This window comes from Ramlibacter sp. (genome assembly GCF_036676645.1).
In the GTDB taxonomy this organism is placed as follows: domain Bacteria; phylum Pseudomonadota; class Gammaproteobacteria; order Burkholderiales; family Burkholderiaceae_C; genus Ramlibacter.
In genome coordinates this window covers 1-44,476 of record NZ_JAKFCM010000011.1, presented here as the reverse complement: position 1 = coordinate 44,476, position 44,476 = coordinate 1, and the positions used below count along the sequence as shown (strand labels likewise).

At 72.5% G+C, this 44,476-nt stretch carries 34 protein-coding genes and 1 pseudogene; 24 read left to right on the top strand and 11 right to left on the bottom strand.

Annotation, left to right across the window (positions count from 1 at the left end):
• From V6M57_RS01430 to glnE, 4 genes are all read right to left on the bottom strand, one after another.
• The coding region (locus V6M57_RS01430; protein WP_332813195.1) for an efflux RND transporter permease subunit at positions 1–2,981 on the bottom strand (2,981 nt) is incomplete at its 3' end.
• A 12-nt stretch (positions 2,982–2,993) separates the two neighbouring features.
• Positions 2,994–4,163 carry an efflux RND transporter periplasmic adaptor subunit gene (locus tag V6M57_RS01425; protein ID WP_332813194.1) on the bottom strand — a complete coding sequence of 390 codons (1,170 nt, stop codon included), beginning with the start codon at positions 4,161–4,163 and terminating at the stop codon, positions 2,994–2,996.
• Positions 4,160–5,608 (bottom strand): efflux transporter outer membrane subunit, encoded by a 1,449-nt coding sequence (locus V6M57_RS01420; RefSeq protein WP_332813193.1) that lies wholly within the window; start codon positions 5,606–5,608, stop codon positions 4,160–4,162. Before V6M57_RS01420 ends, V6M57_RS01425 begins: the two co-directional genes overlap by 4 nt.
• A 119-nt stretch (positions 5,609–5,727) precedes the next feature.
• On the bottom strand, positions 5,728–8,514 hold the full coding sequence (gene glnE, locus V6M57_RS01415) for a bifunctional [glutamate--ammonia ligase]-adenylyl-L-tyrosine phosphorylase/[glutamate--ammonia-ligase] adenylyltransferase (RefSeq protein WP_332813192.1): 2,787 nt from the start codon (positions 8,512–8,514) through the stop codon (positions 5,728–5,730).
• A 24-nt stretch (positions 8,515–8,538) separates the two neighbouring features.
• Here glnE and V6M57_RS01410 point away from each other — a divergent pair, with 24 nt between their 5' ends.
• From V6M57_RS01410 to V6M57_RS01395, 4 genes are read left to right on the top strand one after another with little or no spacing between them, the layout of a single operon-like run.
• On the top strand, positions 8,539–12,657 hold the full coding sequence (locus tag V6M57_RS01410; protein WP_332813191.1) for a YhdP family protein: 4,119 nt from the start codon (positions 8,539–8,541) through the stop codon (positions 12,655–12,657).
• Positions 12,654–13,463, top strand: a complete 810-nt coding sequence (locus V6M57_RS01405; protein ID WP_332813190.1) for a carbon-nitrogen hydrolase family protein — start codon at positions 12,654–12,656, stop codon at positions 13,461–13,463. Before V6M57_RS01410 ends, V6M57_RS01405 begins: the two co-directional genes overlap by 4 nt.
• Positions 13,464–13,521: 58 nt before the next feature.
• Positions 13,522–15,609, top strand: coding sequence for a two-component system sensor histidine kinase NtrB (locus V6M57_RS01400; protein WP_332813189.1), 2,088 nt, complete (start codon positions 13,522–13,524; stop codon positions 15,607–15,609).
• Entirely contained in the window at positions 15,610–16,245 is a 636-nt protein-coding gene (locus V6M57_RS01395; RefSeq protein WP_332813188.1) for a response regulator transcription factor, read from the top strand.
• A gap of 9 nt (positions 16,246–16,254) precedes the next feature.
• On the opposite strand, the gene V6M57_RS01390 is transcribed toward V6M57_RS01395, so the two are convergent.
• Positions 16,255–16,401 carry a hypothetical protein gene (locus tag V6M57_RS01390; RefSeq protein WP_332813187.1) on the bottom strand — a complete coding sequence of 49 codons (147 nt, stop codon included), beginning with the start codon at positions 16,399–16,401 and terminating at the stop codon, positions 16,255–16,257.
• Between V6M57_RS01390 and mltA the strand changes: the two genes are divergently transcribed.
• Both mltA and V6M57_RS01380 read left to right on the top strand, forming a co-directional pair.
• Entirely contained in the window at positions 16,334–17,536 is a 1,203-nt protein-coding gene (gene mltA / locus V6M57_RS01385; RefSeq protein ID WP_332813186.1) for a murein transglycosylase A, read from the top strand. The two genes, V6M57_RS01390 and mltA, sit on opposite strands and share 68 nt — an antisense overlap.
• 71 nt (positions 17,537–17,607) lie before the next feature.
• Entirely contained in the window at positions 17,608–17,910 is a 303-nt protein-coding gene (locus V6M57_RS01380) for a hypothetical protein (protein WP_332813185.1), read from the top strand.
• Between the two features lie 16 nt (positions 17,911–17,926).
• On the opposite strand, the gene V6M57_RS01375 is transcribed toward V6M57_RS01380, so the two are convergent.
• Positions 17,927–18,406, bottom strand: coding sequence for an Lrp/AsnC family transcriptional regulator (locus V6M57_RS01375; RefSeq protein WP_332813184.1), 480 nt, complete (start codon positions 18,404–18,406; stop codon positions 17,927–17,929).
• Between the two features lie 126 nt (positions 18,407–18,532).
• Here V6M57_RS01375 and V6M57_RS01370 point away from each other — a divergent pair, with 126 nt between their 5' ends.
• The 5 genes from V6M57_RS01370 (at position 18,533) to V6M57_RS01350 (ending at position 28,215) form a co-directional block, all read left to right on the top strand.
• Positions 18,533–22,093: an indolepyruvate ferredoxin oxidoreductase family protein gene (locus V6M57_RS01370; RefSeq protein WP_332813183.1), complete on the top strand. Its 3,561-nt coding sequence runs from the start codon at positions 18,533–18,535 to the stop codon at positions 22,091–22,093.
• A 198-nt stretch (positions 22,094–22,291) separates the two neighbouring features.
• Positions 22,292–22,618, top strand: a complete 327-nt coding sequence (gene yajC / locus V6M57_RS01365; protein WP_332813182.1) for a preprotein translocase subunit YajC — start codon at positions 22,292–22,294, stop codon at positions 22,616–22,618.
• A 70-nt stretch (positions 22,619–22,688) separates the two neighbouring features.
• Complete coding sequence (gene secD / locus V6M57_RS01360; RefSeq protein WP_332813181.1) at positions 22,689–24,569, top strand: protein translocase subunit SecD; 1,881 nt, start codon at positions 22,689–22,691, stop codon at positions 24,567–24,569.
• Between the two features lie 9 nt (positions 24,570–24,578).
• Positions 24,579–25,529: a protein translocase subunit SecF gene (gene secF, locus V6M57_RS01355; RefSeq protein ID WP_332813180.1), complete on the top strand. Its 951-nt coding sequence runs from the start codon at positions 24,579–24,581 to the stop codon at positions 25,527–25,529.
• 7 nt (positions 25,530–25,536) lie between these two features.
• Positions 25,537–28,215, top strand: coding sequence for a DUF1631 family protein (locus V6M57_RS01350; RefSeq protein WP_332813179.1), 2,679 nt, complete (start codon positions 25,537–25,539; stop codon positions 28,213–28,215).
• Positions 28,216–28,316: 101 nt separating this feature from the next.
• Here V6M57_RS01350 and V6M57_RS01345 read toward each other — a convergent pair whose 3' ends face one another.
• From V6M57_RS01345 to V6M57_RS01335, 3 genes are all read right to left on the bottom strand, one after another.
• Positions 28,317–28,793 (bottom strand): DUF494 family protein, encoded by a 477-nt coding sequence (locus V6M57_RS01345; protein WP_332813178.1) that lies wholly within the window; start codon positions 28,791–28,793, stop codon positions 28,317–28,319.
• Positions 28,794–28,875: 82 nt separating this feature from the next.
• Complete coding sequence (gene dprA, locus V6M57_RS01340; protein ID WP_332813177.1) at positions 28,876–29,997, bottom strand: DNA-processing protein DprA; 1,122 nt, start codon at positions 29,995–29,997, stop codon at positions 28,876–28,878.
• A gap of 10 nt (positions 29,998–30,007) precedes the next feature.
• Complete coding sequence (locus V6M57_RS01335) at positions 30,008–31,234, bottom strand: LysM peptidoglycan-binding domain-containing protein (protein ID WP_332813176.1); 1,227 nt, start codon at positions 31,232–31,234, stop codon at positions 30,008–30,010.
• Between the two features lie 138 nt (positions 31,235–31,372).
• On the opposite strand from V6M57_RS01335, the gene def reads away from it, so the two are divergent.
• The 9 genes from def (at position 31,373) to V6M57_RS01290 (ending at position 39,474) form a co-directional block, all read left to right on the top strand.
• Positions 31,373–31,888: a peptide deformylase gene (gene def / locus V6M57_RS01330; RefSeq protein WP_332813175.1), complete on the top strand. Its 516-nt coding sequence runs from the start codon at positions 31,373–31,375 to the stop codon at positions 31,886–31,888.
• 5 nt (positions 31,889–31,893) lie between these two features.
• Entirely contained in the window at positions 31,894–32,394 is a 501-nt protein-coding gene (locus V6M57_RS01325) for a hypothetical protein (protein WP_332813174.1), read from the top strand.
• Positions 32,395–32,413: 19 nt separating this feature from the next.
• Positions 32,414–33,379, top strand: a complete 966-nt coding sequence (gene fmt / locus V6M57_RS01320) for a methionyl-tRNA formyltransferase (RefSeq protein WP_332813173.1) — start codon at positions 32,414–32,416, stop codon at positions 33,377–33,379.
• Entirely contained in the window at positions 33,379–34,116 is a 738-nt protein-coding gene (locus V6M57_RS01315; protein WP_332813172.1) for an AzlC family ABC transporter permease, read from the top strand. Before fmt ends, V6M57_RS01315 begins: the two co-directional genes overlap by 1 nt.
• Positions 34,113–34,454, top strand: a complete 342-nt coding sequence (locus V6M57_RS01310; protein ID WP_332813171.1) for an AzlD domain-containing protein — start codon at positions 34,113–34,115, stop codon at positions 34,452–34,454. The genes V6M57_RS01315 and V6M57_RS01310 overlap by 4 nt, the downstream gene beginning before the upstream one ends.
• An 86-nt stretch (positions 34,455–34,540) precedes the next feature.
• The gene (locus V6M57_RS01305; RefSeq protein WP_332813196.1) at positions 34,541–35,734 is read left to right on the top strand and encodes a phosphoglycerate kinase; all 1,194 of its coding nucleotides are present in this window, start codon (positions 34,541–34,543) and stop codon (positions 35,732–35,734) included.
• 117 nt (positions 35,735–35,851) lie between these two features.
• On the top strand, positions 35,852–37,285 hold the full coding sequence (gene pyk, locus V6M57_RS01300; protein WP_332813170.1) for a pyruvate kinase: 1,434 nt from the start codon (positions 35,852–35,854) through the stop codon (positions 37,283–37,285).
• Between the two features lie 148 nt (positions 37,286–37,433).
• The gene (gene fba, locus V6M57_RS01295) at positions 37,434–38,498 is read left to right on the top strand and encodes a class II fructose-bisphosphate aldolase (protein WP_332813169.1); all 1,065 of its coding nucleotides are present in this window, start codon (positions 37,434–37,436) and stop codon (positions 38,496–38,498) included.
• A 67-nt stretch (positions 38,499–38,565) separates the two neighbouring features.
• Positions 38,566–39,474: a phosphoribosylaminoimidazolesuccinocarboxamide synthase gene (locus V6M57_RS01290; protein ID WP_332813168.1), complete on the top strand. Its 909-nt coding sequence runs from the start codon at positions 38,566–38,568 to the stop codon at positions 39,472–39,474.
• Positions 39,475–39,614: 140 nt separating this feature from the next.
• On the opposite strand, the gene trxA is transcribed toward V6M57_RS01290, so the two are convergent.
• Positions 39,615–40,508: a thioredoxin gene (gene trxA, locus V6M57_RS01285; protein ID WP_332813167.1), complete on the bottom strand. Its 894-nt coding sequence runs from the start codon at positions 40,506–40,508 to the stop codon at positions 39,615–39,617.
• A 46-nt stretch (positions 40,509–40,554) separates the two neighbouring features.
• Between trxA and purE the strand changes: the two genes are divergently transcribed.
• The 4 genes from purE to V6M57_RS01265 are packed head-to-tail and all read left to right on the top strand — an operon-like array spanning position 40,555 to position 44,203.
• On the top strand, positions 40,555–41,046 hold the full coding sequence (gene purE, locus V6M57_RS01280; RefSeq protein ID WP_332813166.1) for a 5-(carboxyamino)imidazole ribonucleotide mutase: 492 nt from the start codon (positions 40,555–40,557) through the stop codon (positions 41,044–41,046).
• Entirely contained in the window at positions 41,043–42,218 is a 1,176-nt protein-coding gene (locus V6M57_RS01275) for a 5-(carboxyamino)imidazole ribonucleotide synthase (RefSeq protein WP_332813165.1), read from the top strand. The genes purE and V6M57_RS01275 overlap by 4 nt, the downstream gene beginning before the upstream one ends.
• Positions 42,219–42,222: 4 nt before the next feature.
• Positions 42,223–43,215 carry an L-threonylcarbamoyladenylate synthase gene (locus tag V6M57_RS01270; protein WP_332813164.1) on the top strand — a complete coding sequence of 331 codons (993 nt, stop codon included), beginning with the start codon at positions 42,223–42,225 and terminating at the stop codon, positions 43,213–43,215.
• Positions 43,216–43,255: 40 nt separating this feature from the next.
• The gene (locus tag V6M57_RS01265) at positions 43,256–44,203 is read left to right on the top strand and encodes an SGNH/GDSL hydrolase family protein (protein WP_332813163.1); all 948 of its coding nucleotides are present in this window, start codon (positions 43,256–43,258) and stop codon (positions 44,201–44,203) included.
• An 83-nt stretch (positions 44,204–44,286) separates the two neighbouring features.
• Here V6M57_RS01265 and V6M57_RS01260 read toward each other — a convergent pair.
• Positions 44,287–44,476 (bottom strand): annotated as a pseudogene (locus tag V6M57_RS01260) (peptidase M15); the annotation flags it as partial.

The following is a 44,476-nucleotide window of genomic DNA, read 5'->3' as shown; positions in this document are numbered from 1 at the left end:
GTGGAGGTGATCAGCCCGCCGATCACCGCGATCGCCATCGGCGAGCGGAAGCTCTGGTCGGCGCTGCCCATGCCCAGCGCGATCGGCAGCATGCCGGCGCCCATCGCCAGCGTGGTCATGACGATCGGCCGGGCGCGCTTGTGGCAGGCGTCCAGCAGCGCGTCCCGGCGGCTCATGCCGCGCTCGGTGCGGGCCATGATCGCGTACTCCACCAGCAGGATCGAGTTCTTGGTGGCGATCCCCATCAGCATGATCAGCCCGATCAGCGAGGGCATCGACAGGGTGGCGTTGGCCGCCAGCAGGCCGACGAAGGCGCCGCCGATCGACAGCGGCAGCGCCGCCAGGATGGTGAAGGGGTGCAGGAAGTCCTTGAACAGCAGCACCAGCACCACGTAGATGCACAGCACGCCGGTCAGCATCGCCAGCCCGAAGCTGGCGAACAGTTCGCCCATCACCTCGGCGTCGCCGACCTCGCGCACGAACACGCCGGGGGGCAGGTTCTTCACCGCCGGCAACTCCTGCACGGCCGCCGCCACCTCGCCCAGCGGCTGGCCGGACAGCTCGATCTCGAAGTTGATGTTGCGCGAGCGGTCGTAGCGGTCGATCACCGCCGGCCCGCCGGTCAGCTCCAGCGTCGCCACCTGCCCCAGCATCACCGGCCCCCGGCTGCCCGGCACCGCCAGCCGCTCCAGCAGCGGCAGGTCGCGCCGCGCGTCCTCCTGCAGCTTCACCACGATCGGCACTTGCCGTTGCGACAGGTTCAGCTTGGGCAGGGCGACGTCGTAGTCGCCGGTGGTGGCGATGCGCAGGGTCTCGGCGATCGCGCTGCTGGTCACGCCCAGGTCGGCGGCGCGCGCGAAGTCGGGGCGCACGGCGATCTCGGGCCGGATCAGGCTGGCGGTGGAGGCGATCTGGCCCAGGCCGGGGATGGTGCGCAGGTCCTTTTCCACCGCCGTCGCGGCGGCGGCCAGCGCCTGCGGGTCCTCGCCGCTGAGCACCAGGATGTACTTCTCGCCCGAGCCGCCCAGGCCGACCTTGCTGCGCACGCCGGGCAGCGGCTCCAACGCCTGCCGGATCCGGTTTTCGATCGGTTGCTTGCGCGGGCGTTCGCCGCGCGCATCGAGCAGGATGGTCAGTGTCGCCTTGCGCGGCTCGGCCGCACCGGCCGACGCGAACGGATCGGTGCCGGCGCTGCCGCCGCCGATCGTGGTGTACACGCTGCGCACGTGCGGGACCCGGGTGATCGCCTGGCGCGCCTGCTCGGCGACCTGCACGGTCTGCTCCAGCGTGGAGCCGGGCGGCAGCTCCAGGTAGACCTGGGTCTGCGAGTTGTCGTCCGGCGGGATGAAGGCGGCCGGCAGCAGCAGCGTCAGCGCCAGCGAGCCGAAGAAGAACAGGCCGGCGGCGATCGAGGTCGCCAGCCGGTGCCGCAGCGCCCAGCGCACGGTGCGGATGTACGGGGCCATCCAGCCCGGCTCGCGAGGGCCGCCCGCCACCGGCCTGAGCAGGTAGGCCGCCATCATCGGCGTGAGCACGCGCGCCACCACCAGCGAGGCGAACACCGCCAGCGCCGCGGTCCAGCCGAACTGCTTGAAGAACTTGCCGGCGATGCCGCTCATGAAGGCCGTCGGCAGGAACACCGCGATCAGGGTGAAGGTGGTGGCGATCACCGCCAGCCCGATCTCGTCGGCCGCCTCCATCGCCGCCTGGAACGGGGTCTTGCCCATGCGCAGGTGGCGCACGATGTTCTCCACCTCCACGATGGCGTCGTCGACCAGGATGCCGACCACCAGCGACAGGGCCAGCAGGGTCACGATGTTGATCGAGAAGCCCAGCAGGTACATGCCCAGGAAGGCCGGGATCGCCGACATCGGCAGCGCCACCGCGGAGACGAAGGTGGCGCGGAAGTCGCGCAGGAACAGCCACACCACCAGCACCGCCAGCAGCGCGCCTTCGTACAGCAGGTGCAGCGAGCCCTCGTACTCCTCCTGCACCGGCGTGACGAAGTCGAACGCCTGGGTCAGCCGGATGTGGGGGTGGCGGGCCTCGAGTTCGCCCAGCGCCGCGTGGACCGCCGCGCCGACCGCGATCTCGCTCTCGCCGCGGCTGCGCGACACCTCGAAGCCGACCACCGGCCGCCCGTCGAGCAGCGCCGCTGCACGCGGCTCGGCGACGGTGTCGCTGACCGTGGCCACGTCGGACAGCCGGATGCTGCGGCCCGGCCCGCCCGCCGCCGCGGGCAGCGCGATCTCGATGCCGCCGATTTCGGCGGCGGTGCGCACCGTGGCGAGCGTGCGCACCGGCTGCTCGCCGCCGCCCAGGTCGGTGCGCCCGCCGGCGCTTTCGGTCTGCACCCGGCGCAACTGGCGCGACACCTCGGCGGCAGTGATGCCCAGCGCCTGCATGCGCATCGGGTCCAGCGCCACCCGGATCTCGCGGGTGACCCCGCCCACGCGCGTGACCGCTCCCACGCCGGGCACGGCCAGCAGCTTGCGGGTCACCTCGTTGTCGACGAACCAGGACAGCGCTTCCGCGTCCAGCTGCGACGAGGCGATCGTGAACGCCAGCATCGGCTGCGCCGCCAGGTCCAGCTTGTTGACGACCGGGTCGCGCAGGTCGGCCGGCAGGTCGCTGCGCACGCGCGATACCGCCGAGCGCACGTCGTCGACCGCCTCCTGCACCGGTTTTTCCAGCCGGAACTCGGCGGTGATGGTGACCACGCCGTCCTGCACCTTGGTGTACAGGTGCTTCAGGCCCTGGAGCGTCGCCATCGCGTTCTCCAGCTTGCGGGCGACCTCGGTTTCCAGCTGCCCCGGTGCGGCGCCCGGCAGCGAGGCCGTGAGCACCACGGTCGGCAGGTCGATGTCGGGGAAGTTCTGCACCTTCATCGCCTGGAAGCCGAGCAGGCCGCCGAAGGTCAGCAGCACGAACAGCAGCAGGGCCGGAATCGGGTTGCGGATCGACCAGGAGGAGACGTTCAGCACGCGCGGCTCCTAGCGGGCGCTGCCGTTCGCGGCCGGGGCGGCGGCTTGCGGCTCGGGCGCGCCCTCGACAATGCGCACCAGGTCGCCGTCGTTCAGGAAGCCGGCGCCCTTGGCGACGATGCGCGCATCGGGCGGCAGCCCGCCGACGATCTCGATCCGGTCGCCGGCCAGCCGGCCGGTCTGCACCTTCAGTTGCGCCACCCGGTGGTCGGGGCCGACCCGCAGCACGTAGCTGAAGCCCTCGCGCAGCACCAGCGCCGACTGCGGCACGGTGAGCGCCGGCGTGCGGCCGAGGTCGAACTCGCCGCGCGCGAACATGCCGGCGCGCGCACTGCCGTTGCCCGGGCCGGGCAGCGGTGCGAGGTCCACATAGACGAGGGCGATCCGGCTCTGCGGGTCGACGGTGGCGCCGAGCATGCGCACCTTGCCGGCCAGCCGCGCACCGCTGGCGGCGGTGACCGTGGCCGGCGTGCCGGCGGACAGCCGCCCCAGTTCGTCGCCGGTGACTTCGGCCCGCCATTCCAGCCGGCCCTGGCGGATCAGGCGGAACAGCTCGGCGCCCGGCGCGACCACCTGCCCGACCGTCGCGGTGCGGGCCGAGATGATGCCGCTGTCGGGCGCTTGCAGCGTCGACTGCGCGAGGCGCACCTGCTGCGCCTCGAACACGGCGCGGGCGGCCTGCACCCGCGCCCTGGCGGTCTGCTCCGCGGTCAGGTACTGGTTGATCTGCGAGGCACTGAGGGCACCGGTGGCCTGCAGGCTGCGGGCCCGATCGGCGTTGGCGGCGGCCTCGGCGGCCGCTGCTTGCGCCTCGGCCACGCTGGCCCGGGCCTGCGCCAGCTCGGCGCGCAGGGTGTCGGAGGCAAAGGTGGCCAGCACCTGGCCCTTGCCGACCCGGTCGCCGACGTTGACGCGCACCTCGGTGATGCGCAGCCCGCCGGCCTCGGCGCCGACGCTGGCTTCCTGCCAGGCGGCGATGTTGCCGTTGGCGGCCAGCCGCACCGGCAAGGTGGCCGCCTGCGGCGTGGTGGTGGTCACCGTCAGCGCCGGTTTCGGCGCGGCGGCGCCCTTGTCCGCCGTGGCCTCGCCGTTGCGCCGCGCCAGCAGCACGGCGACGGCGGCGACCAGCAGCAGGACCACGGCTGCGGTCACGGCCCATGCGCGCCTGGACATCCTCATGGCTCGTGCCCCTCCCCTTCTCTTTCTTCCGGCCTGTCCGGGACCGGCGCCGCCTCGCCGGCGGTCCAGCCGCCGCCGGCGGCGCGGTACAGGTCGATCCAGGCCGCGAGCCCTTCCCGCTGCAGGCTGACCAGCGCCGTTTCGGCCGCCAGCATGGTGCGGCGCGCGTCCTCCAGTTCCAGCAGGCTGGCCAGCCCGGCCCGGTAGCGCGCCTCGATGGCGGCGAACGACGCGCGGTAGCCTTCGGCCGCGATGTGCGCGTCCTGGTTGCGCGAGCGGGCGCTGTCCAGCGCGACCAGGGCCTGCTCCACCTCGCGCACCGCCCGTCGCACGCGGGCGCGGTACTGGACGGCGGCATCGGCATGGCGCGCCTGCGCGGCGTCGACTCTGGCGGCGCGGCGGCCGCCATCGAACACCGGCAGCGCCAGGGCCAGCGGACCGATGGACCAGCTCTGGGCATCCGTGCCGGAGCCACCCACCCGCACGCTGCCGGCTGCGATCGATCCCGACAGCGACAGCCGCGGGTAGCGCCCGGCCTCGGCCGCACCGACCTCGGCGCTGGCGGCCGCCACTTCCATCTGCGCCGCGAAGACGTCGGGGCGCTGGGCCAGCACCTGCGCCGGGAGTGCCGGCACCGGCGCCGGCAGCGCTGCCGGCGGCAGTTCCGGTCCGGTCGACAGCCGCTCGCGCAGGGCCGGTTCGGACAGCCCCGTCAGCGCCACCAGCCCCTTGAGTTCGATCTCGCAGGCGGCGCGCTGCTGGCGCTCGCGCGCGGCGCCCTCGGCGGCGCTGGCGCGCGCGAGGGCGGCGCTGGCGGGGGCCGTGAAGCCGGCTTGCGTGCTCAGCTCGACCAGGCGGGCCGATTCGGCCCGCGAGCGCGCATCATGGCTGGACACCGCCAGCTGCTGGCGGCAGGTGCGCCAGCCGATATAGCTGGCGGCCGTCTCGGCTGCCACGGCCACGCGGGCCTCGTGCCAGCCGGCCTGCGCGGCGGCCAGCCGGGCCTGGGCCGCGTCGCGGTCCGCGGCGCGCCCGCCGAACAGGTCCAGCTCCCAGGCGGCCTGGGCGCCGACCTGGCCGACCGTGGCGGCCGTGCCCGGCAGGGCCGCCTGCTGGTTGCCGCGGCTCGCCGAGGCGACGGCGTCCAGCGTGGGCAGCAAGGCGGCGCGGGCCGCCGCGCGATCGGCCCGGGCCTGCGCGATGCGCGCGCCGGCGGCGCTGACCGTGGGGCTGGCCGCCTGGGCGACTGCGATCAGTTCCGGCAGCAGCGGGTCGCCCAGTTGCTGCCACCAGCGCTGCAGGTCGGCCGCGCGGCCGCCGTGGGGCAGGGGGGCGTGCCAGCGGAGCGGGGCGGCGACCTCGACCTCGGCCGGTGGCCGCGGCAGCGCACAGCCGGCCAGCGCCAGCAGCGCCACGGCCGCGGCGAGCGGTCGAAGTGTGTTCATCGGATGCTTCCCTGGTGCGGGCCCGGGTGGCCCCTGGCCGCGGGCCCTCGTGGGGCGGGCGGCGCCGGACAGCCCGCGAGCCTACCACCGGTCGGCGGCGCGCGGCGGCGGCCGCGCTTTCAGCCGAAGACGGCGGACCAGAGCGCGCGGATTGCGTCGCGCTGGCCGGCGGCGGCTTCCGGCGCGAGCTGGGTCGGCTCTTCGTTCAGGCGGGCGCCGTGCTGCACGCGGCGCAGCTCGCGGTAGGCGTCGGCCGCGGCCCGGCCGACGCCAGCGGGCAGCAGGTGCGCGGCCTCGGCCCGCTGCAGCAGTGCGATGTTGCCGACGTTGGGAATCAGCTCGCGGTGCGCGCCGGCATGGGCCAGCACCAGGTACTGGACGGCGAACTCGGCATCGACCATGCCGCCCTGGCTGTGCTTCACGTCGAACCGGCCGGCCTTCACCGGGTGTGCGGCGCGCACCCGCTCGCGCATGGCGACGATCTCCTGGCGCAGCGCGGCCCGGTCGCGCGGGGCGGTGATCACCGCTTCGCGCACGGCGTCGAAGCGCGCCGCCAGTTCGGGCCCGCCCAGCACGCAGCGCGCCCGGGTCATGGCCTGGTGCTCCCAGGTCCAGGCGGTGTTGCTGCCGCGGCCCTGCTGGTAGTGCTCGTAGGCGGCGAAGCTGGTGACCAGCAGGCCGGAATTGCCGTTGGGGCGCAGCGCCGTGTCGATTTCGTACAGGTCGCCTTCGCCGGTCTTGGTGGTCAGCCAGGTGATCAGCTTGCGCACGAACGCGCCGTACACCTCGGGGGCGCGCTCGTCCGCGTCGTCGAACACGAACACGATGTCCAGGTCGCTGCCGTAGCCCAGCTCCTTGCCGCCCAGCTTGCCGTAGCCGATGACGGCGAAGCACGGCTCCTCGCGGTGCCGCGCCTTCAGGCGGTCCCAGCACCAGCGTGCGGTCACGCGCAGCACCGCGTCGGCCAGCGCGCTCAGGTCGTCGGCCACCTGCTCCACCGTCAGGCGGCCCTCGATGTCGCGCGCCAGCGTGCGGAACACCTCGGCATGGTGGGCCCGCCGCAGCAGGTTCAGCAGCGCCTCGTCGTCGTCCTCGCCGGTGCGCGCCAGCGCGCGCCGGCGCTCCTGCAGTTCCTGCTCGAAGTCGCCGGGCACGAAGCGCCCGGAGAACAGCGCCTCGCCGGCCAGTTCGTCGATCACGCCCGGGTGGCGCAGCAGGTAGCGCGCCGGCCAGCGCGCGGCGCCCAGCAGCGCGAGCAGGCGCTCGTGCACGCGCGGACGCTCCAGCAGCAGCGCCAGGTAGCTCTCGCGACGCAGCAGCGGCTCCAGCCAGTCGGCCAGGCGGATCGCGGCGTCTTCGCTCACCCGCCCCTCCAGCAGCCACTGGCCGGTGCGCGCGATCAGGCGCGACAGGCGCTGGCGCGCGTCCTCGCGCAGCGCCTGCACCCGCGGGCTGTCGCACCAGCGCGCGATGCGCTCGCGCAGCCGCGCGGGCAGCTGCTCCAGCAGCGATTCCAGGTCGGGTGCGGCGGGCTTGCCGTTCCTGCCGTTGCAGCCCTTGCACTCTTGCGGGGCGCCCAGCAGCTTGTCGAACTCCTGCGCGACGAATTCGCGCTGGCGGTCCAGCTCGTGCAGGAACGGGCAGCAATCGGCGTAGCCCAGCGTGCGTGCGATCCAGCCCAGGTCGCCGTCGCCTTCGTCGTCGGCGCAGCCCATGGGCAGCACGTGGGTCTGCTGGTCGTCCAGGTACTGGATGCGGTGCTCGATCCGGCGCAGGAACACATAGGCCTGCGCCAGCTGGCGCGCGGTCTCGTCGGGCATCAGGCCGGCGGCGGCCACCCGCTCCAGCGCCTGCAGCGTGGGGCGCGTGCGCAGTTCGGGGAACTGGCCGCCGCGCACCACCTGCAGCAGCTGCACGATGAACTCGATCTCGCGGATGCCGCCGCGCGAGAGCTTGACGTCGTTGGCGCGCTCGGGCCGGCCGGCGCTGCGGCGGGCCGCATGCTCGCGGATCTGCCGGTGCAGCACCCGCAGCGAGTCGAACACGCTGTAGTCCAGGTAGCGGCGGAACACGAAGGGCAGCACCACCCCGCGCAAGGCCTGCGCCGAACCCTGCTCGACTTCGCTGCGCGGCGCCACCACCCGGCTCTTGAGCCAGGCGAAGCGTTCCCACTCGCGGCCCTGCACCAGGAAATACTCCTCCAGTGCGTCCAGCGAGACCGCGGTCGGGCCGGAGTTGCCGTTCGGCCGCAGCGCCAGATCGACCCGGAACACGAAGCCGTGCTCGGTGGTGTCGCCCACCAGCGCGTAGATGGACCGGACGGCCTTGGCGAAGTACTCCTGGTGGCTGATGCGGCCGTGGCCGTCGACGCCGGCGGTCTCGCCGTCCTGGCCGTAGACGTAGATCAGGTCGATGTCGCTGGAGACATTCAGTTCGCGCGCGCCCAGCTTGCCCATGCCGACGATCCACAAGGGCACGCGGCTGCCGTCCGGCGCCAGCGGGGCGCCGTGCACGGCGTCGAGGTCGTCCAGCGCCTGGCGGCAGGCTGCGTCCAGGGCGAACTCGGCCAGCGTCGTCATGGCGCCGGTCACGTCGGCCAGCGGCGCCTGCTGCTCGCAGTCGAGCCAGAGCAGGCGCTCGACCGCCAGCTGGCGCAGGATCCGCAGGGCCGCCGGCAGCGCGTGGCCGCGCCCGCGCAGGGCGTCGAAGGCGGCCTGCAGCGCCTGCCGCCCGGGCAGGCCGGGCGCCAGCAGGGGCAGCTCGGCCTGGTAGCGGCGCCGGATCCGCTGGGCGAAGCGCGAATGGGTGGAACCCCCGGGCGCCGGCGGCGTCTGAACGGCTGGGGCCTGCCCCGCGCCTCCCGGCGCGTCCAGGCCGGTCCCGGCCGGCTCTGCGCCGCGGCTCATAATTCCTGCCACCCCGTAGTTTTCATGAACGATTCGCCGCCGCTTCCCTCGGGTCTGCTGAAGGTCTATGCCGCCTGCGCGAAGTGGTCCCTGTGGCTCCTGGCAGCCGCCTGGCTGTTGCTGGCGCTGGGCTGGGGCGCCCTGCACGCGTGGATTGTGCCGCGGATCGGCGAGTGGCGTCCGGCGCTGGAAGCCCAGGCCACGCGCGCCCTGGGGGTGCCGGTCCGCATCGGCTCGATCAGCGCCGGGCGCGAGGGCCTGGTGCCCTCGCTGCAGCTCGAATCGGTGGTGCTGCTCGACGCGCAGGGGCGCGAGGCGTTGCGCCTGCCGCGGGTGGTGGCCGCGCTGTCGCCGCGCTCGCTGTGGAATCTCGGCTTCGACCAGCTGTACATCGAGCGGCCGGTGCTGGACGTGCGCCGCTCCGCCGACGGCCGCGTGCGGGTGGCCGGGCTCGACCTGTCGCGAAGGACCGCGGGCGACGACGGCAGCGCCGCCGACTGGGTGTTCCGCCAGGGGGAGTTCGTGATCCGCGGCGGCACCCTGCGCTGGACCGACGAGATGCGCGGCGCGCCCCCGCTGGAGCTGGCCGGGGTCGACGTGGTGGTGCGCAACAGCGGTCGCCGCCACGCCCTGCGGGTCGACGCCACCCCGCCGGCGGCCTGGGGCGAGCGCTTCACGGTGCAGGGGGTGTTCCGCCATCCGCTGCTGTCGTCGCACGGCGGCCGCTGGCAGGAATGGGACGGCCAGCTGCACGCCAGCCTGCGCCGGGTCGACCTGGGCGAGCTGCGCCGCCATGCACCGCAGCTGGCGGGCGTGGAGCTGCACCGCGGGCACGGCGCGCTGCGCGCCTGGGCCGACGTCGAGAACGGCCAGGTCACCGGTGCCACCGTGGATGTCGCGGCCACCGACGTGTCGACCACCCTGGCGCCGGGGCTGCAGCCGCTGTCGCTGGTCAGCGTGTCCGGCCGGCTGGCCGGCAAGCGGCTGGCGGGCGGCTTCGAGGCGCAGGCGCGCCAGCTCCAGTTCACCACCGCCGAGGGCCAGCAATGGCCGGCCGGCGACGCGTTCGTCTCCTGGGTCGAGCCGGGCCCGCGCCGCGCCGGCGCCGGCGAGTTGCGCGCCGACCGGCTCGACCTGTGGGCGCTGGGCCAGCTGGTCGGTCGCCTGCCGCTGGGCGAACGCACCCATGCCGCCCTGGCGCGGCATGCGCCGCAGGGGGTCGTCGAGGCGCTCCAGCTGCGCTGGCAGGGCGACTGGCGGGCGCCGCAGACATACCAGGCGAAGGGACGGGTGTCGGGCCTGCACGTGGCCGCCGAGCCGTCCGCGGGGACGCCCGGCGTGCGCAACCTGGGCGGCGAGTTCGATTTCAACGAGTCCGGCGGCAAGGCGCACCTGGCGATCCAGGGCGGCGCCCTGGAGCTGCCCGGCGTGTTCGAGGATCCGCTGCTGCGGCTGGACCGGCTGAGCGCCGACGCCCGCTGGGAGCTCAAGGGCGGCCGCATCAGCGTCACCGCCTCCAACCTGAAGTTCGCCAACGCCGACGCGCGCGGCGAGGGCCAGGCCAGCTGGCGCACCGGCGACGATCCGGCCCACCGCTTCCCCGGCGTGCTGGACCTGCAGGCCAGCCTGGCGCATGCGAACGGCGCGCGGGTGTGGCGCTACCTGCCGCTGGGCGTGCCCCGGGAGGCGCGCGACTATGTGCGCGAGGCGGTGCTGCAGGCCGAGGTGACCGACGGGCGCTTCCGCGTGCGGGGCGACCTGCGCGGCTTCCCGTTCGACCGCGCGCCCGGCGAGTTCCGCATCACCGGCCAGGTGAAGAACGCCACCTACGCCTTCGCGCCGAAGAACGTGGTCAAGGACGACGGACCGGCCTGGCCGGCCCTGTCGCAGCTGTCCGGGCGGCTGGTGTTCGATCGCGCCGGCATGCGGGTGGAGGACGCCAGCGGGCGTTTTGCCGGCGCGTCCGGCCTGCGCGTGAAGGCGACGGCCGAGATCCCCGACCTGTCCGACACCACGGTGGGCGTGACCGGCGAGGTCCGGGGCCCGCTGGCCGACGCGCTGGCGCTGGTGCAGCGCTCGCCGGTGGCGGCGCTCACCCAGGGTGCCCTGGACCAGGCCAGCGGCTCCGGCCCGGCCGAGGTCAGGCTGCGGCTGTCGCTGCCGATCGACCACCTCGAGCGCAGCAAGGTGCAGGGCACCGTCACCCTCGCCGGCAACGACGTGCAGATGACGCCCGACAGCCCGCTGCTGCAACGCGCGCGCGGCGCCGTCAGCTTCAGCGAGCGCGGCTTCGCGCTGGTGGGCACCCAGGCGCGCGCGCTCGGCGGCGAGGTCCGCATCGAGGGCGGCAGCCGCAGCGGCGGCAACGAGCCGGCCGTGCTGATCCGGGCGCAGGGCACCGCCACCGCCGAGGGACTGCGGCAGGCGCGCGAGCTGGGCTTCGTGTCCCGCCTGGCCCGGCACGCCAGCGGCTCGTCGCCCTACGCGGTGACGCTGGCGTTTCGCCGCGGCACCCCCGAGATGCTCGTCACCAGCAGCCTGCAGGGGCTGGCGCTGGACCTGCCGTCGCCGCTGGCGAAGGCGGCCGACGCGCCGCTGCCGCTGCGCTACGAGACCGCCCTGCTGCGCGATGCGCCGGCCGGCGCCTTGCACGACCGGCTGTCGGTGGAGATCGGCCGGGTGGCCGCCATCCAGTACGTGCGCGATGTCGGCGGGAGCGAGCCGCGCGTGCTGCGCGGCGCCGTCGCCATCGGGCTGGGGCCGGGCGAGACCGCGGTGCTGCCGGAGCAGGGCGTCACCGCCAACGTGCGGCTGGGGGCCACCAGCGTGGACGCCTGGGAGCGCGTGCTCGGCGAGGAACCGGCGACCGCCGCCGCGGCAGTGCCCGCCGCCAGCCGGGCGCCGGCGGCGCGGGCGGCCCGCGGGCCCTCGGCTGCGCAGGGCTACCTGCCCACCCTGCTCGCGGTGCGCGCCAGCCAGCTGACGGTGGAAGGGCGCACGCTGCACAACGTCGTGGTCGGGGGCTCGCGCGAGGGGCTGGTGTGGCGCGGCAACGTCGATGCCGACGAACTCGACGGCTACGTCGAGTACCGGCAGCCGGCCGGCGGCGGCGCCGGCCGCGTGCACGCCCGGCTCGCCCGCCTGTCGATCGCCGCGGCGCAGGCCAGCGCGGTGGAGACGCTGCTGGGCGACCAGACCGCCAGCATCCCCGCGCTGGACGTGGTGGTCGACGACTTCGAGCTGCGCGGGCGCAAGCTCGGCCGGCTGGAGATCGACGCCGTCAACCGCGGCGGCGGCGCGGTGGTGCGCGAAGGCGGGGTGCGCGAATGGCGGCTCAACAAGCTCTTGCTGGCCATGCCCGAAGCCGAGTTCAGCGCCACCGGCAACTGGGCCGCCATCGACGCGCAGGCCGCGCCGCCGGGCGGGCCGCGCCCGGCCCGGGTCGCCCCCGAGCGCCGCCGCACCGTGATGAACTTCCGGCTGGACATCCGCGACGCCGGCCAGCTGCTCACCCGCTTCGGCATGAAGGACGTGGTGCGGCGCGGCGACGGCCGCATGGAAGGCCAGGTCGCCTGGGCCGGATCGCCGCTGGGCCTCGACTACCCGAGCCTGCAGGGTGCCTTCCACGTCGACGTGCAGGGCGGCCAGTTCCTCAAGGCCGACCCCGGCCTGGCCAAGCTGCTGGGCGTGCTGAGCCTGCAGTCGCTGCCGCGCCGGCTGGCGCTGGATTTCCGCGATGTCTTCAGCCAGGGCTTCAGCTTCGATTTCCTGCGCGGCGACATCACCATCCACCAGGGCGTGGCCGCCACCAACAACCTGCAGATGAAGGGCGTCAACGCGGCGGTGCTGATGGAGGGCAAGGCCGACATCGCCCGCGAGACGCAGGACCTCCGGGTGGTGGTGGTGCCGGAGATCAACGCCGGCACCGCGTCGCTGGTGGCGGCGGCGATCAACCCGGCGATCGGGCTGGGCACCTTCCTCGCGCAGGTGTTCCTGCGCGAGCCGCTGGCGCGCGCGGCCACCCAGCAGTTCCAGGTCGACGGCAGCTGGTCCGACCCGCGCGTCACGCGGCTGCCCCGCCAGGCCGCGGCAGCGGGGGCCGGTGCCGGACCGGCGCGCCCCGGCGAGGAGGCCGGCCGATGAAGCTCGCCGCGCTGCAGATGGTGTCCGGCACCCGGCTGGAGGACAACCTCGCCACCGCCCGCCGGCTGATCGGCGAGGCGGCGGCCCGGGGCTGCGAGCTGGCCGTGCTGCCCGAGTACTTCTGCCTGATGGGGCGGCAGGACACCGACAAGCTCGCGTTCGCCGAAGCGCCCGGCGACGGCCCGATCCAGGCCTTCCTGGCGCAGGCCGCGCGCGAGCACGGGCTGTGGCTGGTCGGCGGCACGCTGCCGCTGGCCACTGCCGACCCCGGCCGCGTGCGCAACACCAGCCTGGCCTTCTCGCCGGCGGGCGAGTGCGTGGCCCGCTACGACAAGATCCATCTGTTCTGGTTCCACGACGGCCAGCAGCGCTTCGACGAGGCGCGCGTCATCGAGCCGGGGCGCGAGCCGGTGGCCTTCGAGCTGCGCGCGCGCGACGGCCAGTCCTGGCGGGTGGGCCTGTCGGTCTGCTACGACCTGCGCTTCCCCGAGCTGTACCGGGCCCTGCAGGCCGACCTGCTGCTGGTGCCCAGCGCCTTCACCTTCGTGACGGGGCAGGCCCATTGGGAGCCGCTGCTGCGCGCCCGCGCCATCGAGAACCTGGCCTGGGTGGCGGCGCCGGCCCAGGGTGGCCGGCACGAGAACGGCCGCCGGACCTGGGGCCACAGCATGGTGGTCGACGCCTGGGGCCAGGTGGCGGCCTGCCGCGCCGAGGAGGGCGAAGGCCTGGTCGTGGCCGAACTCGACGCGCAGCGGCTGCGCGACTGGCGCCGGCAGCTGCCGGCGCTGGAACACCGCGTGCCATGAGCGCCGTCCGCCCGCCCGGACGCGCTCGCATCGCCGCGTGCAGCACGGAGGCCCGCCGGTGAGCGAGTCGGCCGGCGCCGGCCCGGGGCCGGTGCGCTCGCGCCCCACCGGCCTGCCGCGCTGGCGCCTCTGGGTGCTGCTGGTCGCGCTGGTCGCGATCCTGCTCAGCACGCTGGTCTGGCTGGCCGGCCGCTACGAGGACAGCCAGCTGCAGTCCAGCCTCGAGCGCGACGCGGCCGATGCGGTCAGCGACCTGCGCTCGGGACTGACGCGCAACGTGCAGTCCCTGCAGGCGCTGCAGGCCGGGGCGCCGGGTCCCGCCCGCTGGGCGGGCGACGCGCAGCAGCTGCTGCACGAGCGGCGCGAGCTGGTGCGCGTCGAGTGGCGCGACGAGCAGCTGGATGTGCTGGCCTTTGCCGAGACGCCCTACCGGGCGCCGGTGTTCGCCCGGATCGGCCGCCCCGACACCAGCGCCCACGTGGCGCTGGCCTGCGCCAATGCGCGCCGCGCCAGCGGCCCGGCCTACGGCATCAGCTACTTCCTGCCGCAACCCAACGGGCTGGGGATCGAGGTGATGGAGCTGTGCCTGCCGCAGGCCAGCGGCGGCGAGCCGGCCGGCTACGTGGTCGCCACCTATGCGCTGGGCCAGATGCTGTCCTCGCTGGTCGGGCCGCAGCTGTCGCGCGGCCAGGACGTGTCGTTCACCGAAGCCGACGGCACCCGGCTGGCGATGCACGGTGGGCTGCGGCGCGGCACCCGCGTGTTCACCGCGCAGCAGCTGCTGGACCTGCCGGGCAACACCCTGGTGCTGCGCATGGACAACTGGCGCGCCGAACCCGACCTGTTCCCCAACGTGCTGACGGCGCTGGTGACGGCGATGTCGATCGCGCTGCTGTCGGTGCTGTTCCTGCTGGGCAAGGACATGCGCCGGCGGCTGCAGGCCGAGAACGACCTGGCCGACGCGCTGGCGTTCCGCAAGGCGATGGAGGATTCGCTGGTGACGGGCCTGCGCGCGCGCGACCTGGCCGGTCGCATCACCTACGTCAACCCGGCGTTCTGCGACATGGTGGGCTTCTCGCCCGAAGAGCTGCTCGGCCATGCCACCCCCGCGCCGTACTGGCCGCCCGAGCGCGCCGGCGAGTACCAGCAGCGGCAGGAGGTGCGACTGGCGGGCCGGCACGTACCGCCGCGCGAGGGCTTCGAGTCGGTGTTCATGCGCAAGGACGGCTCGCGCTTCCCGGTGCTGATCATCGAGGCGCCGCTGATCAACGCGCACGGCGTGCAGACCGGCTGGATGAGCGCCTTCCTGGACATCAGCGAGCAGCGCCGGGTCGAGGAGCTGTCGCGCGCCAGCCAGGAGCGGCTGCAGGCCACGGCGCGGCTGGCCACGGTCGGCGAGATGGCGTCGCTGCTGTCGCACGAATTGAACCAGCCGCTGGCGGCGATCTCCAGCTATGCGACCGGCTCGCTCAACCTGCTGTCGGGCGGCGCCGGCGGCAGCGCGCCCGTGCCGGCCGAGCTGCAGCTGGCGCTGCGCCGGATTGCCGAGCAGGCCGAGCGCGCCGGCCGGGTGATCAAGAGCGTGCACGACTTCATCCGCCGCCGCGAGCAGGCCCGCGAGGCGGTACCGCCGCGCGACCTGCTCGACGCCGTGATGCCGCTGGTCGGCCTGCAGGCGCGCAAGCTGGGCGTGCGGGTCGAGACGCGCATCGAGGCCGGGCTGCCGCCGGTGCTGTGCGACCGCACCATGGTCGAACAGGTGCTGCTCAACCTGGCGCGCAATGCCATGCAGGCCATGGACGAAGCCGGCCTGGCCCATCCCTCGCTGCTGCTGCAGGTGCGGCGCGCAGCGGCGGGCGAAGGTGCGCCGGCCGCCAAGGACTGGCTGGAGTTCTCGGTGGCCGACCGCGGGCCCGGCATTGCCCCGGAGGTGCGCGAGCGCCTCTTCACGCCCTTCTTCACCACCAAGGCCGAGGGCATGGGCCTGGGCCTGTCGATGTGCCGCACGGTGGTCGAGCAGCATGGGGGGTTCCTCGCCTGGGAACCCAACCGGCCGCGCGGTACGATTTTCCGGTTCACCCTGCCGACCGGCGCCGCCGAAAATCCCGAGCCGCCGGCAGGCCGCGCCGCCGCCACCACCGCCTGAATGCAACCCGCCCCCGACGCCACCGTGTTCATCGTCGACGACGACGACAGCGTGCGCGAGGCGCTGGGCTGGCTGCTGCGCACGCGCCAGCTGCCGAGCGAGCGCTTCGCCGCGGCGGAGGAGTTCGACCGGCTGCTGGCGCGCGGCTACGTGCCGTCGCAGCCCTGCTGCCTGCTGCTGGACGTGCGCATGCCGGGCCTGAGCGGGCTGGCGCTGTTCGACCGCATCGCCGAACGCGGGCTGGTCGACGTGCTGCCCGTGATCTTCCTGACCGGCCATGCCGACGTGCCGACCGCGGTCGACATGGTCAAGCGGGGTGCGTTCGACTTCTGCGAGAAGCCGTTCTCGGACAACGCGCTGGTCGACCGGGTCGAGCAGGCGCTGCAGCGCTCGGCCCAGGTGCTGGCGCAGCGTCGCGAGCGCAGCCGCATCGCGGCCCGGCTGGCCGAGCTGACCGAGCGCGAGCGCGACGTGATGCACCTGGTGGCGCGCGGCCTGCCCAACAAGCTGATCGCCGACCAGCTCGCGATCAGCGTGCGGACGGTGGAAGTGCACCGCTCGCGCGTGTTCGACAAGATGGAAGTGAAGTCCGCCGTGGAACTGGCCAACCTGCTGCGGGAGGCGCCGGCGCCCTAGGGCGATCGATCAGGTGCCCGGCGGCGCCCGATCGTCGCGCGGCGGTTCGTCGTCCCGCGGCGGTTCGCCCCTGGGGCGACCGGAGAACATGGTCCACCACACGATCAGCAGCAGCAGCGCCAGCGCGAGCAGGGCTTCCAGCAGAATCAGCAGCATGAGACGAGCCTGGACACTGGCGGTGATTGTAGGAATGCTGGCTGGCTGCGCTTCGGTGCCGTTGCCGGACGAGGGGCCGCCAGCGCCGCCCGCGGCCCCGCCGGCGCCGGCGCCCGATGCCGGCGAACCGGTCGTGGCGGCGCCGCTGCTGCGCGGCAAGAGCCGCTGGCAGCCGGTGGCCTGGAGCGAGTTGCCGGGCTTCGGGCAGGATGCGCTGCACGAAGCCTGGAACGCCTGGCTGCGCAGCTGCGAGCGCCCGCCGGCGGCGTTCGCGTCGCTGTGCCCGCAGGTGCGCCAGCTGGCCATCGCCAGTGGAGAGGAGCAGCGCGACTGGATGCGCAGCCGCCTGCAGCCCTACCGCATAGAACCGCTGCAAGGCCCGGCCGAGGGCCTGCTCACGGCCTATTACGAGCCGCTGCTGGAGGCCTCGCGCCAGCCGACCGCGCGCCATACCGTGCCGCTGTACCGGCCGCCGGCCAGCCTGTCGGCCCGCCGGCCCTGGTACACGCGGCAGGAGATCGATACGCTGCCGCAGGCCCGGGCCGAGCTGCGCGGGCGCGAGATCGCCTGGCTGGCCGACCCGCTGGACGCGCTGATGCTGCAGATCCAGGGGTCGGGCCGGGTGCGCGTGACCGAGGCGGACGGCAGCCAGCGGCTGGTCCGGCTGGCCTTCGCCGGCAGCAACGAGCAGCCCTACCGCAGCGTGGGCGGCTGGCTGCTGCAACAGGGCGCGCTGCGCGACGCGTCCTGGCCCGGCATCAAGGCCTGGGCACGCGACAACCCGCAGCGCCTGCAGGAGATGCTGTGGAGCAATCCGCGCACCGTGTTCTTCCGCGAGGAGCCGCTGGACGACCTGGACGCCGGCTTCGGCCCGCGCGGCGCGCAGGGGGTGGCGCTCACGCCGGGGCGCTCGATCGCCGTCGACAAGGAGAGCATCCCCTACGGCACGCCGGTGTGGCTGGCCTCCGCCGGTCCGGCCGTGCAACTGCAGCGGCTGGTGCTGGCGCAGGACACCGGCAGCGCGATCGTCGGCGCGGTGCGGGCCGACTGGTTCGCCGGCTGGGGGCCGGAGGCGGGCGAACTGGCCGGACGGCTCAAGCAGCCGCTGCGGATGTGGGCGCTGTGGCCGCGATGAGCCGCCCTGCCGCGATGGCCGTGGCCGCGATGCTGCTGGCAGCGTGCGCGGCACCCGCGCCAGTGCCATCGATGCCGACTGTGGGCACCGACGGGCCGCCGGCGGCCGAGCCGGGGATCATCCGGCTGCACTGCGACGACGGCCTGGCGCTGCGCCTGCGCGTGCTGCACGACGAGGTGCTGGTCGACGGCCTGCCGGGCGGCCGCGAGGTCCTGCTGCGCGATGCCGGCGGCGTCACGCCGCAGCAAAGCGTGTACGCCAACGAGCGCGTGCGCGCCGAGTTCGGGCTCGGCGCGCAGGCCAGCGAAGCCGTCGTGCACCTGCTGCAGCCGCAGCCGCGCGACCTGCACTGCGCGCGCGAGGCGCCGGGCTGAAGCGGCGCCGGCCGGCTCAGGCCGGCTTCAGGTGCGCCAGCGGCCACGCGCTGCTGGCCTTGACCTCCCCCAGCGAGAAGCTGGTGTGGAGGTCTTTTACGTTGGGCAGGTTGATCAGCACCTGCCGTGCCAGCAGCGAGAAGGCGTCCAGGTCGCGCGCCACCACCTGCAATTCGAAGGTGCCGGCACCGCTGATGTAGTGGCAGGACACGATCTCCGGAATCTTGCGGATCGCCTCCTCCATCTCGCGCGTGCGCTCGCCGGTGTTGCGGTCGGCATCCAGCCGCACGAAGGCCAGCACGCCCAGGCCGATCTTGTTGCGGTCGATCTCGGCGTGGTAGCCCCTGATGTAGCCGGCCTGCTCCAGGGCCCGCACGCGGCGCCAGCAAGGCGCGGCGGACAGGCCCACGCGCTGCGCCAGTTCGGCGTTGGTCAGGCGGGCGTCGGCCTGGAGTTGTTCCAGGATGCGCAGGTCGAACTTGTCGAGTCTTTCCATGTCCGGCTTTTCGAAGAAAGAAACTTTCTCATCCTAGCCCCTTGTGGGCATCAAACGCAAAGACATATCTGCGTGGCCGCCCTACACTGTGCCGCTGGTGTCCGATCAGAGCAGGAGACAAGCCGAGTGAACGCCCCGTTGCCCGAACACATTCGCAAGGCGCTCGAAACCGTCACGCTGGACGACAAGTACTCGCTGGATTACGGGCGGGCCTTCATGAGCGGCGTGCAGGCGCTGGTGAAGCTGCCGATGCTGCAGCGCCAGCGCGACGCGCTGGCCGGCCGGAACACCGCCGGCTTCATCAGCGGCTACCGCGGCTCGCCGCTGGGCGGCTACGACCAGGCGCTGTGGAAGGCCAACTCCTTCCTGAAGGCGCAGAACATCGTGTTCCAGCCCGGCGTCAACGAGGAACTGGCGGCCACCGCGATCTGGGGCACCCAGCAACTGGGCTTCGCGCCCCGGGCGCCGCAGAAATTCGATGGCGTGTTCGGCATCTGGTACGGCAAGGGTCCGGGGGTGGACCGCTGCTCGGACGTCTTCAAGCACGCCAACATGGCCGGCACCACGCCCTGGGGCGGGGTGATCGCGGTGGCCGGCGACGACCACGTCGCCAAGAGCTCCACCGCCGCCCACCAGAGCGACCACATCTTCAAGGCCTGCGGCCTGCCGGTGTTCTTCCCGACCACGGTGCAGGAGATCCTCGACCTGGGCGTGCATGCCTTCGCCATGAGCCGCTACTCGGGCGTCTGGACCGGCATGAAGACCATCCAGGAGATCGTCGAGTCCAGCGCCACCGCGATGATCGACCCGGAGCGGGTGCAGGTGCGGCTGCCGGAGGACTTCGCGATGCCGCCGGGCGGCGTCCACATCCGCTGGCCGGACGGCGCGCTGGAGCAGGAGGCGCGCCTGTTCGACTACAAGTGGTACGCGGCCCTCGCGTACGTGCGGGCCAACCGCCTCAACTACAACGTGATCGAAGGGCCGAACGACCGCCTGGGCATCATCGCCAGCGGCAAGGCCTACAACGACACGCGCCAGGCGCTGGCCGACCTCGGCCTGGGGGCGGACGAGTGCCGGCGGCTGGGCATCCGGCTGCACAAGGTCACCGTGGTGTGGCCGCTGGAGGCACAGATCGCGCGCGAGTTCGCCACCGGGCTGCGCGAGATCCTGGTGGTCGAGGAAAAGCGCCAGGTCATCGAGTACCAGCTCAAGGAGGAGCTGTACAACTGGCGCGACGACGTGCGGCCCAACGTGGTGGGCAAGTTCGACGAGGGCGAGGACGGCTTTGCCGGCGGCGAGTGGTCGCGCGCCAACCCCACCGCCAACACCCTGCTGCGCGCCAACGCCGACCTGACGCCGGCGCTGATCGCCCGCGCCATCGCGCGCCGGCTGCGCAAGCTGGGGCTGGACGCCAATACCAGCGTGCGCATCGACGCGAAGCTGGCGATCCTGGAGGCCAAGGAGCGCGCCATGCAGGTGCTGGAGGTCAAGGCCGACCGCCTGCCGTGGTTCTGCTCGGGCTGCCCGCACAACACCTCCACCGTGGTGCCCGAGGGTTCGCGCGCCATGGCCGGCATCGGCTGCCATTTCATGGCGACCTGGATGGACCGCTCCACCGTCGGCTTCACCCAGATGGGCGGCGAGGGCGTGCCCTGGGTCGGCCAGCAGCCGTTCACCCACGAGAAGCACGTGTTCGCCAACCTGGGCGACGGCACCTACTTCCACAGCGGCCTGCTGGCGATCCGCCAGTCGATCGCGGCCGGCGTCAACATCACCTACAAGATCCTCTACAACGACGCGGTCGCCATGACCGGCGGCCAGCCGGTGGGCGAGCGGCCGGAGGGCCACTCGGTGCTGCAGATGGCGCAGTCGCTGGTGGCCGAAGGCGTGCAACGGCTGGTGGTGGTCACCGACGAACCGCAGAAGTACGCCGCGGCGCGCCTGCCCGACGGCGTGAAGGTCGAGCACCGCGACGAGCTGGACCGCATCCAGCGCGAGTTCCGCGAGATTCCCGGCTGCACCGCCATCGTCTACGACCAGACCTGCGCCACCGAGAAGCGGCGCCGCCGCAAGCGCGGCACCATGGTCGATCCGGCCGTGCGCGTGGTCATCAACGAGCTGGTGTGCGAAGGCTGCGGCGACTGCAGCGTGCAGAGCAACTGCCTGTCGGTCGAACCGCTGGAGACCGAGTTCGGGCGCAAGCGCACCATCAACCAGAGCACCTGCAACAAGGACACCAGCTGCCTCAAGGGTTTCTGCCCGAGCTTCGTGACCGTCGAAGGCGGAAAGCTCAAGGCCAAGGCCAAGAGCAAGGCCAGCTCGCCCTACGAGCTGGGCGAGCTGCCCGAGCCGGCACTGCCGCAGCTGGACGGCGCCTGGGGCATCGTGGTGGCCGGCGTCGGCGGCACCGGCGTGATCACCATCGGCCAGCTGCTCGGCATGGCCGGCCACATCGAGGGCAAGGGCATCGTCACCCAGGACGCCGCCGGGCTGGCGCAAAAGGGTGGCGCCACCTGGAGCCACGTGCTGATCGGCAATGGCCCGGACGACATCCACACCACGCGCGTCGGCATGGCCGCTGCCGACCTGGTCATCGGCTGCGATCCGATCGTCACCGCCGGCAAGGAAACGGTGCTGCGCATGCGCCAGGGCCGCACGCGCGTGGCGCTGAACTCGCACAGCACGCCGACCGCCGCCTTCGTCAGGGATGGCGGCTGGACCAATCCGGCCGATGCCTGCGCCGCCGAGATCGCCAAGGCGGTCGGTGCCGAGGGCCTGGGCGCCTTCAATGCCGACGCCGCCGCCACCAAGCTGATGGGCGACAGCATCTACACCAACCCGCTGATGCTGGGCTACGCATGGCAGAAGGGCTGGATCCCGCTCGGCCGCGAGTCGCTGCTGCGCGCGATCGAGCTCAATGGCGTCGCCGTCGACAGCAACAAGGCGGCCTTCGAGTGGGGGCGGCGGGCCGCGCACGACCCCGCGCAGGTGCAGGAGCTGATGGCGCCGGCCCAGGTGATCCAGTTCAGGAAGCGCGAGTCGCTGGAAACGCTGGTGGCGCGCCGGGTCGAGTTCCTCACGGGCTACCAGAACGCCGCCTATGCGGCGGATTACCGGGCCTTCGTCGAGCAGGTGCGCGCGGCCGAGGCCCCGCTGGGCAAGACCGCGCTGGCCGAGACGGTGGCGCGCTACCTGTTCAAGCTGATGGCCTACAAGGACGAGTACGAAGTGGCCCGGTTGCACACCGAGACCGGCTTCCAGGAGCGCATCGCCGAGCAGTTCGAGGGCGACTACAAGGTGCACTTCCACCTGGCGCCGCCGCTGCTGGCGCGGCGCAACGCGAAGGGCGAACTGGTCAAGCGCAAGTACGGCCCCGGCATGCTGCTGGGCTTCAAGGTGCTGGCCCGGCTGAAGGGCCTGCGCGGCACCCCGCTGGACGTTTTCGGCCGCACCGCCGAGCGCCGCGCCGAGCGCGCGCTGGTCGTCGACTACCGGCGCAGCATCGAGCAGGTGCTGGCCCGGCTGGACGCCGCCAACCACGCGCTGGCGCTGGAGATCGCGGCGATCCCGGAGCAGGTCAAGGGCTACGGCCACGTCAAGGAGCGCAACCTGGCAGCGGCGCGCACGCGCTGGGCCGGGCTGATGCAGCGCTGGGACACGGCAGGCGCCGAGCGGCAGGCGGCCTGATCGCAGCCGCGACGGCGCGGATGATCGGCTTGCGTCCGTGCCGCGAACGTCCGGACCCCGGCGCTGGGCGGCCCCGGGCCCGGGTGAGGGCGTCCCGCCCCCGACTTACAATCCTTCGCTTGCGCACCCGGGCGCAGCCGTCGGGCTGCGCGACCGGGTTCCACCCCCGCCCAAGAACGCCTTTTCGCTGGAGCCTCCGTGTTCATTTCCTCCGCCTTTGCCCAGACCGCGCCGGCCGCCGGCGGCGACATGCAGTCGTCGCTCATGAGCATGCTGCCCCTGGTGCTGATGTTCGTGGTGCTGTACTTCGTGATGATCCGGCCGCAGATGAAGCGCCAGAAGGAGCACCGCACCATGATCGACGCCCTGGCCAAGGGCGACGAGGTCGCCACCGCCGGCGGCGTGCTGGGTCGCGTCACCCGCCTGGGCGACACCTACATCGCCGTCGAGGTCGCCAGCGGCGTCGAGATCCAGCTGCAGCGCAGCGCCGTCGTGCAAGTCCTGCCCAAGGGCACCCTGAAGTAACAGCCGGTCCTGCGCCGGTGCCGGGCGGGAACTCCGCGCCCGGTCGCAGGCCCAAGGTTCAGGCTCGACCATGAACAGATACCCGCTCTGGAAGTACGCGATCCTGCTGGTCGCACTGGTGGTGGGGGTGCTCTACACCCTGCCCAATTTCTTCGGCGAGGCGCCCGCGGTGCAGGTGACCTCGGGCAAGGCCACCGTCAAGGTGGACGCCTCGACCCTGGCGAAGGTGGAGCAGGCGCTGTCCGCCGCCGGCATCCGGCCCGAGGCGATCGGCCTGGATGCCAACTCGGTCAAGGTCCGGCTGGACACCACCGACGCCCAGCTCAAGGCGCGCGACGTCATCCAGCAGGCCCTGGCCCCCAATCCGGACGACGCCCCCTACGTGGTGGCGCTGAACCTGCTGTCCGAGTCGCCGCAATGGCTCTCGGCAGTCGGGGCCGCGCCCATGTACCTGGGCCTGGACCTGCGCGGGGGCGTCCACTTCATGCTGCAGGTGGACATGCAGGCGGCGCTGACCCAGCGCATCGAGTCGATGGCCGGCGACCTGCGCACCCAGCTGCGCGAGGCCAGCGTGCGCCACAGCGGCATCAGCCGCAACGGGCAGCAGATCGAGGTGCGGCTGCGCGACCAGGCCACCCTGGCGGCGGCCCGCCGCGTGCTGCAGGACCAGTTCCAGGACCTGCAGGTCACCGAGTCGCAGGACGGCGACGCCTTCAAGCTGGTCGCGAGCTTCAAGCCCGAAGCGGCGCGCCGCGTGCAGGAGTCGGCCCTCAAGCAGAACATGATGACCTTGCACAACCGGATCAACGAGCTCGGCGTGGCCGAGCCGGTGATCCAGCAGCAGGGGCTGGACCGCATCGTGGTGCAGCTGCCGGGCGTGCAGGACACCGCCCGCGCCAAGAGCATCCTGGGCCGCACCGCCACGCTGGAGATGCGGCTGGTGGACGAGAGTTCCGAGGCGCGCGCCGCGGAACTGGGCACCGGCCCGGTGCCCTTCGGCTCCGAGCGCTACCTGGAGCGCGACGGCCGGCCGGTGATCGTCAAGAAGCAGGTGATCCTCACCGGCGACAGCCTGACCGACGCCCAGCCCGGCTTCGACCAGCAGACCCAGCAGCCCAAGGTGGACCTGACCGTGGACGCCAAGGGCGGCCGCATCATGCGCGACGTCAGCCGGGAGAACCTGAAGAAGCGCATGGCCATCCTGCTGTTCGAGAAGGGCAAGGGCGAGGTGCTGACGGCCCCGGTGATCCAGGGCGAGCTGGGCACGCGCTTCCAGATCTCCGGCAGCATGACCGTCAACGAGGCCAGCGACCTGGCGCTGCTGCTGCGCGCCGGCTCGCTGGCGGCGCCGATGGAGATCATCGAGGAGCTGACCATAGGCCCCAGCCTGGGTGCCGAGAACATCACCAAGGGCTTCCACAGCGTGGCCTGGGGCTTTGCCGCCATCGTGGCGTTCATGGGCCTGTACTACATGCTGTTCGGGCTGATCTCCGGCATCTCGCTGGCGGTCAACCTGCTGCTGCTGGTGGCCATCCTGTCCATGCTGCAGGCCACCCTCACCCTGCCCGGCATGGCCGCCATGGCGCTGACGCTGGGCATGGCGATCGACGCCAACGTGCTGGTCAACGAGCGGGTGCGCGAGGAGTTGCGCGCCGGTGCCACGCCCCAAGGCGCCATCCATGCCGGCTACGACCGGGCCTGGGCGACCATCCTGGACTCCAACGTCACCAGCCTGATCGCCGGCCTGGCGCTGCTGGCGTTCGGCTCCGGCCCGGTGCGCGGCTTCGCCGTGGTGCACTGCATCGGCATCCTGACCTCGATGTTCTCGGCGGTCTTCTTCTCCCGCGGACTGGTGAACTTCTGGTACGGGCGCCAGAAGAAGCTCAAGTCGGTTTCCATCGGCACCGTCTGGCGCCCCGCCCCGGACGGAGCTATAACCCGCTCGGAGTAAGGCACAGCCATGGAGTTCTTCAAGATCGGCCGCGACCTGCCGTTCATGCGGTATGCGCTGGTGTTCAACGTGATCTCCTTCCTCACGTTCGCGCTGGCGGTGTTCTTCCTGGTCACGCGCGGGCTGCACCTGTCGGTGGAGTTCACCGGCGGCACCGTCATGCAGGTCAGCTATGCGCAGGCGGCCGACGTGGAAGGCGTGCGCAAGACCGTGGCCGACCTCGGCTACGGCGACGTGCAGGTGCAGAACTTCGGCACGGCACGCGACGTGATGATCCGGCTGCCGGCCCAGAAGGGCGTCAGTTCGGCCCAGCAGAGCGAGCAGGTGATTGCCGCGCTCAAGGGCGCCGAACCCTCGGTGTCGCTCAAGCGCACCGAGTTCGTCGGCCCGCAGGTGGGCGAGGAGCTGGCCACCGACGGGCTGATGGCGCTGGGCATGGTGATCCTCGGCATCATCATCTACCTGGCGCTGCGCTTCGAGTGGAAGTTCGCGGTCGCGGCCATCATCGCCAACCTGCACGACGTCATCATCATCCTGGGCTTCTTCGCCTTCTTCCAGTGGGAGTTCTCGCTGTCCGTGCTGGCGGCGGTGCTGGCGGTGCTGGGCTACTCGGTCAACGAGTCGGTGGTCATCTTCGACCGGATCCGGGAGGCGTTCCGGCGCTTCCGCAAGATGAACACCCACGAGATCATCGACCACGCGATCACCGCCAACATCAGCCGCACCATCATCACCCACGGCTCGACGCAGGTGATGGTGCTGTCCATGCTGCTGTTCGGCGGCCCGACGCTGCACTACTTCTCGCTGGCCCTCACGGTCGGCATCCTGTTCGGCATCTATTCCTCGGTGTTCGTGGCCGCGGCCATTGCCATGTGGCTGGGCGTCAAGCGCGAGGACCTGGCCAAGTCGGGGCCGCGCAAGGAAGACCCGAACGACCCCAACGCGGGGGCCGTGGTCTGAGCCGCCGGTGATCCAGGCCCACCCCCCCGCCCAGAGCAGCGTCATCGCACGGCAGGCGCGCGAGCATTTCGTCTCGCAGCTGGAAGGGGTGCTGCAGCCGCTGTCGGACGCCATCCGGGCCCGCCTGCTGGAGCTGATGGACAGCGCCGCGGGCAACCGCGAGGCGCAGGAGCGGCGCGACGCCATGCAGGAATTCGAGCAGCGGCGCCGCGCGTGGGTCGAAGCCACCGGCCAGGCCTGGCGCAGGGCGCTGGTGCCGCCCACGGCCACCGGCCGGGTCCGGCTCGAAACGCTGAACCTGTCCCTGATCGGCGACGAGGTGGTGGAGAACAAGATCGTCTCCTCGCGGCTGGCCATGGCGATCGCGGAGAAGGCCACCTGGGAGCTCAACGAGCTCAAGGCACGCATGGAGCACCTGGACGGTGAAGGGCTGGCCGGCCATGACGTGCTGCGCGCCGAGGCGGTGGCCCAGTTGATGGTGGAGCAGTGGAGCGCCAGCGGACTGGCGCGGCCCACCTGGCTCCAGGTGCACGAGGTGATCCACAAGCAGATGACCGAGCGCATGGTCGCCGCCTACCGCTCCACCAACGAGCTGCTGGTCGGCCGCGGCGTGCTGCCCGACATCGACCTGAGCGCGCGCGTCAGGCGCGGCGCGCCGTTGCCTTCCTCGAGGTCGGCTCCCGCCAGCGGGGCCGGCGGCCTGGCCAGCGGTCCCGCAGGGGTGGCGGGCGCCGGCGGTGCGCCGGGCGCCGAAGGCGGCGGCGCGGGCCCGGGCGGAGCGGGCGCAAGCGGCGGATCCTTCCCGAACGCAAGCGGCTGGGCGGCGGGTACCGTCGGCGGGGCTGCCCCGGGCGCCGCGGCCGCTCCGCGCGGAGGCGGCGGAGGAGGCGGCGGATCGGGCGGAGGAGGCGGAACGGGCGGAACGGGCGGCGGCGGGTCCGCCTCGGTCGTCACGCCGCCGCCTGGCGGTGCCGCCGGCGCGGGCGTGGCCGGTGCGATGCGTGCCGGTGGCCACTCCGTTCCGGCTGCGCCCGGCGCTGCCGCTCACGGCGGCGGCACCCCCGGCGAATCGGCGCGGGGCGGCCGCGCGGGCCCGGCTTCCGCTTACAGCGGCTACACGCGGGGGCTGGGCGGCGCGGTGGCCGACGAGACCCGCATGATGACGTCGACCACGCCGCTGGCCCGTGCGCGCATGCGCGCCACCGGCGTGATCGGCCAGCTCAAGCGCCTGCTCACCGAGAAGGCCGGGTTCGACCCGCGCCAGGCCGCCACCCCTTCGCCGGCGCTGTCGGAGGCGATCAGCCAGCATGCCGCGGCCGTCGCGAGACGGATCGATACCGAAGCGGGCGGCACCGACACGGTCGGCGAGGTGGTGGTCTATGACGATGCCGCCGTCGAGCAGGCCGTGGCCGACCTGCGCCAGCGCAGCGGCGAGCTCAAGAAGAAGGCGGCGACCACCGGCGAGAAGGCCACCATCGAAATCGTGGCGCTGATGTTCCAGAGCATCCTGGCCGAGGAGCGCATCCCGCCCGGCGTGCGGGTCTGGTTCGCGCGCCTGCAGATGCCGGTGCTGCGCGTCGCGCTGGCCGAACCGGAGTTCTTCGGCACGCTGGAGCACCCGGCGCGGACGCTGATCGACCGCATGGGCTCGTGCGTGCTCGGGTTCAATGCGGCGACGATCAACGGCAGCGCGCTGGAGTCGGAGATCAAGCGGGTGGTGCAGGTGATCGAGCAATACCCCGAGACCGGCCGCCGCGTGTTCCAGCTGGTCTACGACGAGTTCCAGAAATTCCTCTCGAAGTTCCTGACCGAGAAGAGCGACACCCAGCGCCTGGTCAGCGTCGCCCAGCAGGTCGAGCAGAAGGAGGCGATGGCGATCCAGTACACCATCGAGCTGCGCAAGATGCTGGCCGACGTGCCGGTGCGCGAGGAGATCCGCGAGTTCCTGTTCAAGGTCTGGGCCGACGTGCTGGCCGTCGCCGCGGTCCGGCAGGGTCCGCAGCACCCGGACACGGTGGCACTGAAGAAATCGGCGGCCGACCTGGTGTGGTCGGCCAGCGCCAAGCCGAACAAGGCCGAGCGCACGAAGGTCATCCAGGAACTGCCGGCCTTGCTGCAGCGGCTGCGCAAGGGCATGGCGCTGGCGGGGCTGGCGGCGGCGGACCAGGAGAAGCACATCAAGGTGATCAGCGACACCCTGGCCGACGCCTTCAGGTCCAGGACCGAGGCGATCCCGCCGGCGCAGATCGATGCCATCGGCAAGCGGCTGGCGCACCTGGAAGACTTCATCAGCGACGACCCTTCGGCCGACCTGCCACTGGACCAGGAAGCGCTGGAGATGATGCTGGGCATCGACGCCTCCATGATCGAGGTGGTGGCCGACGGCGGCTCGCGTCCCGGCGACGCCATGCTGGCGTGGGCGGCCGAGCTGCAGCAGGGCACCTGGTTCACGCTGGACCACAACGGCCAGGTGCACCAGGTGCAGTACGTCTGGCGCAGCCAGCGCAAGCAGCTGCACCTGTTCGCCTCCTCCGAGGGCCGCAGCTTCCTGCTGCAGGCGCGCCGCCTGGCCGCCTACCTGCAGGCGGGGCTGCTGCTGCCGGCGGAGGAAGAGGCGCTCACCGTGCGCGCCACGCGCGAGGCGCTGGCCCGGCTGGACGCCAACCCCGAACGGCTATTGGCCTGAGGCGGATCACCAAAAGGACAAGGCCCGCGAATGCGGGCCTTGTTTTCAGTTGGAGCGAAGCGGTTTCCCGGGCCTTGTCCTTCAGGATCCAGGGGCTCGGTCTAGTGGGGCAGGCGACCAGCCGTGTCGTCGCACAGCTCGTCGAGGATCAGGGCGTCGGGTTCCTGGCCCATGCTCCAGTAGACCATCAGCACGATGATCTTCAGGTCGTCGAGCGGCACCGGGCCGCCGGGTGCGGCCATGGCGCGGTCGATCACGATCTCGCGCATGGCGGGCGGCATCACCCCGGCCGACTCCAGGAAGCTGATGAAGCCCAGGCAGGGCGCGCCCAGGTGGTCCTGCTCGGCGACCGAGTAGACGCGCAGGCTGCCGGTGGACGGGAGGCAGGCGGTTTCGCCGGGTTCCGGCAGGTGCGTGCACCGGGCCGCGAAGTTCAGGCCGTCGAGCCATGCGAGGGCCTGCTGGATTTCCTCGGGCTCGAAGCCGTGGGCGCTCAGCCTGCGTCCCAGCTGCTGCAGTTCGGGGCATGCATCCCCGCGCCAGTAGTTCTCGTAGACAAACACCAGCACTTCGAACATGGGGCCAATATAGCCCAGTCACCCGCGCGGCCCGGCCGCGCGCGGGAAGGCTGTTGCGCCAGCGCATCGCGCCGTGCGGCCCTCAACCCCGCTCGACGCGCTGGAACAGGCCGCCGGGCAGTCGGGCGACATGCCCGGCCAGCTCCAGCTCGAGCAACTGCGCCTGCAGCTGCGCGGCGCCGGTGCCGGTGCGGGCGATCAGTGCGTCCAGGCCCACGGGGTCGAAGCCCATCGCCCGCAGCAGGAAGCCTTCCGGGTCCCCGTCGGGCGCCGCTTGCGGCGTCGAACGCGCGGCCGCCGCCTGCTGCGGCGCCAGTTCCTCCAGCACGTCCTGCGCCGTCTCCACCAGCTTGGCGCCCTGGCGCAGCAATTCATGGCAGCCGCGCGCCTGCGGCGAGTGGATGGACCCGGGAATGGCGAACACCTCGCGGCCCTGTTCGGCGGCGAGGCGGGCGGTGATCAGGGAGCCCGACTTCAGCGCCGCCTCCACCACCAGCGTGCCCTGTCCCAGCGCCGCGATGATGCGGTTGCGGCGCGGGAAGTTCTCGCGCAGCGGACGCGTGCCCAGCGGGTACTCGGACACCAGCAGCCCGCGCTGCGCGATGCGGTGCGCGAGGTCCAGGTGCTGGCGCGGATAGACGCGGTCCAGGCCGGTGCCCACCACCGCGATGGTGGCCAGCGCACCCTCGGCGGCGCCTTCCAGCGCGCCTTCGTGCGCGGCGCCGTCGATGCCCAAGGCCAGCCCGGACACCACCGTGAGGCCGGCCTGCGCAAAGGTGCGGGCGAACTGGCGCGCATTCAGCGCGCCCTGCGGCGTGGGATTGCGGCTGCCGACGATGGCGATGGCGCGCGGCCATTGGGTGACCGGCGGGCCCTGCAGGTACAGCAGCAGCGGCGGGTCCTCGGTCTGCAGCAGGCCCGGGGGGTAGCCGCCATCGGCCAGGGTGAGCAGGCGCCGTGGCGCCGCCGGGTCTGCGGCCTGCAGCCAGGCCCAGGTGGCATCGACCTGTTCCCGCCAGCCGGGCGGCTCCTGCTGCAGCGCCTGCACCTGGGCGGGCGAAGCCAGCGTGCCGAGAGCCCTGGCGGACTGGGCGAACAGCTGCTGCGGCAGTCCGAAGGCGGCCAGCAGGCGGCGGGCGCCGGCCGGCCCGACGCCGGGCGTCATCGCCAGCCGCAGCCAGGCGGCCAGTTCGCCGCGCTCCATGGCGCGGGGTTCAGCGCGGGTTGACGACGCGGTCGCCGACCTTCACGCCGTCGCCCGTCTCCAGGATCAGCGCGTAGGACAGGCGCTCGAACGGGCGGAACACCATCATCAGCCCGTTGCGCTCGTTGGGCAGCTTGATCTCGCTGCGCTCGCCGGGTTGCGAGCGGTCGACGATGCGGGGGCCGGCGCGCAGGATGGCCAGCACGTGGCCCGACGCCAGTCCGTCGGCCGTGCCCTTGTTGATCACCACCACCTGGTTCTGGCCGGCCAGCGCCACCGAGTCGCCGTACATGGACACCACTGCGCCCTCGACCGCGCCTTCCGGCGCGCGCGGCGTGTAGCTCACCAGCTGGCGTTCGGGGGCCGGCAGCAGCCGGTCGCCCACGCGCATCTCGCTGCGGGCCGAGACGATGTCCAGCGTGGCCGGCACCGGCAGCTCGCGGGCGTCGCCGCCGCGGTCCGGCACCGAGGCCTTGTCCTCCCCGCGCACCAGCAGCGCCGAGCCGAGGTACTGCGCCTCGTAGCCCAGCACCTTGCGGGTGACCGGGTCGCGCAGCGGCACGGCGCTGCGGAACACGCGGTACTCGTCGCCGCCGCGGGCCTTGACCATCAGGGGCGTTTCGGCGCCGCCGCGCGCGTACACGCGGTCGCCGCGCGTGATCAGCACGCGGTGCTCGGGGGCGGCCACGATGCGCGGCGCCTGCTCGAGCAGGCCCTCCTCGACGATCAGCGCCTCGGCCAGGAAGGGCTCGATCAGGTGCGGCTGCAGCGTCGGCAGGGCGGCGTCGGCCAGTGACTCGATGCGCACCCGCGGCGACACCCGGATGGTGTCGGTGGGCGGCGAGTCGATGCCGCCCTGCGCCTGCTGCAGGCGCAGGCGGGCGCGGTCGCCGTCGCGTTCGAGCACCAGCTGCTGGCCGGGGTAGATGAGGTGCGGGTTGCGCACGTCCTGCAGGTTCATGCCCCACAGCTCGGGCCAGCGCCACGGGCTGGTGAGGAACAGCCGGGACAGGTCCCACAGCGTGTCGCCGCGCTTGACCGTGTATCGGTCCGGCGCATTGGGCGCAAGTTCGGAGAGCGGTACGCCCGACTGGGCGACCTGCTGGGCCGTGGCGCGCTGGCCGGGCGTGACCGGCTGGGCCAGCGCCGGCAGCGCGAACACCGCGGCGGCCAGCACGGCAGCAGCGCGCCGGGCCAGCGGCGGGAGGGCGGCCACGGCTTCGCGTTGCGCCATCATCTTTCCTCCTCCTACAAGACTTGACAAATCACTGTCGATTCTGCGCTCAAGCCCTTGATTGGGCAACGTTTATGGCTACAAGCGCCTGACCGGCCCCGCAAAAGTGGCGAAAATAGCGACAGCCCCCATCTGCGACCCATGGCCCTCCTGCCCATCCTCCGCTACCCCGACCCCCGCCTGCACACCGTGGCCCGGCCCGTGCAGGCGGTCGACGCCCGCATCCGCCAGCTCGTCGCCGACATGCTGGAGACGATGTACGACGCGCACGGCATCGGGCTGGCCGCGACCCAGGTGGATGTGCACGAGCGGCTGATCGTGATCGACGTGTCGGAAGAGCGCAACCAGCCGCTGGTGCTGATCAACCCCGAGATCACCTGGGCCTGCGAGGACACCCAGGTCAACGAGGAAGGCTGCCTGTCGGTGCCCGGCGTGTACGACGGTGTCGAGCGCTCCACGGCCGTGCACGTGCGCGCCCTGGACGAACAGGGCCGCTCGCGCACGATCGAGGCCGAAGGGCTGCTGGCGGTGTGCATCCAGCACGAGATGGACCACCTGCTGGGCAAGGTGTTCGTCGAATACCTGTCGCCGCTCAAGCGCAACCGCATCAAGAGCAAGATGCTGAAGTCGCGCCGCGAGGCCGAGCGCACGGCCTGAGTGCCATGGACTTGCGCCGCACCCTCGCCGGACTCGGCCTGGCGACCCTGCTGGCGGCCTGCGCCCATCCGTTCTACGCCGGCGACCTGCAGCCCGGCACCAGCCGCCAGCAGGTGCTGGAGCGGCTGGGTCCGCCGACGCGCATCGTCGCCCTCCCCGGTGGCGAGCGGCTGCAGTATTCGACCCAGCCTTTCGGCCACCACGCCTGGATGGTCGACCTCGACCCGGCCGGCCGCCTGGTCGGGGCCCGGCAGGTGCTGGCTGCGGCCGAGTTCCAGCGCATCGTGCCCGGACAGTGGACCGCCACCGACGTCGAGCGGGAGTTCGGGCCGCCGGCCCGGGTCGACGGCGTGGCGAGCTGGGACGGCCCGGTGCTGACCTACCGCTGGCGCGACGTCGATCGCAGCGACATGTTCTATTGGGTGTACCTGGACCGGCAAGGTGTGGTCCGGCGCGCCCACCAGGGCATGGAGTTCATCAACGCGCCCGACAACGAGCGCAACTGAGAGCACCCTTTCCCATCCCATGCGGCTCGTCTTTGCCGGTACGCCCGACTTTGCCCGCGCCGCCCTGGAACGGCTGCACGCGGCGGGCTTTGCCATCCCGCTGGTGCTGACCCAGCCCGATCGGCCCGCGGGCCGCGGCCTGAAGCTGCAGCCTTCGCCGGTCAAGCAGTTCGCGCAGCAGCACGGCATCCCCGTGGCGCAGCCGCGCAGCCTGCGGCTGGATGGCCGGTATCCCGAGGATGCCGCCCGGGCGCGGCAGGCGTTGCAGGCGGCGGATGCCGACGTGATGGTGGTGGCCGCGTACGGCCTGATCCTGCCGCAGTGGGTGCTCGATGCGCCGCGGCTCGGTTGCCTGAACATCCACGCCTCGCTGCTGCCGCGCTGGCGCGGCGCCGCACCGATCCACCGCGCCATCGAAGCCGGCGACGCCGAGACCGGCGTGACCATCATGCAGATGGACGCAGGGCTGGACACCGGCGACATGCTGCTGGCCGGGCGCATCGCCGTCGCGCCGCAGGACAGCACCGGCACGCTGCACGACCGGCTGGCCGCGCTGGGCGCGGGCCTGATCGTCGAGGCGCTGGAACTGGCCGGCCGCGGCGGGCTGGTCCGCACCCCGCAGCCGGCCGCCGGCGCGAGCTACGCCCGCAAGATCGACAAGGCCGAGGCCCAGGTCGACTGGTCGCAGCCGGCCGTCGCCATCGAGCGGCGCCTGCGCGCCTTCGATCCGTTCCCGGGCGCCACCAGCGCGCTGGCGGGCGAATCGGTCAAGCTGTGGCGCGCCCAGGCAGCGGATCGCCCGCTGCCGGCCGGCATCGTGCCCGGCACCGTGGTGGCGGTGGCGCCGGCCGGCATCGAGGTGGCGACCGGCGAGGGCCTGCTGCGGCTGACCGAGCTGCAGCGCGCGGGCGGCAAGCGCCTGCCGGCAGCCGACTTCCTGCGCGGTACGCCGGTGGCGCCGGGCCAGCGCTTCGGGACGGCCTGATGTTCTGGCTGGCTTCGGTGCGGCGGCACCCCGAGTTCCGCGATGGCGTGCGCGCCAGCGCGCCCGTCGCGCCGGGCATCGCCGCCTGGGGGCTGATGACCGGCGTCGCCATGGTCAACGCCGGCATGAGCGTGGCCGAGTCGGTGGCGATGACCCTGCTGGTCTATGCCGGCAGTTCGCAGCTGGCGGCGATTCCGCTGCTGGTGGCCGGCGCGCCGATGGGGGTGATCTGGGCCACGGGGTTCTGCGTGAACCTGCGCTTCGTGGTGTTCAGCCTGCACCTGCGCGATTACCTGATCCACATGCCGCGCTGGCGCCGGCTGGCCAACGGCTTCCTGACGGCGGACATGAGCTATGCGCTGTTCACGGCGCGCCACCCGCACCCGGTGGCCGACCCCGAAGGGCGCGCCGCGCAGGAAGCCTACCTGGCCGGCAACTACGCGATCACCTGGGTCGCCTGGATCGTTCCCAGCCTGCTCGGTGTCGCGCTGGGCAACCTGGTGCCCGCGCGGTGGGGGCTGGGCTTTGCCGGCGTGCTGTGCCTGCTGGGCGTGATGTGCTCGCTGGCCAATACGCCGCTGCGCATCCTGGCAGCGGTGCTGGCCGGTGGCGTCGCCGTCGCGGCCTCTGCGCTGCCGTTCAAGCTCAACGTGGTGGCGGCGATCGCCTTGGCCGTGCTCGCGGCGTTCTGGCTGGAGGGCCGGCGGCCCTCGCGGCCGCAGGGGCAGGCCGCATGAGCACGGCGGGCACCGACCTGTGGACGCTGGCCGTCATCCTGGGCCTGGCCGGCGTGACCGTGCTCACCCGCTGCTTCTTCTTCATCCTCGACCGTCCCTGGCGCCTGCCCGAAGGCGCGCGGCGCGCACTGCAGTACGCGCCGGTCGCGGCGCTCGCCGGCGTCGTGCTGCCCGAAGTGGTGATGACCCAGGGGCAGCTGATCGCCGGCTGGCAGGACGCCCGCCTGTTCGCCGCCGGGGCCGGCGTGGCGGTATTCGCCTGGCGCCGCAGCGTGCTCGGCACGCTGCTGGCCGGCATGGCGGTGTACCTGCCGCTGCACCTCGCCCTGGGCTGGTAGCCCGGCCGCAGGCGGCCCGTCGCGGCGGCCCGGCTGCCTACAATCGCCGGTTCCCCTTTCCACTGCCGATGGCCGAGCTGCGACCCATGAACGTGCTGCGCTTTTCCGATCTCTGCGACCAGGGCCGGGTGGCCGGCCGGCGCGTGTTCATCCGTGCCGACCTGAACGTCCCGCAGGACGGGCAGGGACGCATCACGGAGGACACGCGCATCCGCGCCTCGCTGCCGTGCATCCGCATGGCGCTGGAGGCCGGCGCCGCGGTGATGGTGACCTCGCACCTGGGCCGCCCCACCGAGGGTGGGTTCAAGCCGCAGGACTCGCTCGCGCCGGTGGCGCAGCGCCTGTCCGAACTGCTGGCGCGGCCGGTGCCGCTGAAGGCCGGCTGGGTCGACGGCGTGCAGGTCGCGCCCGGCGAGCTGGTGCTGCTGGAGAACTGCCGCGTCAACAGGGGCGAGAAGAAGAACGACCCGGGGCTGGCGCGCAAGATGGCCGCGCTGTGCGACATCTACGTGAACGACGCGTTCGGCACCGCGCACCGGGCCGAAGCCACCACCTACGGCATCGCCGAATATGCGCCGGTGGCCTGTGCGGGCCCCCTGCTGGCCGCCGAGATCGATGCGATCGGCAAGGCGCTGGCCCATCCGCAGCGGCCGCTGGTGGCGATCGTCGCCGGCTCCAAGGTGTCGACCAAGCTCACCATCCTGCAGTCGCTCGCGAAGAACGTGGACCGGCTGGTGGTCGGCGGGGGCATCGCCAACACCTTCCTGCTGGCCGCCGGCCTGCCGATCGGCAAGTCGCTGGCCGAGCACGACCTGGTGGAGGAAGCCCGGGCGGTGATGCAGGCGATGAAGGCGCGCGGCGCCGAGGTCCCCATCCCGACCGACGTGGTCACCGCCAAGGCCTTCGCCGCCGACGCGCGGGCCACCGTGAAGGCGGCACGCGACGTGGCCGAGGACGACCTGATCCTGGACATCGGCCCGGACACCGCCCGGGCGCTGGCCGACCAGCTCATGGCCGCCGGCACCATCGTCTGGAACGGCCCGGTGGGCGTGTTCGAGTTCGACGCCTTCGCACAGGGCACCGAGGCGATCGCCCGGGCCATCGCCCGCTCGCGGGCCTTCAGCATCGCCGGCGGCGGCGACACCCTGGCCGCGATCGCCAAGTACGGCATCGAGAAGGACGTGGGCTACATCTCGACCGGCGGCGGCGCCTTCCTCGAGGTGCTGGAAGGCAAGACGCTGCCGGCGCTCGAGATCCTGGCCCGGCGCGCCGCCGCCTGACGCCGCGCGGCACCCGCGCCGATTGGCCGCATGGCGCGCACAAGTGCTGCGACATGCCCGCGTCCGCCGGGCATGTGAGAATGCCCCAAGCCACCTTGTCGAGGAGGAGTCCTGCCCATGGCCCGTCGCGCCACCAAGATCGTCGCCACACTCGGTCCCGCGTCCAGCGACCCCAAGCTGCTGGAGCAGATGATCCGCGCCGGCGTCAACGTCGTGCGCCTGAACTTCAGCCACGGCAAGGCGCAGGACCACATCGACCGGGCGCAGCTGGTGCGCGAGGCGGCGCAGCGCGCCGGCCGCGAGGTGGCCATCATGGCCGACCTGCAGGGCCCCAAGATCCGGGTGGGCCGGTTCGCCGAAGGCAAGGCATTGCTGGAACCCGGCATGAAGTTCGTGCTCGACGCCGCCCGCAGCGAGCCCGGTGGCATCGAAGGCGTAGGGCTGGACTACAAGGAGCTGCCGCGCGACGTGCGCGCCGGCGACACGCTGCTGCTCAATGACGGCCTGATCGTGCTGACGGTGGACCGGGTCCGCGGCGAACAGGTGCACACCACCGTCAAGCTGGGCGGCGAGCTGTCCAACAACAAGGGCATCAACAAGCAGGGCGGCGGCCTGTCGGCGCCGGCGCTGACGGCCAAGGACATGGAGGACATCCGCACCGCGATGAGCTTCCAGGCCGACTACGTGGCCGTGAGCTTTCCCAAGACCGCCACCGACATGGAGATGGCCAGGCAACTGTGCAACGTCGCCGCGGCCGAATACCGCCACAAGCCCGGGCTGATCGCCAAGATCGAGCGGGCCGAGGCCATCCCCAACCTCGAATCCATCCTCAGGGCCAGCGACGGCATCATGGTCGCGCGCGGCGACCTCGCGGTGGAAGTCGGCAATGCCGCCGTGCCGGCGCTGCAAAAGCGCATGATCCGGGCGGCCCGCAAGTGCGACAAGGTGGTGATCACGGCCACCCAGATGATGGAGTCCATGATCACCAACCCGGTGCCCACCCGCGCCGAGGTCAGCGACGTCGCCAACGCGGTGCTGGACGGCACCGACGCGGTGATGCTCAGCGCCGAGACGGCCACCGGCCGCTATCCGCTGGAGACCATCATCGAGATGGCCAACATCTGCGCCGAGGCCGAGATGGCGGAGGACGTCAGGCTCGACGCCGACTTCAGCGGCACCGAGTTCTCGCGCATCGACCAGTCGATCGCCATGGGCGCGCTGTTCACCGCCTACCACCTGGGGTGCAAGGCGATCGTCGCGCTGACCGACTCGGGCTCCACGCCGCTGTGGATGAGCCGGCATCCGATCCACGTCCCGATCTACGCGCTCACCCCGCGGCTGGCCACGCAGCGCCGCATGGCGCTGTACCGCAACGTCCGCCCGCTGCTGATGGACCAGAGCGCCGAGCGCGACACCGCCCTGGCCGATGCCGAGGCCCACCTGAAGAAGCGCGGCATCGTCGCCTCCGGCGACATCTACGCGATCACCTGCGGCGAACCGATGGGCGCCCCGGGCGGCACCAACATGCTCAAGATCCTGCGGGTGGCCTGAAAGGCGCCCGCGCGCCCGGCGGGCACGGTCCAGCGCGACCGTGCCAAGCGCCCCGGCGGCGCGACCCAGCCGCTAGAATTTCCCCAGCTGGCGCAGGGTGTTTCCCGCTCGCGCCAAGCCGCATTTCATCACTCGACAGGACTGCACCATGCCCCTCGTTTCCATGCGCGAACTGCTGGACCATGCCGCCGACAACGGCTACGGCATCCCGGCCTTCAACGTCAACAACCTCGAGCAGGTCCAGGCGGTGATGGAAGCCGCCCGGGAGCTGGCGGCGCCGGTGATCCTGCAGGCCAGCGCCGGCGCCCGCAAGTACGCCGGCGAGCCCTTCGTCAAGCACCTGATCCAGGCCGCGCTGGAGGCCTACCCGGAGATCCCGCTGGTGATGCACCAGGACCATGGCCAGAGCCCGGACGTGTGTGCCGGCGCCATCAAGCTGGGCTTCTCCTCGGTGATGATGGACGGCTCGCTCGAAGCCGACGGCAAGACCATCGCCAGCTACGACTACAACGTCGACGTCACGCGCAAGGTGGTCGACATGGCGCACAAGCTGGGCGTCACGGTCGAGGGCGAGCTGGGCTGCCTGGGCTCGCTGGAGACCATGCGCGGCGACAAGGAGGACGGCCACGGCACCGAAGCGACCATGACGCGCGAGCAGCTGCTGACCGACCCCGAGCAGGCCGCCGACTTCGTCAAGAAGACGCAACTGGACGCGCTGGCCATCGCCATCGGCACCAGCCACGGTGCCTACAAGTTCTCGCGCAAGCCCACCGGCGACATCCTGGCGATCGATCGCATCAAGGAGATCCATCGCCGCATTCCCAACACCCACCTGGTGATGCACGGCTCCTCCTCGGTGCCGCAGGACCTGCTGGCCATCATCAACCAGTACGGCGGCAGGATGAAGGAGACGTACGGCGTGCCGGTCGAGGAGATCCAGGAAGCGATCAAGCACGGCGTGCGCAAGATCAACATCGACACGGACATCCGCCTGGCCATGACCGGCGCGGTGCGCAAGTTCCTGGCCGAGAACCCCGACAAGTTCGACATGCGCGAGTGGATGAAACCCGCGCGCGAAGCCGCCAAACAGATCTGCCGGCAGCGCTACCAGCAGTTCGGCTGCGAAGGCCAGGCGCCGAAGATCAAGGGCCACTCGCTGCAGGTGGTGGCGCAGAAGTACGAGCGCGGCGAGCTGGCGCAGACGGTGCACTGACGCGCGCCTTGGCGATAATCGGACGGCCCGCGCGTTGCGGGCCGTTTGCTTTTGCCGGACGACTGCCATGACCTCCGCCCTGCACACCTCCTCGCTCACTTCGCTGCCGCTGCTGGCGCGCGGCAAGGTGCGCGACAACTACGCGGTCGGCAACGACCGCATCCTGATGGTCGCGACCGACCGCATCTCGGCCTTCGACGTGATCATGGGCGAGCCGATCCCCGGCAAGGGCGAGCTGCTGACCCACATGGCGCTGTTCTGGTTCGGCAAGCTGGCCCGGCTGTGCCCCAACCACCTCACCGGCGAGCTGCCCGAGAGCGTGGTGACCTCGGCCGAGATCCAGCAGGTGGTGGGCCGCTCCATGCTGGTCAAGCGCCTCAAGCCGCTGCCGATCGAGGCGGTGGTGCGCGGCTACCTGGCCGGCAGCGGCTGGAAGGAGTACCAGGCCACGCAGTCGGTCTGCGGCGTGCCGCTGCCCCCGGGGCTGACCAATTCGAGCCGCCTGCCGCAGCCGATCTACACGCCGGCTTCCAAGGCGGCGGCCGGCGAACACGACGAGAACATCACCTTCGAGCGCACCGTCGAGCTGGTCGGGGCCGCGGTGGCCGGGAAGGTGCGCGACCTCAGCATCGCGCTGTACACCGAGGCCGCGAAGATCGCGCTGGCGCGCGGGCTGATCATTGCCGACACCAAGTTCGAATTCGGCATCGACGAGCGCGGCCGGGTGGTGCTGATGGACGAGGTGCTCACGCCCGACTCCTCCCGCTACTGGCCGGTGGAAGGCTACGAGGAGGCGCTGCGCGAGGGCCGCAACCCGCCCAGCTTCGACAAGCAGTACCTGCGCGACTGGCTGGAGCAGGTGCGCATCCACGGCAAGCCCTGGGACAAGTCGCCGCCGGCGCCGCGGCTGCCGCAGGACGTGATCGCCCGCACCGCGGCCAAGTACCGCGAGGCGCTGGACCGGCTGACGGGCTGACGGCCCGTCCGGGCAGGGCAGCACCCCCGTGCCATCCCGGTGGAAACCGGGACCCACCTTCCGCCGCCCGTGCACGCAGGTGCGTGTTCAGCGCGCGGGCGATGGATTGCGGCTCGAGGCCGCCATGGCACGGATCCGTGTCAGGACAACACCACGCTCGACAGCCGGCGGCGGTAGGTTGCCACGGTGGGATCGTCGGGCGGTATCTGGCCTTCGGCGACCTTGGGCCTGGGCGGCTCGATGATGTCGAGGATGGCGATATAGGCCTTGCGCGCGGCGTCCTCGTTCCAGGTCTTGTCGCGCATCAGGATCTCCAGCAACTCGTCCATCGCCTCGGTCCAGCGCTGCTGCGCGGCCAGCAGGCAGGCCTTGCCGAAGCGGGCCTCGAAGTCGCGCCGGTCGGCGGCGATGCGCGCCTCCAGCCCGGCCTGGGCCCGGTCGGCATCGCCCTGCCGCGCCGCAAAGTCCATGGCGTCGATCACGCGCTGCAGCGAGTCGAGCCGCCGGATGCCGGCCGCCTTGGCAGCGGCCGGTTCGAAAGCGACCCTGGCATCGGCCAGCCGGCCGGCCAGCAGCAGGGCCTTGACGTACTCGAAGCGGGCCTCGTCGTCGGCCGGGTTGGTGGCCACGGCATGCTGCAGCTGCTCCAGCCGGTCCTGCGCATCGAGCGGCTCCTCGGCCGGCAGCTCTTCCTCGGCCGCCGGACCGGCGGCGGGCAGGTGCTTGTCGAGGAACTGGCGCAGCTGGCCTTCGGGCACGGCTCCCATGAAGCCGTCGACCGGCTGCCCGTTCATCAGCAGGATGCAGGTCGGGATGCTGCGCACGCCGAAGGCCGCCGCGAGCTGCTGCTCCTGGTCGGAATCGATCTTCACCAGCTTGAAGCGGCCCGCATACTCGGCCTCCAGCTTCTCGAGGATCGGCCCGATCACCTTGCAGGGGCCGCACCACGGCGCCCAGAAATCGACCAGCACCGGCTGGGTCATGGAGGCGGCGATGACTTCGGTTTCGAAGTTCTCGATCGTGACGTCGATCATGGAATGCGGGTCCCTAAACTTAGAATTCAGCCTTTAGGAGCACTTCATGCCCCCTGTCCAGGTCGGCGTGGTGATGGGGTCCGGCAGCGACTGGGACACCCTGCAGCACGCAGTGCAGATTCTCCAGGAATTCGGCGTCGCGCATGAGGCGAAGGTCGTTTCCGCGCACCGGATGCCCGACGAGATGTTCGGCTACGCCGAGCAGGCCGCCGGCCGCGGGCTGAAGGCCATCATCGCCGGCGCCGGCGGCGCCGCCCACCTGCCCGGCATGCTGGCGTCCAAGACCACCGTGCCGGTGCTGGGCGTGCCGGTGCCCAGCCGCCACCTGCAAGGGGTGGATTCGCTGCACAGCATCGTGCAGATGCCCAGGGGCATTCCCGTCGCCACGTTCGCCATCGGCGCTGCCGGAGCGGCCAACGCGGCCCTGTTCGCGGTGGCGATGCTGGCCGGCGCGGACGAGCGGCTGCGCAGCCAGCTGGCCGCGTTCCGGACCCGGCAGACGGAGGCCGCGCGCGCCACCGTGCTGCCACCGGCATGAGCACGCCGGCCGCGATGCCGCTGCCGCCGGGCAGCACGCTGGGGGTGATGGGGGGCGGCCAGCTCGGCCGCATGTTCGTCCATGCCGCCCAGCAGCTGGGCTACGCCACCGCGGTGCTGGACCCCGACGGGGCCAGCCCGGCCGGCCGGGTCAGCCACTTCCACGTGCACGCCGCCTACGACGACGAAACCGGGCTCGACGAGCTGGCCGCACGCGCGCAAGCCATCACCACCGAATTCGAGAACGTGCCGGCGCAGTCGCTCAGGACACTGGCGATGCAGCGGCCGGTCGCGCCGGCGCACACGGCCGTGGCGATCGCGCAGGACCGGGCGCAGGAGAAGGCGCATTTCCTGCGCTGCGGCGTGCCCTGCGCCCCGCATGCGGTGATCGCGTCGGCCGGGGACCTGCCGGCCGTGCCCGAGGCCCTGCTGCCCGGCGTGCTCAAGACGGCCCGGCTGGGCTACGACGGCAAGGGCCAGGTGCGCGTGGCCGACCGGGCTGCGCTGGCCGCCGCCTGGGACGAGTTGCACCGGGTGCCCTGCGTGCTGGAACGCCTGCTGCCGCTGGCGGCGGAATGCTCGGTGGTGGTGGCGCGCGGCGCCGACGGCGCCATGGTCCACCTGCCGGCGCAGAAGAACCTGCACCGCGACGGGATCCTGGCCGTGACCGAGGTCGGCTCCGGCGTGCTGCCCGAGGCCACGGCGCGGCAGGCGATCGAGGCCACGCGCGCCATCGCGCAGGGGCTGGACTACGTCGGCGTGCTGTGCGTGGAGTTCTTCCTGCTGCAGGACGGCTCGCTGGTCGTCAACGAGATGGCGCCGCGGCCGCACAACAGCGGCCACTGGAGCATCGACGGCGCCGACGTCTCGCAGTTCGAGCTGCAGGTGCGCACGCTGGCCGGCCTGCCGCTGGTGGCGCCGCGCCAGCACAGCCACGCGATCATGCTCAACCTGCTCGGCGAGCTGTGGTTCGCGCCGGGAAGCGACGACCCGCGCGAGCCGCCCTGGGGGCCGGTGCTGGCCTTGCCGGGCGCCCACCTGCACCTGTATGGCAAGGCCGGCGCGCGCGCCGGCCGCAAGATGGGCCACCTGACCGTCACCGCCGCCGACCCGGCCCAGGCCCGCGGCGTGGCCCTGCGTGCCTGCGAGCTGCTGGGCATCGCGCCGTTCTGAATCGATGATCAGCGATCCGCGCGACCCCGCCGCCCTGCAGGACGCCGTCCGCGCGTTGCAGGCCGGCGAGCTGGTGGCCTTTCCCACCGAGACCGTCTACGGCCTGGGCGCCGACGCCGGCAACGACGCGGCGGTGGCCCGGGTCTTCGCCGCCAAGGGACGGCCGAGCGACCATCCGCTGATCGTGCACGTGCCGGACGGCGCCGCCGTGTCCCGCTTCGCCGCCGACGTGCCAGCGTTCGCGCAGCGCCTGATCGACGCGTTCTGGCCCGGCCCGCTCACCCTGATCCTGCCGCGCCGCGAAGGCGTGGCACCGGCCGCCGCCGGCGGTCACGACACGATCGGCCTGCGCTGCCCTTCGCACCCGGTGGCGCAGGCGCTGCTGCTGGCCTGCGCGCGTGCCGAGCCGCCGGTGCCGGGGCTGGCCGCGCCCAGCGCCAACCGCTTCGGCCGGGTCAGTCCCACCAGCGCCGCCCACGTCGCTTCCGAATTCGGCGAGGGGCTGCGGGTGCTCGACGGCGGCTCCTGCGAGGTCGGCATCGAATCGGCCATCGTCGACTGCACGCGCGGCCGGCCGGTGCTGCTGCGCCCGGGCGTGCTCACCGTGCGGCAGATCGAGGCGGCCTGCGGCGAGCCGCTGGCGCGGCCCGGCGAAGTGGGGCGGGAGGCCCCGCGAGCCTCGGGCACGCTGGCCTCGCACTACGCCCCGCGCGCACGCGTGCGGCTGATGGACGCCGCGGCCCTGCAGGCCGCGCTGGACGTGCTGGGCGAGCAGGCCGAGGGCATCGCGACCTGGTCGCGCGCGATCCTGCAGACTCCCTCGAGCCGGGTGCTGCGCCGGCACATGCCCGAGGACGCGCGCGAGGCGGCGCGCCAGCTGTTCGCGGTGCTGCGCGAATTCGACGCCCGGGGCGTGCAGCTGATCTGGGTCGAGGCGCCGCCGGCCGGCGCCGACTGGGACGGCGTGCGCGACCGCCTGCAGCGCGCGGCGGCCTGAGCGCTCGTTAAACTAGCGCGGCTTTTCGACGGAGATCCCCATGCGTTTCCAGCGGTTGCGCCGTGCGCTGCTCACGGCCGCCAGTCTTTCGCCGTTGCTGCTCGCCGCCTGCGGTGGCGGCTCGGTCGAGTCGGAGTTCCACCCGGCCCGGGTGGTGGCTTTCGGCGACGCCGCCGCCGATGCCGGCCAGCGCGGCGCGCGCTACACCGTCAACAACGGCGGGGTGAACTGGACCGAGCAGCTGGCCGCCCGCTATGGGCTGGCGCTCGCGCCCAGCGCGAGCGGCGGCACCAGCTACGCGATCGGCAGCGCGCGCGTAACTGCCCGGCCCGATGCCAGCGGCAACGCCGCCACCCCGACCATCGCCGAGCAGATCGACGCCTTCCTGGCGGCCGGCGCGCCCGCCGGCGGTGACCTGGTCGTGGTGTCGGGCGGCACCGCCGACATCCTTGCGCAGGTGGCGGCGGTCACGGCCACCACCCAGTCCCAGGCCGCGGCCACCGCCAACGTCCAGCAGGCCGGCCGCGAGCTCGGCGCACAGGTGCAGCGGCTGGTCGATGCCGGGGCCTCGCACGTCGTGGTGGTCGGACCCTACAACCTCGGGCGCTCGCCCTGGGCGCAGGCCAGCGGCAACGCCGCCTACCTGCAGGATCTCAGCACGCAGTTCAACAACGGGCTGCTGGTCTCCATCGTCGATCTCGGTGCCAAGGTGCTGTACGTCGACGCGGCGCTCTACTTCAACCTGGTCACCGCCAGTCCCGCGAGCTATGGCTTCACCGACGTCGACAGCGTCCTGTGCACCTCGGTGGACGCGGGCGCCGGCATCGGCATCGGCGCCGGGCAGGTGAACTCGGCGCTGTGCAACGCCGGCACGCTGACGGGCGCGCCGGTCGAGGCCACCTTGTTCGCCGACCCGGTCTACTTCACGCCGGCGGGGCACGTGTCGTTCGGCAATTACGCGTTCGACCGGCTGCGCGAACGCTGGTGATCCGCTACGCTCCAACAGGAAACAAGGGGCCCGCAGGGGCCCCTTGTCCTTTGGTCGGTGCGCTTCGTGGCGGGTCCCCGCGTTCAGGGCTGCCGGGCGGTCCAGGCCAGCAGGGTCTCGATTACCGGACGCAGGGCGGCCGCGTCGGGATGGTTGGCGATCGCCACCACCACCCAGCGGCGCCCACCGGCGCCGTGCACGTAGCCGGCCACGCCGAACACGTCGCGCAGGCTGCCGCTCTTGAGGTGGGCGCGGGCCGGCGCCTGCAGCCGG

Excerpts from the sequence above, each read along its gene's own strand:
- V6M57_RS01425 (WP_332813194.1), bottom strand. The coding sequence starts at position 4,163 with ATGAGGATGTCCAGGCGCGCATGGGCCGTGACCGCAGCCGTGGTCCTG.
- V6M57_RS01420 (WP_332813193.1), bottom strand. The coding sequence starts at position 5,608 with ATGAACACACTTCGACCGCTCGCCGCGGCCGTGGCGCTGCTGGCGCTG.
- glnE (WP_332813192.1), bottom strand. The coding sequence starts at position 8,514 with ATGAGCCGCGGCGCAGAGCCGGCCGGGACCGGCCTGGACGCGCCGGGA.
- V6M57_RS01410 (WP_332813191.1), top strand. The coding sequence starts at position 8,539 with ATGAACGATTCGCCGCCGCTTCCCTCGGGTCTGCTGAAGGTCTATGCC.
- V6M57_RS01405 (WP_332813190.1), top strand. The coding sequence starts at position 12,654 with ATGAAGCTCGCCGCGCTGCAGATGGTGTCCGGCACCCGGCTGGAGGAC.
- V6M57_RS01395 (WP_332813188.1), top strand. The coding sequence starts at position 15,610 with ATGCAACCCGCCCCCGACGCCACCGTGTTCATCGTCGACGACGACGAC.
- mltA (WP_332813186.1), top strand. The coding sequence starts at position 16,334 with ATGGTCCACCACACGATCAGCAGCAGCAGCGCCAGCGCGAGCAGGGCT.
- V6M57_RS01390 (WP_332813187.1), bottom strand. The coding sequence starts at position 16,401 with ATGCTGCTGATTCTGCTGGAAGCCCTGCTCGCGCTGGCGCTGCTGCTG.
- V6M57_RS01380 (WP_332813185.1), top strand. The coding sequence starts at position 17,608 with ATGCCGACTGTGGGCACCGACGGGCCGCCGGCGGCCGAGCCGGGGATC.
- V6M57_RS01375 (WP_332813184.1), bottom strand. The coding sequence starts at position 18,406 with ATGGAAAGACTCGACAAGTTCGACCTGCGCATCCTGGAACAACTCCAG.
- secD (WP_332813181.1), top strand. The coding sequence starts at position 22,689 with ATGAACAGATACCCGCTCTGGAAGTACGCGATCCTGCTGGTCGCACTG.
- secF (WP_332813180.1), top strand. The coding sequence starts at position 24,579 with ATGGAGTTCTTCAAGATCGGCCGCGACCTGCCGTTCATGCGGTATGCG.
- V6M57_RS01345 (WP_332813178.1), bottom strand. The coding sequence starts at position 28,793 with ATGTTCGAAGTGCTGGTGTTTGTCTACGAGAACTACTGGCGCGGGGAT.
- dprA (WP_332813177.1), bottom strand. The coding sequence starts at position 29,997 with ATGGAGCGCGGCGAACTGGCCGCCTGGCTGCGGCTGGCGATGACGCCC.
- V6M57_RS01335 (WP_332813176.1), bottom strand. The coding sequence starts at position 31,234 with ATGATGGCGCAACGCGAAGCCGTGGCCGCCCTCCCGCCGCTGGCCCGG.
- def (WP_332813175.1), top strand. The coding sequence starts at position 31,373 with ATGGCCCTCCTGCCCATCCTCCGCTACCCCGACCCCCGCCTGCACACC.
- V6M57_RS01325 (WP_332813174.1), top strand. The coding sequence starts at position 31,894 with ATGGACTTGCGCCGCACCCTCGCCGGACTCGGCCTGGCGACCCTGCTG.
- fmt (WP_332813173.1), top strand. The coding sequence starts at position 32,414 with ATGCGGCTCGTCTTTGCCGGTACGCCCGACTTTGCCCGCGCCGCCCTG.
- V6M57_RS01315 (WP_332813172.1), top strand. The coding sequence starts at position 33,379 with ATGTTCTGGCTGGCTTCGGTGCGGCGGCACCCCGAGTTCCGCGATGGC.
- V6M57_RS01310 (WP_332813171.1), top strand. The coding sequence starts at position 34,113 with ATGAGCACGGCGGGCACCGACCTGTGGACGCTGGCCGTCATCCTGGGC.
- V6M57_RS01305 (WP_332813196.1), top strand. The coding sequence starts at position 34,541 with ATGAACGTGCTGCGCTTTTCCGATCTCTGCGACCAGGGCCGGGTGGCC.
- pyk (WP_332813170.1), top strand. The coding sequence starts at position 35,852 with ATGGCCCGTCGCGCCACCAAGATCGTCGCCACACTCGGTCCCGCGTCC.
- fba (WP_332813169.1), top strand. The coding sequence starts at position 37,434 with ATGCCCCTCGTTTCCATGCGCGAACTGCTGGACCATGCCGCCGACAAC.
- V6M57_RS01290 (WP_332813168.1), top strand. The coding sequence starts at position 38,566 with ATGACCTCCGCCCTGCACACCTCCTCGCTCACTTCGCTGCCGCTGCTG.
- trxA (WP_332813167.1), bottom strand. The coding sequence starts at position 40,508 with ATGATCGACGTCACGATCGAGAACTTCGAAACCGAAGTCATCGCCGCC.
- purE (WP_332813166.1), top strand. The coding sequence starts at position 40,555 with ATGCCCCCTGTCCAGGTCGGCGTGGTGATGGGGTCCGGCAGCGACTGG.
- V6M57_RS01275 (WP_332813165.1), top strand. The coding sequence starts at position 41,043 with ATGAGCACGCCGGCCGCGATGCCGCTGCCGCCGGGCAGCACGCTGGGG.
- V6M57_RS01270 (WP_332813164.1), top strand. The coding sequence starts at position 42,223 with ATGATCAGCGATCCGCGCGACCCCGCCGCCCTGCAGGACGCCGTCCGC.
- V6M57_RS01265 (WP_332813163.1), top strand. The coding sequence starts at position 43,256 with ATGCGTTTCCAGCGGTTGCGCCGTGCGCTGCTCACGGCCGCCAGTCTT.